The following is a 54,808-nucleotide window of genomic DNA, read 5'->3' on the forward strand; positions in this document are numbered from 1 at the left end:
ACGAGGACTTCGACGCCACCACCGTCGCCGAACGCACCATGGCCTTCGAAGCCCTCGACCAGCTCGCCCTGGAACACCTCCTCGGCACCCGCTGACATCCGTGTCCGGCGGCCACGCCGCCGGACACCGCATCTCCCCCGCCGTGACACCGCCGGATCCGCGCGGGGGCTTGACGAAAATCCCGTGGGAGCGTTCCCATGGGTCCCGGCCCCCCTCTCACCGCAAGGGCACCACCGTGACAGAACCTTCCCCGGACGGGCGGACCGGACGCCGCAGCCGCCGTACCAGGCGGATCGTCGTCCCCCTCACCGTCGTCTCCGCGATCGTCGCCGGCACCGTCCTGTCGGGATGCGGCCAGCAGCGGGACGACGACGTCTTCACCGTCATGAACTCGTCGACCGACGAGTCGTACCACCGCTGGGACGGTGACACCCTCGAACGCTGCAGCAAGGAGCTCGGGATCACCATCGAGCAGCAGAGCGTGCCGGCAGCCCAGTTGATGACGAAGGCGCTGCGCATGGCGTCCTCGAAGTCGCTGCCGGACGTGCTGCAGCTGGACGCCTCCGAGATGCCGACGTTCGCCGAGGCCGGCGGGCTGATCCCGCTCAAGGACGTCGGGCTGACCACGACGGACATCCCCGAGGGGATCGTCAACTTCGGTTCGTACGGCGGGAAGTACTACGGGGCCGCACGCACCGTGAACACCCTGGCGCTGTTCTACAACAAGGACACCCTCGCCAAGGCGGGCCTGCCGGTGCCCACGACCTGGGCCGAGATGCAGTCGACCGCCAAGAAGCTGACGCAGGGCAAGCGCTACGGCGTGGCGCTCAGCGCGGGCGGCGCGGAGGACGGTGTCTTCCAGTTCACCCCGTTCATGTGGTCCAACGGCGGCGACGAGACGAAGCTCGACAGCCCCGAGGTCGCCGGCGCGCTCGACTACTGGAAGGGCCTGCTGAAGGACGGCTCGCTCTCCAAGTCGACGGTCAACTGGACCCAGGCGGACGTGAACGACCAGTTCATGGCCGGCAACGCGGCCATGATGATCAACGGTCCCTGGCAGGTCGAGACCCTGAACGCCAAGAAGGGGCTCAACTGGGGCATCGCCGGGATACCCGTCCCCGAAGCGGGCGACGACTCCGTGGGCCCGCTCGGCGGTGGCGTGCTGACCGTGCCGAACACCGGCGACAGCGCACGCGAGAAGACCGCCGCCAAGATCATCGGCTGCATGGCGGGCGAGCAGGAGCAGATCACCTACGCCCTGAACAGCTGGATGGTCCCGGCCAACACCAAGGCGGCGGCGGTCTGGCGCACGAAGGCCCCCGAGCTGGCGGCACTGGCGGGACAGGTCTCCACGGCACGGTCCCGCACGGCGAAGGTCGGTGCGCAGTGGTCGTCCGTGTCGCTCGCCCTGCAGAGCGCCTTCCAGTCCGCGCTCACCGGGGAGTCCAGCGAGGCCGCTCTGAAGCGTGCCCAGCAGCAGGTCACGAGCGGGAACTGAGGTAACGAACCATGTCATCCACCACAGCCTCGGCCGCCGCGCTGCCGGCCGACCCGAAGGCCCCCGCGGCCGCCGTGGCCGGGCCGCCCGTGAACCCGCGGACCACCAGGCGGCGCAGGTCGCTCGCCCAGTGGGGTTTCATCGCCCCCGCCGTGATCTTCATGGCCCTGTTCTTCGGCTACCCGCTCGTCCGCAACATCGTGATGAGCTTCCAGGACTACTCGCCGTCCACCTTCTTCACGGGTGAGGCGCCGTTCAACGGACTGGACAACTGGGACAACGTCTTCAGCGACGGCCTGTTCGGCAAGGCCCTGTGGCAGACGATCCTCTTCACGGTCGGATCGCTCCTCGGCCAGTTCACCATCGGTCTCGCGCTCGCCGTCTTCTTCACCAGGCGCTTCCCGCTGAACGGCATCCTCCGCTCGCTGATCCTGCTGCCGTGGCTGGTCCCCATGGTCGTCTCGGGCATCGTCTGGCGGCGCATCTTCGACCAGGACACCGGGGTCCTGAACTCGTTCCTGGGCACCGTCGGCCTGCCGGGTGACACGCCCTGGCTGACGAGCACGAGCATGGCGCTGATCTCCGTGGTCCTCGTCAACATCTGGATCGGCATCCCGTTCAACATGGTGATCCTCTACGGCGGCCTCCAGGAGGTCCCCAAGGAGCTGAGCGAGGCCGCCGCGCTCGACGGTGCGTCCGCGTGGCGTACGTTCCGCTCGGTCACCCTGCCCATGCTCAAGCCCGTCATCACCGTGGTGCTCGTGCTCGGCTTCATGTCGACGGTCAAGATCCTCGACCTGGTGCTGGCCCTCACCGACGGCGGGCCCGCCGACTCCACGCAGACGCTCGGCACGCTGACCTACCAGAACTCCTTCGTCCAGATGGACTTCGGGGCCGGTGCCGTGGTCGGCAACATCCTGATCCTGATCTCCGCCGTCTTCGCGGTGTTCTACCTGCGGGTCAACCGCAACGAGGGGAAGTGACCGGCATGGCGACCACCACCCAGATCCCCGCCGCCCCGGCTCCCGCGGCCGTACACCGGCCGAAGCGCCGCTGGGGTGCGACCGTCTTCGGCGTAGCGGTCCTCGCGGTCATGCTGTTCCCGCTGTACTGGATGATCAACACGGCCCTCCAGCCGGACGCGAGCCTGGTCGACGTGGGCCCCGTCCCGACGGGTGTCGACTTCTCCGGCTTCACCTCGGCGATCACGGACCAGGGCACCAACCTGCTGACCTCCCTGGCGGTGGCGCTCGGAGCCGTGGCCATCTGCCTGGTGATCTCCGCGCCGGCGGCCTACGGGCTGGCACAGTTCAAGCTGCCCGGCGCCCGGACGATCGTCTTCGGGACGCTCATCACGCAGATGGTCCCGGGCATCGTCATCGCGAACGCCCTGTACAGCGCCTACGTGGATCTCGGCCTGGTCAACTCCTACTTCGGCCTGATGCTCGCGGACGCCTCGCTGGGCATCCCCTTCGCGATCGTGCTGATGCGCTCGTTCATGGTGTCCATCCCGCGCGAGGTCATCGAGGCGGCCGAGGTCGACGGAGCGGGCCGCATCCGCACGTTCGTCCAGGTCGTCCTGCCGATGAGCCGCAACTCCCTGATCACCGCCGGACTGTTCTCGTTCCTCTACGCGTGGAGCGACTTCATGTTCGCGCTCACGCTGAACACGACGGACGACGTCAAGCCGATCACGCTGGGCATCTACCAGTACATCGGGGCGCACGTCGGCGACTGGGGTTCGGTCATGGCCGCCTCCGTGCTGTCCGCCGTGCCGGCCGCGGTGCTCCTCGTCCTGTCCCAGAAGTACATCGCCGCCGGGATCACCGGCGGCTCGGTCAAGTAAGGGTTCCCATGACTGACTTCCCGGTCTTCCCGCCCGGATTCGTCTTCGGCGCGGCCACGGCCTCGTACCAGATCGAGGGTGCCGTGGAGGAGGACGGCCGCGGCCCGTCCATCTGGGACACCTACAGCCACACACCCGGCCGGACGGACGGCGGCGACACGGGCGACGTCGCCTGCGACCACTACCACCGCTATCCGGAGGACGTGGCGCTGCTGCGCGACCTGGGCGTCGAGTCGTACCGCTTCTCGATCGCCTGGTCCCGCATCCAGGCCACGGGCAGCGGCGCGGTGAACCCCAAGGGGCTCGACTTCTACTCCCGGCTCGTCGACTCGCTGCTGGAGGCGGGCATCGAGCCGGCCGCCACCCTCTACCACTGGGACCTGCCGCAGGCCCTGGAGGACAAGGGCGGCTGGCGTGTGCGGGAGACGGCGGAGCGCTTCGGCGAGTACACGGCGATCGTCGCCGAGCACCTCGGCGACCGGGTGCCGCGCTGGATCACGCTCAACGAGCCATGGTGCAGCGCGTTCCTGGGCTACTCGGTGGGCCGGCACGCACCGGGCGCCCAGGAGGGCCGCGGGGCACTCGCGGCCGCGCACCACCTGCTGGTCGGGCACGGACACGCGATGAACGCGCTGCGCGCGGCGGGTGTCCGGGAGGCCGGCATCACGCTGAACCTGGACCGCAACGTCCCGGCCACCGAGTCGGACGCCGACCTCGCCGCGGTCGTGCGGGCGGACACCCAGCACAACCTGGTGTGGACGGAGCCCCTCCTCGCGGGCCGCTACCCGGCCACCGAGGAGGAGACCTGGGGCGAGCTGATCACGGGCCAGGACTTCCGCCGTGAGGGCGACCTGGAGCTGATCTCCCAGCCGATGGACTTCCTCGGCATCAACTACTACCGGCCGATCGTCGTCGGCGCGGCCCCGCACCGCGAGGCCGACCCTGCGCTGCGGGTGGCCACGGACAACCGCTACGCGGAGGGCCAGTACCCGGACGTCCGCAGGACGGCCATGGGCTGGCCGGTCGTCCCGGAGTCCTTCACCGATCTGCTGACCGCGCTGAAGCAGACGTACGGCGACGCCCTGCCGCCCGTGCACATCACGGAGAACGGCTCGGCGGAGTTCGACAGCGTCGAGGCGGACGGCTCCGTTCAGGACGCGGACCGCGTGGAGTACCTGCGCACCCACCTGACGGCACTCCGGGCGGCCATGGACGCCGGGGTCGACGTCCGCGGGTACTACGTGTGGTCGCTGCTGGACAACTTCGAGTGGGCGCTGGGCTACGCCAAGCGGTTCGGGATCATCCGGGTCGACTACGACACCCTGGAGCGCACGCCGAAGGACAGCTACCGCTGGTACCAGCAACTGATCGCGGCCCACCGGGCCTGATCGTCAACTCCCCACCGGGGGCGTACGCGTGCGGTCCGGCGCGTACGCCCCCGGTGGCGTTTCGCCGGGGTTCGCAGGCTCGAAATTTAGTAGCCATGGACATGGTAGCTATGTACATTGTTCCCCATGAACGAGGGAACGCGGGGGATGACGCCCGGGTATCTGGTCTGGCGGCTGTCGATCAAGTGGCGGGTCGCCGTGGATCAGGCCCTGGCTCCACTACACCTGACGCATGCTCAGTACGTGGTCCTGTCATCCCTGTTCGGCATGGAACGAGCCGGTCTGCTGCCGAGTCAGCGACAACTCGCCGACCACACCGGACTGGAGGCGCTCTACGTCTCGAAGCTGGCACGTTCACTGGAGAGATCGGGTCTCGTCCGGCGGGAACGTGACACTGCGGACACCCGTGTCGTGCGGCTCGGGCTGACGGCCGACGGCCACCGCACCATCGGCCCGGCGATGCGCACGGTCCGCGCGCTGCACGACCGGCTCCTCGCCCCGCTGGGCGGCATGGACGACCCGCGTACGGCGGCGCTGGTGCGCGACCTCTCGACGCTCCTGGACACACCTCTCGGCCCGCCGGCCTGACACAAGGAGACCCCGTGCCCGCGTTACGCGTACTCGACTCGACCCTGCACTACGAGGACACCGGTAGCGGGACGGCGTTCGTCCTCCTCCACGGCAACCCGGGCTCCTCGCACGTGTGGAGGAAGGTCATGCCGGGGCTGGGGGCCGGGCGCCTGCTCGCCCCGGACCTCATCGGGATGGGGAGATCCGGCAAGCCGGACATCGCCTACCGCTTCGACGACCACGCCCGCTACCTCGACGCCTGGTTCGACGCGCTCGGTCTCGACCGCGTGGTCCTGGTCGGCCACGACTGGGGCGGTGCGCTCGCCTTCGACTGGGCGACCCGCCATCCCGGCCGCGTGCTGGGCATCGCCTTCCTCGAGTCCATCGTCAAGCCCATGGCCTGGGCCGACCTCTCCCCTCAGGCCCGCAGGCGCTCCGAGACGATCCGGACCCCCGGCAGGGGCGAGGAACTGGTCCTGGACGACGACGTGTTCATCCGGCAGGCCTTCACCGGAGGCGTGCTGAATCCGTTGGACGAAGCCGCGCTGGCTCACTACCTGGCGCCCTTCCCGGATGCCCGGAGCCGTCGGCCCCTGCTCGCGTGGGCCCGCCAGATCCCGCTCGGCGGCGACCCCGCCGGGCTCGTCGCCCGCATCGAGGCGTACGACGCATGGCTCGCGAGGAGCGAGGACGTCCCGAAGCTGCTCATGACCTTCGAGGGATCGCCGACGCTGCTGATCGGGCCGGACACGGCCCGGTGGTGCGCCACGCACATGGCCGCGCTCGAAACGGTCCACTGCGGGACCGCGGGCCACCACGCCCAGGAGGACCGCCCCACGGAGATCGCCGCCGCGATATCCGCCTGGGCGGACCGTCGGGGGCTGCGACGGTCCGGCTGACGGCGCGGACCGCTGCTCGGGAATGCGGCGGCGACGGCCGCGGCGTAAGGAGGCGGACGACTGACGGAACGTCACCTCGTCGCGTAAGCCGCCGGATTGCCCAGCACGTCCTGTACCACCCTGGCCGCCGCACCCCGCGCCGCGTCGCCGGAGACCGATGAAGCCCTCAGTCGGCTCCCGTTCTCGTGCCAGCGGCCCGAGACCACCCGGCGGGTGAGCTGGGCGTCGGCCGGCCCCTCCAACCACGGCATCAGGTTGCGGTAGATCCCGCCCAGCACGACCGCCTCGGGGTCGAAGAGGTTGACCGCGCCCGCCAGGACCACGCCCAGCCGGTCCCCCGCCTCGCTCAGCGCGGTGACGGCGCGCGTCTCCCCGGCCGCGGCCCGCTGTTCCAGCTCGGCGATCCCCCGCAGCCCCGTGGCGGAGTCGATCCCCGCCGTCCGCAGCAGGGCCGCCCTGCCCGCGTACTGCTCCAGGCAGCCGTGCGCCCCGCAACGGCAGAGCGGGCCCTCCGGGTCGACGACGACGTGCCCGATCTCGCCCGCGAAGCCGTGTGCGCCCCGCAGCATCTCGCCGTTCACGACGAGTGCGCCGCCGACCCCGATCTCGCCGGTGAGATAGAGGAAGGTGCGTACGCCGTCGAGCCCGCCGAACCAGAGCTCGGCCAGCGCCGCCAGGTTCGCCTCGTTGTCGGAGCCGACCGCGAGCGCCCGGCCGGCCGGGCGCAGCGTGCTCAGCGCCTGCCCGAAGATCCCCTCGGCTGCGACCCTGCTCCATCCCAGGTTGGGTGCCTGCCGGACGACGCCGCCGGACACGAGGCCGGGAAGCGCCAACTCGACGCCGACCACGCGCAGTTCCTGCTCCTGGGTGGAGGCGATGACCCGGCTGGTGAGCCGGGCGGCGTGCGCCAGGGCCTCGGCGGGCGGGACGTTGCGGTGATCCGTGTGTTCCGTGACCCGGACCCGGTCCGTACCGGTGAGGTCGACCGCGCACACCGACACGTAGTCGATGTTGATCTCCACCCCGAGTCCCGCCGGGCCGGTCCTGGAGAGCTTCAGCACGGTGCCGGGGCGCCCCGCCGAGCCGCTGGAGGTCTTGCCGGACTCGCTGAGGCAGTCCAGGGCGAGGAGTTCCTCGACGAGGGAGGAGACGGCGGCCCTGGTGAGCCCCACGAGGCTCGCCACCCTGGCCCGGGTGACCTCGCCCTCGTCGCGCACGGTCCGCAGGACGAGGCTCAGGTTGTGGCGCCGCACGGACTCGTGCCCGGCTTTGGCTGCGGGAGAGGCGAGGTTGTTCTTCATCAGGCCTTCGACCCTAACGGCGAAGGGCCGCACCCGGGGGGTGCGGCCCTCGCTCACTTCGCGGTGCCTCTACTTGCGGATCAGGCTGCGGAGCACGTACTGCAGGATGCCGCCGTTGCGGTAGTAGTCCGCCTCACCGGGGGTGTCGATGCGGACGACGCCGTCGAACTCCACACCGGTGTCGGTGGTGACCTTGACCGTGCGCGGCGTGCTGCCGTCGTTCAGCTCGGTCACGCCGGTGAAGGAGAAGGTCTCCTCGCCGGTCAGGCCGAGGGACTCGGCGGTCTGGCCCTCCGGGAACTGCAGCGGGAGGACGCCCATGCCGATGAGGTTCGAGCGGTGGATGCGCTCGTAGGACTCGGCGATGACGGCCTTGACGCCCAGGAGCGCGGTGCCCTTGGCGGCCCAGTCGCGGGACGAGCCGGAGCCGTACTCCTTGCCCGCCAGGATGACGAGCGGGGTGCCCGCGGCCTGGTAGTTCTGGGAGGCGTCGTAGATGAACGACACCGGGGCGTCGTCCTTCGTGAAGTCGCGGGTGAAGCCGCCCTCGGTGCCCGGCGCGATCTGGTTGCGCAGGCGGATGTTGGCGAACGTGCCGCGGATCATGACCTCGTGGTTGCCACGGCGCGAGCCGTAGGAGTTGAAGTCACGGCGCTCGATGCCGTGCTCCGTGAGGTACTTGCCGGCCGGGGTGTCGGCCTTGATCGCACCGGCCGGGGAGATGTGGTCGGTGGTGACGGAGTCACCGAGCTTGGCCAGCACACGGGCGCCGGTGATGTCCTCGACCGGGGTCGTCTCCATCGTCATGCCCTCGAAGTACGGGGGCTTGCGCACGTAGGTGGACTCGGAGTCCCACTCGAAGGTGTTGCCGGTCGGGATCGGCAGCGCCTGCCACTGGGCGTCGCCCGCGAAGACGTCCTGGTAGGACTTGTTGAACATGTCCTCGCCGATGGAGTTGGCGACGACGTCGTTGACCTCGGCCTCGGAGGGCCAGATGTCCTGGAGGAAGACGGGCTTGCCGTCCTGGTCGACGCCGAGGGCGTCCTTGGTGATGTCGACCTTCATCGAGCCGGCGATGGCGTACGCGACGACCAGCGGCGGGGACGCCAGGTAGTTCATCTTGACGTCGGGGTTGATCCGGCCCTCGAAGTTGCGGTTGCCGGAGAGCACCGAGGTGACGGCCAGGTCGTGGTCGTTGACCGCCTTGGAGACCTCTTCCGGCAGCGGGCCGGAGTTGCCGATGCAGGTGGTGCAGCCGTAGCCGACGAGGTTGAAGCCGACCTTGTCGAGGTACGGGGTCAGGCCCGCCTTGTCGAAGTAGTCGGTGACGACCTTCGAGCCCGGGGCGAGGGTGGTCTTGACCCACGGCTTGCGGGTCAGGCCCTTCTCGACCGCCTTCTTCGCCACGAGCGCCGCGGCGACCATGACGTACGGGTTCGAGGTGTTGGTGCAGGAGGTGATCGCGGCGACGGTGACGGCGCCGTGGTCGAGCTCGTACGAGGTGCCGTCGGCGGCCGTGACCGTGACCGGGTTCGACGGGACGCCGTTGGAGGCGGCCGGGGAGTCGGAGGCCGGGAAGGACTCCTTGCCCGCCTCCTCGTCGTCGGCGACGTAGTTGCGGACGTCCTGGGCGAACTGCGCCTTGGCGTTCGCGAGGACGATGCGGTCCTGCGGGCGCTTCGGGCCGGCGATGGACGGGACGACCGTGGAGAGGTCGAGCTCCAGCTTCTCGGAGAAGTCGGGCTCGGCGGCCGGGTCGAGCCAGAGGCCCTGCTCCTTGGCGTACGCCTCGACGAGCGCGACCTGCTGCGCGTCGCGGCCGGTCAGGCGCAGGTACTTCAGCGTCTCGTCGTCGATCGGGAAGATCGCGGCGGTGGAGCCGAACTCCGGGGACATGTTGCCGATGGTGGCGCGGTTCGCGAGGGAGGTGGCGGCGACGCCCTCACCGTAGAACTCGACGAACTTGCCGACGACGCCGTGCTTGCGGAGCATCTCGGTGATGGTCAGCACGAGGTCGGTGGCGGTCGTGCCGGCCGGGAGCTCGCCGGTCAGCTTGAAGCCGACGACGCGCGGGATGAGCATGGAGACCGGCTGGCCGAGCATCGCGGCCTCGGCCTCGATGCCGCCGACGCCCCAGCCCAGCACACCGAGGCCGTTGACCATGGTGGTGTGCGAGTCGGTGCCGACGAGGGTGTCGGGGTACGCCTGGCCGTTGCGGACCATGACGGTGCGGGCCAGGTGCTCGATGTTGACCTGGTGGACGATGCCGGTGCCCGGGGGGACGACCTTGAACTCGTCGAAGGCGGTCTGGCCCCAGCGCAGGAACTGGTAGCGCTCCTTGTTGCGGCCGTACTCCAGCTCGACGTTCTGGGAGAACGCGTCGTTGGTGCCGAACTTGTCGGCGATGACGGAGTGGTCGATGACCAGCTCGGCCGGGGCCAGCGGGTTGATCTTCGCCGGGTCGCCGCCGAGCTCCTTGACGGCCTCACGCATGGTGGCGAGGTCCACTACACAGGGGACGCCCGTGAAGTCCTGCATGATCACGCGGGCCGGCGTGAACTGGATCTCCTGGCTGGGCTGGGCCTGCGAGTCCCATCCGCCCAGCGCCCGGATGTGGTCGGCGGTGATGTTCGCGCCGTCCTCGGTGCGGAGCAGGTTCTCCAGCAGCACCTTCAGGCTGTAAGGGAGGCGCGCGGAGCCCTCGACCTTGTCCAGCTTGAAGATCTCGTACGACTCGTCGCCCACGCGCAGCGTGCTGCGGGCGTCGAAGCTGTTCGCCGACACGACAGTCTCCTTCTTCAATGTGCGCGTTCAACCGCGCCGCGCCTCATGTGCGGCCGGCGCCGCCTGCGGCCCCCACCATCCGCTAAGGTAAGGCTTAGTTAGGTAACCCTTACCGAGCGGCGGCTGCGGTGCGCTTCGGCAGATATCTCGATGTCGAGATAACTCTAGTACATCGCCGCCGTGCGGTCATGCCCGGGCGTCCGTGTCCGGCGCCACTCCGCGATGACGCACGGCCGCGACCAGGGCCGGACGGATCTTGCCGAACACCGGCGGGGGCCGCGTCCTCACGGAGACGCCGGACTCGCGCACCTCAGCGTGACGAGCGGTCACCGAGCGCATCGCTTCACGCGCCCGGTGCGACAGATACAGAGAGACGCGACAGGCACAGGCAGATGACGACCACCGCCCTGGAAGGCGCCGTGCACTTCACCAACACCTCCGAGGCCGTACGGGCATGGGTCCACGGATGGGCCCTGTCGCGAGGCGCCGTCGAACCGGCCGCCCTGCCCTGGGGCTTCACCGTGTCCCTCGGACTGCCTGGGCACGTCATGAGCCACGTCCTGCCCACCGCCGACGAGGCGACCGTGCGCGAACTCACCGGAGGCGCCACCGGCCCCGGCGTCTGGCTCAAGGCCTTCGTGCCGGCGGAGTCGCTCGCTTCCTGGATAGCGCCGGGCTGGTCCCTTTCCGGAGCGCCGGGGTTCTTGATGTCCATCGCCTTAGACACCAACAGCGCCCGCACTCCCGCTCCGCCTCCTTGCCTCCCCCGTGGATACCGGCTCCGCACCTGGACGGATTCCGGTGTCGTCCACGCACGGGTACACGCCCCCGACGGCACGGTCGCCGCACGGGGCCAGACCTCCGTCGACGGGACCACCGCGGTCGTCGACAAGATCGAGACCCATTCCGCGCACCGGCGCCGCGGGCTGGGCCGCGTAATCATGCACACGCTCGTCGACGCCGCAGCCGAGCGGGGGGCGACCGTGGGCCTGCTGGCGTCGACGGCGGAGGGCAGGTTCCTGTACGAGGCGACGGGTTGGCACGTGGTGGCCCCCCTGGCCAACGCACTGCGGGTACCGGACCCGGTCGGCTGACGTGACGTCAGGACGGAAGCGGGACCGCCGGCCCGTATGGCGGCCGGGGGCTGAGGGTTGAGGGCCGGGGCCGCTCGCCGCCGGCCGGAACGCCGGATCGACGGGGCGGGGGGCGAGGGCGGAAGCGCGGGTACGGCCGGGCGCGGGTGCGGCGGGAGCGCCGACATGGGTGCGACGTGATCGCAACGGGGGGGGCGTGCGCGACGTAGATACGGACCAGCGCGTGAGAGTTGGCGCGCATGACCCGCCCACTTCGGGATACCCGTACTCCCGACAGAGGAGGCGCAGATGCCGCTCACATTCCGCAAGAGCTTTCAGATCCTGCCGGGCGTCCGGCTGAACATCAACCGTCGCTCGTGGTCCGTCACGACCGGTGGACGGCACGGCCCGAAGCGCACCCACAGCAGCACCGGCAGGCGCACCACGTCGATGGACCTGCCCGGGCCCTTCGGCTGGCGCAAGACGACGAAGCGCAGCCGTCGCAGCTGACTCACCCGATCGGCGGAACATCACACGCCGGGTCGCGGGGCGCGCCTGATGCTCGTCACAGGCACCCGTTCGCGGCCCGGCACGGTGTTGTTACGCGACGCGCACACCCCTGGCACGATCTTCATCTCATATGTGAGATAGCGTGCTGGACATGGAAGACGACTACCTCGCACGCATCGGCAAGCTCATCCGTGACGCCCGTCAGCATCGCGGCTGGACACAGACCCAGCTCGCCGAGGCGCTCGCCACGAGTCAGAGCGCCGTCAACCGTATTGAGCGCGGCAACCAGAACATCAGCCTTGAGATGATCGCTCGCATCGGTGAGGCTCTCGACAGCGAGATCGTGTCCCTCGGCTACTCCGGGCCCATGCATCTGCGAGTGGTCGGCGGACGCCGGCTCTCCGGTGCCATCGACGTCAAGACGAGCAAGAACGCCTGCGTCGCGCTGCTCTGCGGCTCCCTGCTCAACAAGGGGCGCACCGTGCTGCGCCGGGTGGCCCGCATCGAGGAGGTCTTCCGGCTACTGGAGGTCCTCAACTCCATCGGGGTGCGCACCCGCTGGATCAACGACGGCGTCGACCTCGAGATCCTGCCGCCCGCCGAACTGGAACTGGAGGCCATCGACGCGGACGCCGCGCGCCGGACCCGCTCGATCATCATGTTCCTCGGCCCGCTCCTGCACCGTATGGACCGCTTCACCCTGCCGTACGCCGGCGGCTGCGACCTCGGCACGCGGACCATCGAGCCGCACATGATCGCGCTGCGCCGCTTCGGCCTGGAGATCGCGGCCACCGACGGGCTGTACCACGCACAGGTCGACAGCCAGGTCCGTCCGGGCCGCCCCATCGTGCTGACCGAGCGCGGCGACACGGTGACCGAGAACGCCCTGCTGGCCGCCGCCCGTCACGACGGCACGACCGTCATCCGCAACGCCTCGTCCAACTACATGGTCCAGGACCTGTGCTTCTTCCTGGAGGCACTCGGGGTGCGCGTCGAGGGCGTCGGCACGACGACGCTCACCGTGCACGGCGTACCGGAGATCGACGTGGACGTCGACTACTCCCCCTCCGAGGACCCGGTCGAGGCGATGAGCCTGCTCGCCGCCGCCGTGGTGACGGAGTCCGAGCTGACGATCCGTCGTGTGCCGATCGAGTTCCTGGAGATCGAGCTCGCGGTGCTGGAGGAGATGGGCGTCGACTGCGACCGGACGCCCGAGTACGCCGCCGACAACGGCCGGACCCGCCTGGTGGACCTGACCGTACGGCCCTCCAAACTGGAGGCGCCCATCGACAAGATCCACCCGATGCCCTTCCCGGGACTGAACATCGACAACGTTCCCTTCTTCGCGGCGATCGCGGCCGCCGCGCACGGCAAGACCCTGATCCACGACTGGGTCTACGACAACCGCGCGATCTACCTCACCGACCTCAACCGCTTGGGCGGCAGGCTCCAGTTGCTGGACCCGCACCGCGTCCTGGTCGAGGGCCCGACCCGCTGGCGCGCCGCGGAGATGATGTGCCCGCCCGCGCTGCGGCCCGCGGTGGTGGTGCTGCTGGCAATGATGGCGGCGGAGGGGACGTCGGTTCTGCGGAACGTGTATGTGATCAACCGGGGGTACGAGGAGCTGGCGGAGCGACTGAACTCGGTGGGGGCGCAGATCGAGATCTTCCGGGACATCTGACGGGCGGGGTGCCGTGCCCCTTGAGGGTGAGGGGCACGACACCTCAACATGCCAGCTGACCTGCGGATACGCACTTTCACAGCCCTCCACTGATCACTGTTGTTTTTCAGCACCTTGTGCAACGCACGTGCAAGATGATCTTGAATGGCTGACGACACGTCAGAGATGTCTGAGTATCCGTCAGCCATCACGGAGGGTTGTCGCCGAAGTGGCCTCGCAACGTCCGATGTCGGTTGTGGCACGCCGACCGCGTGTGGTCGACGAGGTGAACCGTCATCTGCCCGACGTCTCCGGCCTCGCGACGCAGCCTGGGGTCCGGCCGCGCATCCGAGTCCTCCGGCTGACCACTCGCCACGCAGAAGAGGACCCGCACCTTGTGGACGCGGGTCCTCTGTCGTAGACGGGCGCCGTGTCACGGGTTGAGCCTGCGCCCACCTCGTGGGAGCACCCGCCATGACGTCCGGGTCGGCGGGGTGTCGGGCCGCCCTACGATGAGCAGCGTGACAAGCCTCCGCGCCCCAGGCTCTGGCCCTCAGCACATAGCCGTGGGGACCGCCGAGACCGACCGACAGCTGACCGAATCCACCCGCCTGCTGTATTCCGCCGACATGGCCGCCTTCACTGCCTGGTGCGCGAGCGTCGGTCGGCGGCCGCTCCCTGCTACCCGGAGACTGTCACCGAGTACGTGGCGCACTTGACCGAAACCCCGTCGCCGAAGACCGGCCGCCCGCTCGCCCCTGGGTCCATCAATCGCGTCCTGACAGCACCTATGTCGACTACTTTCCGGGCGAGGTGGACGAGATCACCGTTTGGCAGGATGCCAAACTGCCCGAGGCGATCGCCCGTGATGCCGCCCCGGTGGACGATGCCGGCAAGGCGTACGCCGAACTGATCGCCCATTTCACCCCGGAAGGCGCGACCGGCACGACGCTGACCGACACGTTCCAGCCGGGCCCACCGCCGGAACCGCCCCGCGTCAGATGCCCGGCCGCCTTCCGTAGCGCGCCGGTGTTCCCCAGCGCCTCCTCCGCCCGCTTTACGAACGACTCATCGGGTATCCGCCTCCCCAGCTCAACTGATTCCACCGTGTGTTTGGAGAACTGGACCCGCACCCCCAAGTCCACCCGACTGAGCCCCGCGTGCTCACGGAAGGCTTGGACGACGGCGCCGAAGGTCCGCAGACTGCCGGAAGGGGCGGGCTCGCGCTCCCTGGCGCAAGCTGTCACGTCGCTGCTCTCCGCCATACGCGGCCACCTCCAGGTGCGTACGTCCTCAGCGGTTTCTCCGCGATCGACAGCACCCAGAGTGATGGACAGATCCCCGTACAATCCACAGAAAGTGCACGTAGACTGACGCACCCTACGTGCCACACTGCTGGAACGCATCCCCGTCCGACCGCCACGGTTGCCCCATGCACACCACGACGCCCCAGTCCTGCGCCACCGTACGCACGTTCGCGCAGCAGCTCTTCCACCCGCCGCGGCGCCCGTCTGGCCCGGCTCCTGGCCATGGAACGGCTGACCGCCTGGGACCTGTCACCCCGGGTCATCGAGCGGGCCGAACACGTCGTCGCGGAGCTGGCGGCGAACGCGGCGCTGCACGGCCGCGTCCAGGGGCGTGACTTCCTACTGGTGCTGACGCAGGACGACGCGGCCGGCACCCTACGCATCGCGGTGAGCGACACGAAGGGCGAGCGCCGCCCCGAAATCCCCCGGGGCCAGGGCCCGGACCACGAGTCGGGCCGCGGGTCTGCTCCTGGTCGAGGCCCTGGCCGACCGCTGGGGCACCGAGCCTCGCCCGCCCTCCGACAAGACTGTCTGGGCGGAGATCGCCGAGCACGGCGAGGAGCCGTCGACTGCATCCGGCCAATCCGGTGGCCAATGCCGTTGAGGACGGCCGAACGCTTTGAGTGACGGCATCCGGTCGGCCTACGCTCCGTCAGCGGTTCGTGGCGTTCCCGGCAACGCCAACGCCACCGCGAACCACCACTCAAAGGAGTGCCTCCCTTGCCCTTCCCGCCCAGCGACATGGTTGCCGCCTTCGCTCGACACATGCACTTCAAGAGCCTGGAGCAGGCCCTGTGCGACCGTCATCCCGAGCTGACCGACCGGGTGCGGTTCGACGACGCGAACCTTCTGATGCATCTGAAGGTCACACTGTCCGGTCAGCGCTCGGTCGCCCTGGCGCAGGTACGCATGGGGTACTCGATCGTCTGGGCGGTGATGGATCCCGCACTGAACAGTGCGCCGTCCGTCTGGCCGCTAGACACGCCCGACGAGGTGCTCGTCGACGCCCTGCACGCCGTGGCCTCGGCGCACCTCACCGGCGTACCGGTTCCCTCACCGTGGCGCTGGAACGAGAGCGAGCCGTCCGACATGACCATGCTGGCCGACCTCCTGGACGCCCGCGGTGTGCGAGTGCGGCGCGTGGCAGCGGGGAATGGCTACCTCCCGTACGGCCCCCGCCACTCGCCGAAACTCGACATCGTAGGCGAACGCGACGGCTGCTTCGTCGAGGCCGAGCTCTCCGATGCGTTCGTCCGCGTCTCGCTGAAGCCTGCCCTCGGCTGGCTGGTGGATGTGTACCTCGATGAATGCGAGGCGTGGAGCCGTGTCGATCTGGGCTGGAATCTGTGGCGCAGCACGCGGCCGGGACCAGGAGTACCCCATGCGCAGGCCTCGGTGGCGGACATCGCCGACGTGCTCGGCAAGGGACTCAAGGCCTGGGACGTGGAAGTGCCGTGCGCGCCGACCGATCGCGGGGAACCGGCTACCGCCGGGTACCGATCCGCATTGCAGGAGTCCCTCTTCACGGGTGAAGCAGCTCCGCCTGAGTGGCCGAGGAACGTCGGCCTCGATATCGATCAGTTCCACGAGGAAGCCGAGCCGAGGACGTCGCCGCGCTCGCCCAGCCCCCGGCACATCACCGAAACGGTTCTCGACCAGTTGGTGGCATTCGGCTTCAGGGACGTCGAAGAGGGGGACACCGAAGTCCCCATCCGGTCCGACGCGTTCCACATCGAGTGGCACAGCCGTGCCAAGAGTCTGTCCACGTCCGAGGTGCAGCGGCTGAACGGCCTTGCCGCGGCGGCCGGCGATGACGTACCAAAGAGGCTCATCGTGATCACGACATCCGGCATCAGCCGCCCGGCAGCGGCCTTCGCCGACTCGGCCAAGGCGTTCGTCTTTTTCGTCGACCGCAGCGCTGACAAGCTGGTGGCACTGAACACCCGTGCTCAGGAAACACTTTTGCCCCATACAAAACCAGCCGATCGTGAACTGGAGCCCTGGTAACCGTCCCGCACGCGACCGCCCCGTCAGAGACCGGCCCTCGCCAGCAGAGTCTTCAGTGCTCCCGGCTTGACCTTCTGCACGGACCGTACCTGGCCGAGTTCCAGCTCGTCCCGGCTCACCGGGTCGGCGTACAGGGCATCCGTGGGGCTGGACAGGAGGGTCACATCCACCCGATAGGAGAAGTCGGGGTCGTCGGGGTCCCCTTCCGGCTCTCCGTCGACCTCCGCCACCGCGGCGACCGCCGACTCGGGCTGACTGAAGAAGACCCATAGACGGTCCCCCGGGTTCATGCGGTTTCGTCGGCTGAGCCACAGGTCCAGTTCGGGATCCTGATGGGCGAGGCGGCGCACGGTCTCCTTGTCGGACGGCTCCCCGTCGAGGGTGTCCTTGTTCGGATTCAGGATGTAGATCCAGTCCTGCACGGTCTCTCCCGTCGCCGTCGTGCACGCCGCCCGAGATCCGGCCTCGCGGTGCTGGCCCATCGTGCCAGCCCCCGTGGCGCACACGCAGGAGGTCGACCGACTTTTCCGGACGCGGAGACCACTGCGTCGCCGTCCGGCATCATGACCCCCATGACGAACGGGGTGGACGTGCGCACGGCTGCGGCCGAGTTCGACCGGAGCGCCGTGGCGGAGGCCGCGTCGGCTGCCGAGGACGAGCGCAAGCAGGTGCTGTCCCAGTTTCCGTTGGAGGACTGGGCGGAGCTGCCGCTGGAGCGCTACGCCCTCGGACAGGCCGCGCCGCCCGGAGCGGGGCCGACATACTGCCGGCTGATGGAGTTCGGCACTCCGCACCTGGGCAGCATCAAGGGCGGAAGTGCCGCGAAGCACATCATGTACCACCACGTCTCCGGGGAGTGGCGGCTGGCCGCTCCCCTGCGTGGGATGGACCCACAGGACGCCTGGGCGGAACTGTGCGGACAGTTCGTCCGGGCTTTCGACGCCCTCGGGTCAGGGGACTTCGAGGCGCTGGACGACCTCGAAGTACTGCGATACGGACCGACGTTGGTGACGAAGTCGCTGGCCACCTACTTCCCGCAGCACTTCCTGCCGATTTACGCGGGAGAGCACCTGCGCCGGTTCGTCACGCTGCTGGGCGGTTCGACGCAAGGTGATGTTCCGGCCTGGGGGAGCAATCGGCGGCTGCAGGAACTGGTCCGCTCTCGCGCGGAGTTCGAGGGCTGGACCAGGCACGAAGTGATGCATTTCCTCTACGCGCACTTCGATCCGCGGTCCAAGCAGCGCACCGTCTGGAAGATCGCGCCCGGCGAGCGCGGCCGGCTGTGGGAGGAGTGCCGCGCGGGAGGAGTCATCCGGGTCGGATGGGACCAGCTCGGAGACCTCGGCCTCTACCAGAGCGACACCGATCTCAAGCAGGCCCTGGACAGGAACTGGCCCCGTAGGAGCGGGGGCAGCCTGACCCTCGCGCGCCGACTGATGGCCTTCCGTGACCTGGAGGATGGCGACCGGATCGTGGCCAACCGAGGTACGGACGAGGTCCTGGCCATCGGCACGGTCAACGGGAGTTACCGCTTCGAAGCGGACCGGCCTGAGTTCCAGCACGTCGTCTCCGTGGACTGGGATCTCTCGCACGCGCGGAAGCTGTCGGAACCGAAGCAGTGGCGGTCCACCTTCGCCAAGGTCGACCCGGCACTCTTCGCGAGGCTCATCGCACCCCAGGGCGCTTCGGGTGTGGACGTGATCCGAGCACCGCAGACCACGCCGGTCGCGCTGCCCGAGGACGTACAGGCCGTGATGGACGCTCTGGAGCGCAAGGGGCAAGTGATTCTCCACGGGCCGCCCGGTACGGGCAAGACACGCCTCGCACTCGGCGTCGCCCTCGCCCTGGACGGCCGCGCGGACGCGCTCGGTGTCGACGCCCGTCACCGTGGCCTTGCACAAGCCGAGATGTTGCACGGCGACCGGGTCAGCATGGTCACCTTCCATCCCTCCTACGGTTACGAGGACTTCGTCGAGGGATTCAAACCGGACCTGAGCGCCACCGGCCCGGGACTCACCCTCGCGCTCACGGACGGCCTGTTCCACAGCCTGTGCAGCCGTGCTGCCGCCCATCCCGACCAGACGTTCCTGCTGGTCATCGACGAGATCAACCGCGGTGACCTACCGCGTATCTTCGGCGAGTTGATCACACTCCTCGAACTCGACAAGCGGAACCTGCCGGTCGCTCTGCCCGTCAGCAAGCGACGCTTCTCCGTCCCGCCGAACGTCCGGATCATCGGCACCATGAACACCGCCGACCGGAGCATCAGCCACCTGGACGCCGCGGTCCGCCGCCGCTTCGCCTTCCTGCCCGTAGGACCGGACCCCGACGCCGTCTCCGGAACGGTCGGCCCCCTGGACCTGGCCGCGTTCTTCGAGTCCCTCAACGGCCGTATCGCCCGTGATCTCGACGCGGACCACCAGATCGGGCATGCCTACCTGCTGCGCGACGGTGCGCCTATCGCCACCGAGGAGGACCTGGCCGCGGCCTTCCATCACGAGGTGGTCCCGCTCCTGGAGGACTACTGCCTCGGCCGGGCGGAACTGCTGCACCTCATCCTCGGCGACCTGGTCGACGCCGACACCGGACGTGCGCGCCTCATGTCGCCGCAGGATCTGGCGGACGCGCTGGCGACCGAGTTCACCAGCGGCGCTCCCGGCCCGGATGCCTGACCGCGTCCCGGTCCCTCTCGGTGAGTACGAGTCCGCCCGGCTGGAGCCCGGCCAACTCACTCCGCGGGACATAGACCGTCTGCAGGCCCTTCAGGCACGGGGCTGCCTCACCCTGAGCAGGGAGCGCACCGGCTGGCGCCTCAAGGCCGACGCGACCGTCGGCGTCCTGGTCCTGGACCGCGTCCGCGTGGTCATCTCCCCCAAGTTCGCCATTCCGGGAGAGCAGCTCATGAACTGGCTCGCCTACGCCCTCATTGCGCCCGTCCCGGCGACGGCGAGGCGCTGGGCCACCGGCCCCGACGGCTACGCCGACCTGATTGCCGCCGCCCTGCTCGAACAGTGCGAGCGGCTGCTGCGGGAGGGCCTGCGCCGGGACTACGTACGCCGCCGGAGCGTCGACTCGGTGCTCCGGGGACGCCTGGACGTCGCCGCCCAGGCCACCCGGCGCTACGGGCAGCTGGACCAGCTACACATGCGCACCTTCGACCGGGAGGCGGACATCTGGGACAACCGCGTTCTGGGGAGCGCGCTGAAGGCGGCACTCGGTCCGACCACCAACCCGGACCTGGCGCGCGCCCTGCACGACATCGCTGGCGCCTTCCCAGAGGCGCCGACCCCCGCAGCGGCGCTCCGCGCCCTGGACTGCACCCACTACACCCGCCTCAACGCCCGTTACCGCCACGCCCACACCTGGGCCCGCCTGCTGCTGCGCGGCGGGGGCGTGAGCGACCTGCTCGCCGACCAGGGCGCCACGGCGGACGGCCTCCTGCTCAGGATGCCCGCGCTCTGGGAAGCCGTCGTACGCCGTCTCGGCACCGAGGCCGTCGGCCCTCGCGGCGGCCACGCCGTACCCGGCGGAAACGGCGCCGGCATCATCGTCCGCGGAGACCTGGGCAACACCTCGACGTTCCGGCCCGACCTTCTGCTCAGCCTCCCGGCACGCGGCACGGCACACCGCAGATTGCTGCCGGTGGACGCCAAGTACAAGCGCTACGACCGGCACGGGGTGAGCGCGGACGACATCCACCAGCTCCTTACCTACGGCGGCGGTTACGGGCCTGCCGAAGACCCGATCGCCGTCATCGTCCACCCCCGGACGGGCGGCAACGCCCAGCGCATCCTCCGGGTGCGGGGCCCCAACGGCCTGTTGGGCACCGTCCATGTCCTCGGCGTCGACACCCGCACCACGCCGGAGCAGGCGACGGACTGGATCAGTTCAGTACTGCACTGAACACCCCTACTGACCGTGTGGCTCCCGCACCACGATGTCCGCCTTTCGTCCCGGACAGCCTCCACAAAGCCAATGAGCGTAAACGGAGTTGTGGGCGAAGATCACCGGCGCGATAACGCCACCGGTCCTCACGTCATGGGCTCCCCTCCACACAGGAACTTTCTCGATGGCCACACGTCTCGAGATGCGTACGCAAATTCGAACTTCAGCAGTTCCACAACTCCGTTGACACTGCTAACGCATTCTTGCCATGATCGATTACGGGACCATGCAACCCCACCCTAAGCGACTGGTCTCTTCCGGGACATCTGAGGGGCGGGGTGTTGTGCCCCTTGAGCCCAGGGGGCACAACACAGCAACGTGCCATCTGACCTGCGAATACTTACCTTCACGGCCCTTCACTGATCACTGTTGCTTTTCAGCACCTTGTGCAACGCACGTGCAAGATGATCTCGATTGCATGACGGTGCGTCAGAACAACCTGATGGGTCATCACTCTTTACGCAGAGTTGTCGCCGTAGCGACCTCGCGACGTCCGATGCCGGTCGCGTCAAGACGACCACGTCTGATCGACGAGGGGGCCCGCCATCTGCCCAACGTCCCCATCCTTAAGCAGGGCGGCCCTTGTCAACTGTGGCGCCAGATGTAGGGGGGGTGTTCACCGAGATGCCCATGTGCTTCGCGGGGTCCTGAACGGTCAGGAAAGCAGACTCAACCGCAGACTTGGACCGGTTTCGCATCGCGTAGCCCCCGAGGTAGGAACCGCCAGAGCAACAGTCGTTTGTCCTACCGTCCACCGCGCAGCAAACCCGTGCGGATCTCCGTCGGCGAGCGGAATTAGAATCCGAGGGCTCAGCGGTTTAGCGCGACTGCCCCGTCGCGAGGAGCGAGGTCAGGGCAGGATGCAATTCCAACTCATCTGGCTCCGTAGCTACAGCGACTAAGCGTCCTTCCCATCGGTAGGGCTGTAGTGATTGATATTCACGGTCTGAGCGGTTCCGACCGAGGCGGCTCGGTGGTTCGCGGTCTGATGGATGGGCGCGGTTTCCTGCTCATCACCACTAGGCCGAAGGTTCACTCTGGTTGGGGCCCCACCAGGATGTTCGTAGAGAAGGGAACCGTCGGTGAAATCAACAAGAGTGGGCAGGGCCTCGGGGTAGGCGACCACGTACAAGGCGAGCCGATACGCCCAAGCGTCGGCCAGGGAGTTCTCGCTGTTTTCCAGCTCGGCACGGGTGATGCGGGCGATATACGCGGCTTCACCTTCAGTGCTGGCCTGGAACGGTCCCGCCGCTTCGCGGGCAAGATCACGCAGAATGCGCGCATCTTCGAACACCGTAGCGAGGCTCGCCCGAATCAGTTCTCGAGGGCCATGCTTGTAGAGCTGAGCAACCTCGGCACGCAGCGCTGCTGGAGAGAAGTCGATCATGCGTGCAGTGAGGGTACCTGCTGCACCTGTGGCGATCGCGGTAATTTCGGAAGTAATACCCTCTCTATGTTGCTCAATATCCCCAAAATCCTGTTGCTTGAGGGTATTTCGCGCCAGTTTTTGAAGTTCGGATAGGGTGCCGAGCAGTTCGGCTGCTTGACGGATGGCAACCACCGTGTCGCAAGACTGGTGCCGCTGCCCTTCGTCGCGATCGCGATCATCTCCTGTGAGTCTGATCGTCTTCTCTTCTTCATCCGTATAGAGCACCCACTCGAGAGTTCCGGCAAGATCCGGACTGTGCTCCCCGATGACATCAAGGTGATCGCGGATGTAGGGCCAGTGAATGACTTTCATGCTGGGTCCGTGTACGAGCTCGTTGGTCACATCCCCTGAGGTTCTATCCGTGGTTGATGGTGAGGCCACCATCAACCTTGCCGACGACTGTTGCCCGGTCGTACCCGGTTTGTGTGATCGACGCAGAATCAGCCGCTGGGGCGGCGAGACTCTGAATGGCTGGTCGAGCCTGTGGGTAGCGCTCGGCATAGCTGGTGAGAATCAGCCTCAGCAGGGTGGTCAGTTCAGCTTCTGCAAGAGGAATGTCTTGCTCTCCGGTCAAGCGCAATACCAGTTGAGCCGTTGCGCTGTCGTATGTATGCAGAGCGTCGGCTTGATCTTCATCGGTGGCACGACTAAGGGCCCTGCAAAGACGTCCGCGTGCGCTCTGCACTCCGTCACTGAAACGAGAAACGCCGTAGCTGATGCCGGTGGCGGCAAGGTTGGCGGCCGCGCCACTCACAATTGCAGCGGTTACAGGGTCTAGCACGAGAGTTCCCCTTAAGTTGTGCTTCCGCCAGCTTCGTGCGACTACTTGACCGAGAAGCCTAGCTGGCCTTGTAGCGGCGGGGAGCCTCTTCTAGATACTGAGCCTTTTCCAACCTCACGTTGAGGCGTAGTGAAGGACGAAACCGGCCTTCACGAAGTCGGTGCTCCGGTTGGTTCCGCAGCGGAGCTTCCGCAGGAGGCGCCAGCCCTTCAAGACGGCCATGGCCTGCTCGCCGACGCACCGGATCTTGGCGTAGCTGTTGTTGCGCCGTCGCTTCCAGCGCTGGAGCCGACGGCCCCGGAAGGAGACTCGGATGTGCCGTCCGGCGCCTTGGTACGCCCTGTCCCGCCCACAACTTGAGTCCCGTGGCGGCGAGTGCGTCGACGATCCCGCGCTAGCGGGCAGCGGTCAGGTCTTGGGGTGGAGCCGGGCAGGACCAGGGAAGCCCACAGCAGTCGGCCGAATGTGAGGACCTGAACGTTCATGCCCGCGCCGTCTATGTCTGCCCAAGTAGTACGGGGTGTCGACGGTGATCTTGTCGATGGGCAGCAGTGTGCCGTCCAGGATGACGCACGCCTTGGCTGTAACGGTCTTCATGGCCTCGGCCATGGTCGGGGCGCGGGCGGCCAGGACCTCGATGGCCTCACGCCGGGCCGCGCCCGCGGCCTAACCGGTCACTTCGGGACGCCCCAACTGCCCAGTGCCGTCGAAGCGGTGGCGCGCCGACAGAAGCAGGATGTAACCTCCTCTCCAATTCAGAGAAAAGGAGTCTCCATGGCGACGCGGGTTGGCTTTAATTTCGGTGACGACGGAAGCCAGGAGAGCGTCGTGATCTCCTCCGACCAGCTCGCCCGAGTGGTGCGCGCCGCACTGCAAGACAAGGTGCTGCTGTCGGAGCAGGCTGCGCCTCATGATCTGTGGCGGGACATCGAAGCCGTGACCAGACTGCTTGAGGGCCTGGAGGATTGGCGGGAAAGAGCCATCGTGGCGGTCGACGAAAGCGGCACCGTGGACCGGAGCGCCCTCGGCATCGCCGCGAGCATGGGCGCGGCAAAGCTGTACGACCTGCTGGAACGGCACGGCCGGCCACGCAATCAGACACGGCTGACCCAGGTCGATGTGCTGGAGAGCCGGGTGACCGGCGAGGACGGAGAGTGGGACGCGGCCCGCGTCGTCGCCACCATGAACAGCTACGGCTGGGAGATCGACGACAAGCGGGCCCGCGCACTGCTGCGGGCGCTGACTGAGCAGGAGGTGCTGGAAAAGATTCCGAACCGAGGCGGACGCGCCGTCTACCAGGTCGTCAGCCCTCGGGACTGGCTGTACTGCCTGGACCCGGAGCGCGACACGATCGAGAACGGCCCCTCCACCCCAGCGCGGGTCGCCAGGCTGGCGCGCGAAGACTCCGGTCCGACCGAGTGGTGGCTCGGGAAGCCGCTGAAGCGAATGAGGGACGGCGACCGGCTGTGGATCTACTTCGGCGGGGTCGAAGGAAAGATCGCGGCGATGGCGCATGTGAAGTCGTCACCGCGACCGGCGCCGATCGGTTCGCAAAAGCCGTACGAGTTCGACGCCGAACTGGACCTGAAGGCGACCACAGCTCTGTGCAAGTCGCCGGTACGGCTTGAGGAGATGGATCAGAAGCACCCGCAGGCATGCGGGGAGATGCGTGCGGCGGACGTGAAGCTGGCCGAAGCGCGTGCCGGCCTCTGACCGCCCCTCCCCCTGGGCGCGCACCGCACCGCGGTGCGCGCCCAGCTCTTGAGGGCGTGCTCGATCCGCTCGAAGTCCTCAGGGCTGAAGTTGCCCCGGCTGATCTGCACGCTCCGGTTTTGTTTCGGCGTCACCACATGTGGATACGACGCCAGCTCCGGCACGGCGATCTTCCAGGTGGCCGCGATGCGCCCGAGGACGATCACCGCGTCACGGGACATGGCGCGGCGCACCGGGTAGAAGGCGAAGGACTGGGAGGGCAGTGTGTACGGGATCGGCCGCCACGATTGCGAATGGTAGCCGTGGAACTGCACGGCAAGGATCTGCTCGACGAGCTGCTTCGGTTCGAGTCCCCTGTCAGTACAGCCACATTCCGCTTCACCACCGAAGCGGTCAGGCTCGGCGGCACGGACATCCCGGCCGGTGTACCGGTGCTGGTCGCTCTCGGAGCAGCCAACCGGGACCCGAAACGGTTCCCGTCGCCGGACATTCTCGACCTGGAGCGAGACACCGCTGCCCATCTCAGCTTCGGCCACGGCATCCACCGCTGCGTCGGCGCTCCTCTCGCCAAGGCCGAGGCTGAGATCGCCCTTCGGATGATCTTGACGCGGTTCCCCGAGGTTCGACTTGCCGTTCCGTCTGATCGACTGGCGTGGCAGCACACCCGTCTCGTTCGCGGGCTCGCGTCGCTCCCTGTCCTGGTGTAGCCGCTCGCCAAGCCCTCAGCAGACCGTCTGCTCGCCGTGCGCGCGGAAGTCATGTTTCTGCCTCGGGGCGAGCAGGATGCTGGCTCGCGCCAAATCTTCTGGAGTCCCCACCGCTATGCCATCGTCCGCGACAAACGGATTGGGCTCGTTCATCTCGCGCCCCCAGACAGGGGGCGCGAGCCGGTCAGGACTGCTCGACGGCCACCTTCCGCAACCAGCGGCGCGTTTGGCGCCGGTTGGCCAGCAACACCACGTCGGCGCCGGCGCCGAACTCCTCGATCTTCGCCATCACGCGGGGTCGCATCTTGCGCCGGTACGTGGCGACGTACTTGATCACGCCCCAGTGGATGCGGTTGTGCACTCCGTTGCCCTTGTGGCCGGCCCCGTGCCGGATCTGCCGGGAGAAGATCCCGTACAGGGCCGCCACGGTCGACACGTCCATCAGGACCACCGTGTCGCAGGCTTCGAGCCGTACCTGCAGCGTCGAGTTGTAGTTGCCGTCGATCACCCACCGCGGCTGCGAGACCAGCTCGCGCTGCACGTCGGTGAACTTGTTCCTGGGCAACGCGTTCCACTGGTCGTCGTAGAACGCGGCGTCGAGGTGCGTCACCGGGGCGTCGAGGACCCTGCCCAGCTCGCGGGCCACGTGGGACTTGCCACTGCCTCCGCAGCCGACGATGGCGACCTTCCTCATGGTGCTCCAGCGTAGAGAGGTTGAGGTGATCGGCGAGCCGACTCGCGGGACGTGCTGTGTCTGGCCTCTCTCCTGCCTGTTCAGTTCGTCGCTCATCGAGCCCTCTACCGACGATGAGCGTCGCTACGCGCCCTGGCTCTCCTGGTGCTCGACGCCGGGCAGGGTGGGCTGCTCTGGCTGCCCAGGCGTTACACCTCAGCCCGGTGCACCAGTCCCTCCTACTGTGGGCGGGAGTGTCCGACGCTGGCGCGGATCACCTCGTCGCTGCCCCGCAATGCCTCTGTCATCCTTGCGAGCCAGGGCTCGGGGAGGCTGCCGCTGCCCAGCGCGCATGCACGGACAAGCTGTCGGGCCGCCTCGATCTGGTGCGGCTCGGCGAGGCTGGTGAATCGGTGGTCAGCCAGGCACTCGCGGGCGGCATAGCCGTCGGTCGCCACGGCGGCCCGGCGGTGGAGCTCTGCAACCATCCGGTGCGCTGCGGCTTCCTGGTGCGGCTCCAGCAGGTCCAGGATCGTCAGGCCGAGGCGCGTGTCGAAGACGGTGATGCCCTGGTCGGGTTGGTGCTCGACGTAGTCCTCGACCAGCGTGTCGAGGAGGGGTACGGCCGGGCCGCGAAGGGCCTTTTTGCACATCACGTCGAGGCAGCCGGTGACGGCGTTCTCCCAGCGTTCTCCGGGTGTGGTCATGGTGATGAGCGCGGCGGCGTCGGTGGGGGTGTGGCTGAGTGCGGCCAGGACGGCGACTTGGCGGCCGTCCAGCATGCGCTGCCCGATGCCCCGGTGTTCCTCTATGTGGGTCAGTGCTTCCGTCCAGCGGCCGGTCGTGGTCAGGGTGCGGGTGCCGTCGGCCAGGACGACCTTCCACAGCCAGGTGCGCACCTCGCGGCGGTCGGTGTCGGTGAGGGTGAGGTCGGCCGGAACGTGGATCCCCTCGAACTGAGCGCTGGTGCCGTTGGTGACGGCGTCGAAGAGGTGCAGCAGACGGTGGCGCCCGTCGTCGGCGGCGCCTGCGCGGATCTGGAGGCGTGCGAGGTTCACCACGGGTTCGAGTGCTCGGATCGCGCTCATGCCGGGCAGGGGGGCGGCGTGAAGGTAGGCGGCGGCGTGCTGGTGGCACATCTTCCGCGCGAGGTCGGGGAGCCCGAGGTCGGAGGCGATGAGGGCGGCCTGGTTGTAGACGGCCGAGGCGAGGCCCTGGTCAGCCTGTGCGGCTGCGGCGTCGGCGAGTTCGGCCAAGCCGTGCACGCGCCGGGGCAGGGGAAGGCACGCGGGTCGGAATCGGTAGATGAGCGGAAAGCGCTGGGCTATGGGTCCGTTCAGGTCCATGAGGTCCCCCGGGTGAAGACGACGAGGAGCGGGGAAGGGCCGCGTGGTGCCCGCCGGCCGGTCGGCGGGCACCACGCAGCCGGATCAGCTATTGCCAGGTGACGCGGACGCGGTTCAGCGGGGTGTCGAGGACGAAGACACCGGGCTGCTCGTCCGCTGGCGCATCGAGCGGCAGGATCTCGAAGGCGGCGTCCCGGCCGCGGTACTCGCGGTCCCAGGTGCGGACCGCGTCGGCGACCTTGGCGGCCAGCTCATCGCTCCCGGGGCCGTGGCCGATGACGCCAAACTCCCAGAGCTTGGCGCCCTCAGGGGTCTTTTGCTCCGAGGGACGTCGCGCGAGGTAGGTGACGGCGCCCTTCTCGATGGCGGCCGTGGCCGAGGGGTAGGGGTCATCGGTGAGCACCGTGCCCTTGACGGACTGGGGGAAGAGCATCCGGATCAGCCCGGATGGCATGACGCAGGAGACGAACAGCTCCATCCACTCCGGGGACTCCCCCGCGCGGACCGTCATCCCGGTCCACTCATCGACGCGCGGCTGGTCAAGGACACCGGCAAGGGCGTCGGCGTCGAGCGCCAGGTCGGCCGGGGCCTGGAGGCGCACGGCGCCGTCCGTGCTGAGCGGCACGGCGCGGCGGTCGTCGTCGGCGATGCCCCGGCGCAGCGGCATGAAGGTGTTCATCTCCGAGCCGACCGACTTCCACCGGCCGTCGCGCTTCACGTAGATGATGGAGCGCGAGACGCTGCCCGTGAGTCGCTGCGGGGTGACGAGTCGGCCGCCCTCGGCGAGCTGGTCGAGCCAGGCGTGGGGGATGCCGTGCGCGCCGACGGTGGCGATGATCCGGTCGTACGGGGCGCCTTCGGCGTGACCGAGGGCGCCGTCGCGCGTCAGGGCCTCGACGTTAGTGGCTCCGGCGGCGGCGAGGTGGGCTCGGGCGCCGTCGACCAGGTCGTCATCGACGTCGATGGTGGTGACGTGTCCGCTCGGGCCGACGAGGTGGCCGATCAAGGCGGCGTTGTAGCCGGTGCCGGCGCCGAGTTCGAGGATGCGCTCGCCCGGCTGGGCTTCTAGCTGGTCCAGCATGAGGGCGACGACGGCCGGCTGGGAGGCGCAGGAGATCGAGGTGCCCTCGGGGTCGTACTTCACGTTGACCGGGCTGTTGTCGTAGGCGTCGGCCATCGGGGTTTCGGGGACGAACAGGTGCCGGGGCACGGTGCGCAGGGCGGCTTCGACCGCGGGGGTGCGGGCGTGGCCGTCGGCCTTGATCTGGTCGACCAGGGCGTTGCGGAGCTGTTCGGCGTTGGCCTCGGGGGCGGTGAGTGTGTCGGTGTTCACCGTGCTGACGCTATGGGCCGCAAAGCGTGATTCTGTTGCTGACGCGGTGTTTTCACTCGAACCCATGATTGCCTCTCGTGCGATGTTGAACAGGGTGTGCTGGTCGGCGGAAGGCAGACCGGCACGGTTGGCGTGGAAGATGGCGTGGTGCGCGATGACGGCGCGCAGTCCGCGGGTCAGGTCGCCCTGGGCGGCGAGGTAGGCGAGCGTGGTGCCGACGCGCTCGAAGGCGGCGACCCAGTCGGCGTGGCCGTCCAGCGGCCCGTGCTCGCGGCACAGGCTGCGGGCCTCGGTGGTCATCAGGGTCCGCATCGCGGAGTTCAGGCGCGTGGGCGCGGGCGTGCCGGTGCCGGGGCGTAGTACGGAGACCTTCGCCCACACGTCGCCTTGCTCGAACCAGTCGAGGTTCGCGGCGCGCATCATGCTGCTCATCAGCAGGATGGCGGTCTCGCGCCGCCCCAGGTGCTCGTTGTGGACGGGGTAGGTGAGGAGGTGGCGGCTGTCCTCGTGGAAGAGGGCGTGCGCGGCCGTCATGGAGTCTGCCCCGCCGAACGCCTCGGTCTCCGGCTCGTAGTTCCCGGTCGTGCAGGACTGCGCGGTGCCGTCGGCCACCCACTCGTCCAGCAGAGTCAGCACGGTCGGTGACGGCTGGTCGGCGACGTATCGCAGGCGCCAGGGCTGCTTGTTCATGAACCACCAGCCGCTGAGCTGCCCGTCGGCTTCGGCGGCGAGCAGCACGGGGGCGAGGTGTGCGGTGACGGCGCACCGTCCGGTGTCTCGGTCGGGGAAGGTGATGTTGTGCTGCTGCCAGCGGTCGGAGCGCATTGCGAAATCCTTCGGTCGGATTCAGGCGGTGAGCAGGCAGGCGTCCCAGGAGGTGCGGGGCGGCTCCGCGCTGGCCGCAGTGATCAGTCCCAGCGCGGTTCCGGCGGCACCGTCGAGGAGCCCGGGGTCCGCCGCGTCCTTCAGCAGCAGGGCGGCGGCGTCGTACGGGTCGGTGCCAGGCGGGACCAGCACGGCGAGAAGGGCAGGGACGGTGGCGCGGAGCTGACCGGCGGTGGCACGGTCTGCGTCGGCGGCAACGCGTGCCGCGATGTGGACGAGACCGGCGAAGCCGTGGCACAGGCCGCTGTCCGTGGTGGCGCGAAGCTGCGCGCGGTCGCTCAGCGCGTTCAGCAGGGCGGCCTCGGCCTCGGTCTGAAGGCCGCTGTCGCCAAGGGCGAGCGCGGCGAGCTGCTGTGCGCGGGCAAGGCCCGCAGTGCCGTAGCACCAGCTCGGCCGCCGTGGTGCCGCGGCCGCGGGCCGGCCGCTGCGCAGTTCCTCGCGGCTGATCCAGTACGGCCAAGCCGTGCCGCGCCCGGTGGGCGCCTTCCACTGCTCCAGCCAGGCCAGGATGGTGCGCATCGCCTGATGGTGGCCGGTGACGGTGGTGCCGCGGCGGGCGGCGAGCGCCAGCAGCGCGAGGACCGCGCCGATGCCGTGCGCCATGCCGTGGTTGGCGTGCCCACCGGGGAAACGGTCGTCCGGCCTGCCGGACGGCCCGGTCGGTACCCACCAGCCCGGCAGGCGTTCGCCGCTGTCGGTGACCGGGTCGGTCAGGCGCACGCAGTAGTCGAGAACGGCCCGGGTCACCGCGCCCGCAGGGTCGCGGCGCAGCAGGTAGGCGCCGTACCCGCTCAAGCCCCGGATGGCGTCGAACTCGGCGAGTGCCGGAAGCTGCCCGGCTTCGATCCGGCGGTGCGCGGCGTCAAGGCGCCGCCGGGCGTCTGCCGTCACCTGCCGGTCCAGCACATCGAGGCCGCGCCGGTAGGAGTCCGGAAGGTGGTCGGCTGCGCACGCCACGGCATGGGCGAGCGCCGGGGCGCCGTAAAAGGGGTGGCTGTCCGGGCCGCTGGTGAAGGGCTCGCGGGTCGAGGCGGCCAGCCAGTCGTGGGCGCGCTGCCAGGGGGCAAGCCCGGCAGCGGCGCGTTCGATGTGCAACAGGGCGATGCCTGTCGGGCCGTAGGCGAGGTGCTGCCGGTTGGCGTCGTCAGTGGCCGCCGTCGGCGCCTGGTCGGGGTGGGCGAGCCGGTCGGCGATGGCGGCGGCCACCGCGGCTGCTGTGTGGGTCACGGTCGCCTCCCGGCGCGGGCGGTGAAGGCCAGGGCGGCGGCGCGGGCCAGGTACAGGCAGACCTCTTCCTCGGGGAAGTCCACCGCGACATGCCGCACGAAGTGGACGTGCAGCAGGGAGGTCAGCACGCCGTCCACGGCGATGCCGTCGGCGTGCGGGCCGGACAGGTGCGGCCCGTACGCGGCGAGCGCAGCGGTGCGCTCGGCCCAGGCGTCCACGATCGCGGCGCCGCCGGGCGCTGACCGCAGGGCCGCCCAGTCACCGCGCGGGTCTGCCAGCCGCACGGCGTCGGTGAACTGCGAGCGGGGTACCGGGTTCGGCGCGGTCGGCTCGATGTGGTCGATCAGCCAGCGCGCGCCGGCGTCCGGGCTGCCGAGGAGGGCGGAGGCGATGGCGAAGAAGTGCGCGGCCACGAGCGTGCGCTGCGCGGGCCGGACAGGCTGGGCGAGCTGCGCCACCGCGGCCAGGGAGTCCGCGCGGAACACGGCCTCGGCCGCGTCCCATGCCGGTCCGGAGCCCCACCGGCCCGTCTCGCGGTAGGAGGTGGGGTAGCGCAGGTCCGCCAGCAGCCCAGCGGTCCGCAGCTCATCGGCCCAGGCGCTGACCGTGTGGGTGGTGTCGGCGAAGTCCTCCGGGTCCGGCAGTGCGATCCGCAGGCGAAGGTGCTGCTGGGGGTCGCGGAATCGGACGTACCACCAGCGAGGAGAGCCGAGGCGCCGCATCAGGTCGGGCACGTGCCGAGTCAGCAGGGCGTCTTGACGCCGCGGGTCGCCGTACAGGGCCACGAGGAGCACCGGCGAGGCAGCCGGGGTCTGGAACTGGGCTGGGGACAGCGCGCGGGCGGTGGTCGGCGTGGGCAGCGCAGGCCAAGCCGTAGGCCGGACCGCTTTGAGGGGTACCGCGATCTCGTGGACCCGGCCCCCGCTCCAGCCGTCCGCCCCGGGCGGAGCGGCTTCCGTCAGCAGCGCCGTACCGGCGCGGTCGAGGTGCTGGCGCAGCAGGCTCCGGTGGCCGGGCTCATCGAGGTCGAGCGGCAGGCGCCGGTCGTCCTGGACGAGGTGCACGTGCTGCGGCAGGCGGCGGCGCTCCCGCCAGCCGGACAGCGCCGCGCCCCAGTCCGCACCGGGGCGGTGGCGGTTGGGGAGGTCGCCGGCCTCCAGCCTCCAGCGGGCCGCGACCAGCACGATGCGGCCGTACCGCAGGCGGGGGAGGAACGGCATTGCTGCGGCGGCGCCCCAGTCGAACCTGGTGACCTGGGCGTTCTGCGCCCGGGACACCTCGGTGATCAGCCGCGCCAGAGGCGGGGTGTGCTCGGCAAGGTTCAGCGCATCCACCGCCCCCGGCGGCGCGTCCACCACCTACGGCTACGACGCGGTCGGCAACATGACCAGTCGCACCGACGCCAACGACCACGTCACCACCTACGGTTTTGACGCGGCGCACCGCCTGACGTCGGTCACCGACCCGCTGGACCGGGCGACGACGTACGCGTACGACGCGGACAGCAACCTGGTCAAAGTGACGACGCCCCGCGGCTCCACCACCCGGACGTACGACGTCCGCGGCCTGGTTACCAAGATCGACTACTCGGATGCCACGCCGGACGTCACCCTCGGCTACGACGACGCCGGACAGATGACGGCCCGTGCCAACGCGAAGATGTCCGAGGACTTCGTCTACAACGCGGTCGGCGACCTCACCAAGACCCGCGGCTTCGCGTATACCTACGACGCCGCCGGGCAGATGCTCACCCGTAAGTACTCCGACGGCAACACCATCGGCTACACGTACGACAACGACGGCCGCACCGCCACCATGACGGCCGACGGTGCCACCACCACCTACACCTCGGACGCGGCGGGCAACCTCACCAAGACGGCACTGCCCAACACGGAGACCGAGGAGCGCACCTACGACCGGGCGGGCCGCGTCACCGCCGTCACCGCCGCCAAGGCGGGCACGACGGTCACCAAGACCGCCCTGACCCTCTCGGCGGCCGGCCTGCCAACCCGCGTCGACGTCACCCGGGCCGGAGTCGGCACCGGCGGCTACGACCAGACCTACGACACCGCGGGCCGCCTCACCTCCGGCTGCTACCCCCAGCCCTGGATCACCGGCTGCGCCGCGACCCGCACCACGTCCTACACCTACGACAAGGTCGGCAACCGCCTGACCTCCACCCTCGGCACCACGTCCACCAGCTACGCCTACGACAACGCCGACCAGCTCACATCCACCACCGCCGGGGCCACCACCACTGCCTACGACTACGACGCGCAAGGAACCAGACGAAGGCCGGCGCCAACACCTTCACCTACGACCTGGCCGGACAGATCTCCGCCGCCACCGTCGCGGGTACCAACTTCACCTACGACCACGACGCCAACGGCAACCAGGTCGCCACGCTCCAGGACGGCGCGGTCACCAGCCGGACCCAGTGGGACCCCAACGCACCCCTGCCGATCCTCGCCACCGAGTACGACAGCGCCTGGACCGTCAAGCAGTCCTACCGCTACGACCCCCTCAGCCAGCCCGCAGCCACCAAAACCGGCACAGGCGCGGTCTTCTACTACCACCACGACACCCAGGGCTCCCCGCTCGACGTCACCAGCAGCACCGGCACCCTCCACCAGCGCTGGGCCTACGACCCCTACGGCACCCGCGTCCTGGGCACCGTCACCACCGGCGCGCCCTCAAGCACCCCCACCTACACCGGCGCCCGCTACGAGACCACCACCGGCAACCTCGACCTCCACGCCCGCCAGTACACCCCGGCCACCGGCCGCTTCGCCAGCACCGACCCGGCTGCCCGCGGTGCCACGACTCCCTATGTGTCGCCGTACGCCTACGCAGACAACCAGCCCACACTGCTCACCGACCCCAGCGGTCTCACCCCCGAAGACCCCAACAGCCCAGGAGCGATCCTCGGCGACTTCGGCTCGGGCTTCCTCCAAGGACTGAAGGCACCCTTCCAGTTCCTCGGAGACGCCTACGACGCCGTCACCGGCCAGAACGGCGGCGCCGGCGCATTCGTCGACAAGTACCTCCCCGTCCGCCCCGCCTACCGCCTCTACCGCGCCGAGTACATGCTCCGCCAGCAAGGCTGCGACGCACTCGCCGACCTCTACGCCGAAGCAGCCGACGAACTCACCCAACAGCTCGCCGTCACCGGACTCGGAGGACTGACCGGGTGGCGACGAAGTGTGTACGAGGCCGAGACGTCCATCATGAAATCTGGGGGTCTGGGGCCGAAGCGTGGCAAACTCGACCTCAGTGCCAAGGCGTTCAACGACGCCGAAGGGCGCATCGCCGAACTCCTCGTGTCCGAGGGCAAGAACGTGAAGGCACTCAAGGAATCGACCGTGCCAGGAGTGAGGACCGCCGACTCCGAAGTGAACGGGGTGCCGACGGAGTTCAAGAGTTTGATGCCGGGAGCCGCCGCAAACACGGTGAAGAACCAGTTGAACTCGGCGAAGGGCCAGGCCAAACATGCCATCATCGACGCACGCGCGAGCGGACTGAGTGAGTCAGCAGCACAAGAGGGGCTAGGTAAGTTCCTGCGCAACAATCCGCCCGGACGGATGGAATTCATCCGCATAGTCGGCGACGGCTACGACATCACCTACCCCTGAGGGAGCTGAACTGTGACCTCCCACCACAGCATCTTCATCCACCCCGGTCACCCTGCGGAAGCCCTCGTCGCAGACGTTGCATTGGTTTGTGGCGGGAGGCTGCGGCGAGCCGTGAACGTGCCCGCGGATTACATCGCAAGCCTGAGCGACGCAACACTTGAACTAGAAATGGAGCATGAGTACGAGGAGGACAAAGGCATCCCGTTCGAGCGCTACCAAGTCGTTCTGACTGTGCGGGGATCCAACAGCTCGATGGAGCGGGAGGCAGTCATCTCCCGACAGATCTTCCACGAACTCGCGGCTCTGCGACGGTACTGGCTGGTTCTCATCTTCGACCTCCAGACAGTCATCGACACGGCTGCTCCGCCTGGACAGGGAGCATTCCCCTCTGCCAGAAAAGAATGACGGGTGCGGGGATGGATGGCAGTGCACTGCCATCCATCCCCGCAGAGGGAAATCGTCGTACTTGCCAGACCCGTCCTGCCCGCCCGGGAACCACTCTTTGACCGACCTCAGCTGTCTGCACCGCGGGACCCGAAAGCCCCGAGACCGGCCCGGGAAGACCTCGGCAACGGCTCAGGGCAAAGGCCCACGTGGAGCCACCAGAGAACGGTCGTGGGCTGCAGGAACCCCTGGGACTTTTCTGGGACTTTCGCCAGCATCAACGTGCAAGCGCAGGAGACATCTGAAAGATAATCGACGCAGATCAACGCTGTACAACCGCGCATCGTCGCAGGTCATGGAAGCGACCGGTGTCTTCCGGGACATCTGAGGGGTGGGGTGCTGTGCCCCATGGGGCACAGCACCCCAACATGCCACCTGAACTGCACACACTTGCCTTCATGACCCTTCACTGATTATGGCGTGAACCGGCGTCTCGCCCTGGTCCGGCGCACGCGGCACGTTCAGTGAGCGGTACCCGGCGGAAGCGTCTCAGCCGTCAGAGGACGGCCCGGGGGCCTTCTACGGGGTCCATACACCGCTGAACAGCGCCAATTCCAGTAGGTCGGGAGCGAGCGGCCAGCGCGTGGACCCGGCCAGTTGGTCGGTAACGCCGCGCGCCCATCTCAGGTATACGTCGTAGCGGTGCGGGGTCCACCCACCGTCACTCCACAGCCAGGCAGCGAGCTTCGCGGGTTCCTCAAGCCCGATCTCCTCCCCCAGTCGCGTCGTGTACGCGCGCAGGACACGCGCTATCCGCTGGTCGAGGATGAGCGGGCACGGCCCCGGCGCATCCACTGCGCCGCCGGCGAAATAGAGGAACTTGGTGAAGAAGGCCGGCCCAAGGCCTGCGATCGCGCCGCTCAGGCTGCGGTAGCCCGCCACGGCGCCATCGGTGGCCAGCAGCGCAATAGCCTGTGCGAGCACCGTCTCCACCGGGCCTGGGCGCAGGATCTCACCCAGCCGGTGGGCCCCGTACCCGTTGTCACCCTGTCCCCAGACGTAGCTGGCGATGAGTGTCTCGGTCCACGTCGCCGTTGCTGCCCCAGTCCGCGCCACCGCCAGCACCTGCGCCCGGCTCAGCAGAGTTGGCTCATGTCCGACCTGCTCGGCCAACCCCGAGGGCCACGGCCGGATGCCGGCCCAGGCCCCCGGGATGTAGCGAACCGCGTGCGCGCCGGTCCCGTCCGCGTACGGCGCCCCGTCTCCGGCCAGCCAGGCTCCCATCTTTCCCACTGCATCCGAAGGAAGCGGACACTCAAGCATCCGCGCGTCCAGTTCCCCGGCACCCTCTCGCCACCCCATCCGAACCCTCCCCTTCGGTTCCACCAGTTCGCCGCGAGATCGGGCATCACCCGTTCGTGACGGATTCTGCCCCGAGGAAGTGCACCCCCGCACGAGTACGGGACGGTTCTGCTGCTCTCGCGGGCGGGAGAGTGGCTGGAACCGATTACGGCCCGGAGAAGGCCTCTCGCATGGCCGGCTGAAGGCTCGTCGGTGCACGCATCGCACATCTGGATCCCCATCGGCTTCAGCCGCATCGGAGGACAGAGTGAACAATTTATTGAGATTGCATGAAGTTCAGTGAAAAATTCCGAACTTTGACACTAAAAATCAGCCGAGAGTATCCTCCCCTTCGGCCTCATGCAGCGTTTATGAGGCCGAATCACTGGATCTACCTAAGGTCGAAAGCTCCAAAATGAAGATCGCAAAGAAGGTCGCCGTCTTCGCGGCCGCCGCCGCGTGCACGGGTGTCATGTTTGCGCAGCCTGCTTCCGCCACGCAGACCGGACTTGAGTACTGGGGAACTCAGGTCGCGGTGGACAACAATCCCGGCAACGGGGCCAAGGGCTGGGTCTGGGTGTACGGCACCACGCACTCCGAGACGGTGGGCGGTGCCATCGTGTACCAGCTCTTCGACGGCACAACCCATGAGCTCGACGCCTGGGGTGGGCAGACCGCCTCCGCGAACACGAGCGGGCCGATCAAGGGCTTCAAAGCCTGCTTCAGCGACATCTCACCTGCCGGCGCGTGGACGAATCACTGCGGCAACTGGCGCTGGCTCGGCTGAGACTTCCCTTTCTCTTTCTCTTTCTCTTACAACTGGCGCGAGTTGACAATCGGCGCCTGAAGCGATGCATCACCATGGCGGATGGGTCTCCTCGCGCGGGACGGACAACAGTTAGACGCGCCAGGGGGCCCTCCACCTACTACGCCGGCCTGGTCGTATTTCCGGAACGCCCCCTGCCGCACTCCGGAGCGTTCTGCTGGCGAGAGACCTTGTACTGAACTTCTTCGGGGTCGTCATTCCGGGGGTGCAGGCGATCTGATGAGTAATCATCCTTGTTTGCATAAGCGGGACTTCCAGGCCATCAGTTGCTTGACCGGTGAATGAGTGGCTGCGGCGGAGACTGATCCATGCTGTCGCTGATCACGCCGTCTGCCGCGCGCGTACCTCCCGGGGAGAGCGGGAACGGGGCCCCCGCGATGACGGCTACGGCCAAGCAGCAGCCGCACGACGGGCGGAGACGGCGCTGACGCTCACGCGGCAGCACCGGGCACGCCCACTCCCCCCTCACCCCCTGCGGCCGGAAAGGTCTTCCGGCCGCACCGCCTCAGACCCCCGCCAGTAGCACCTCCGCCGTCTCCGGGTGGCGCCCGACGATCGCCGCGCCGCCCGAGGATGCGGCTCCCGCCTCCCAGGTGTCTTCGCAGACCGGCAGCCACGCCGGGCTGTCGCAGGTGTCCGCTGCCGGCAGACCGGAGAAGTACTGCAGCACGCGGATGGACAGATCAACGCCGGGCACGTGAAAGCTCATGGCGGACTGGTGATCTTGGTCGTGAACCCGTCCACCAGGAGCTTTCTTCATGCCCACAGCCGGGTCACCCGTCCGACCACCCGTCAGGCCGTAACAGGCTCACTCGGGCCGCAGGCTGTGGTCCGGCCCGCGGTCTGGCCGATCCATATTCCGCCGGAAATGTCCTGTCGGAAGGGGCACGGCACCGCGGCAAGCCATCTGACCTGCGAATACTTACCTTCACGGCCCAACGCACGCCCCGACGGCGGCATCGGTCCCTGGGCGAAGAGAAGCATGCTCGCCGATCAGCTCTCCCACCGGGATCCGCAGGATCACCAGCAGAGCCGGGTCAGGACAACAGCGCCCGCATCCGCTCGACAGCCCGTTCCGCCTGTTCCCCGCTCCGCCGGCCCAAGCCGCAGGCCGTGGCGATGTCCACCTGCGCCCCGGTCTCCCGTTCGACGGTGTCCCGCACCTCCCGCTGGTCCTCCACGCTCCCGTCCTCGTGGGCGATCCCGGCGACGAGATGAACGGCAGACGGGATGCGCAGCTCACGCAACGGCGCGTAGAAGGCGGGATCGAGCGACGGGGGCTGTTGGCCACCGCAGAGCGGCAGGTGCACGAACTCCAGCTCACGGCCTTCGGGCCACCTGCGGGTCAGGACGTTCGTCAGACTGACCAATGGGGCGGCTGAGGCGGGGGTGACACGGGCTTTGTGCCCCATGTCCCCCAGGCACAGATGCATCCCCAGTCTGGTCCCGTGCGGGGCCCTGCGGATCTGCCGGAGGACAAGCCTGCCCAGGGCTTCGGCTGCCGCCTTCCTCAGGGGAGCCGGCAGTGAGGCGACGGCGATCGCCGCCGCGGGTGTCTCCACCTGTATCACCACACGGTCCCCGGCGAGCGCGACGATCCGTTCGACCTGTGCGGTGATGGCGTCCAGCAGTACCCCGGCCGTACGCAATGCGCCGGATGGGCCGAAGATGAACAATGCCAGGTCGAGATAGCTCGGTATGCCGACCTGCAGCGGACGCTCAGCGGTCGCGGGAGTTCCCGCCTCGTCGAGTACGGCAAGTTCCGCTTCGGCCCACTCCGCAAGGTGCAGGGGGACATCCTGCACAGTCAGGCGCTGCCCGCGGCGGACAGCGAGACGGTCGACGTCGTCGTAGTCGGTCCAGTCCCCCTCTCGCGTGGCCCGGATCTTGGGACCCGTCTTGAGCTCCTTGACCAGTGGGACGAACCACGCCAGTCGTGGTCCGGTCTCTCCTCCGCTCAGCCTCCGGACCGAGCCTTCGAGTTCCTTCAGTTGGAAGTCGAACGCATCACCGGGGACGTCGAACTGCGGCATCGTTCCGACGAAGTGCAACCGGCGCCCCGGCGACCTCGCACCATTCGAGTTGATCATGGTCACATCGTGCCCTTCTGAACTCGCTTCAGCCACACTTTCTTGAGGTGCCGTCAGTTCCTGCGTGGTGCCGCACGAACGGCCCGCGGCGAGCCGTCGCGGGCCGTGCTTCGCCGTCATCTCCCCGTCCCATGCGCCGGCCCGGCCTCCTCCTCGACCACGTCCGCGGCAATCGAGACCCCGCCCAGGGCGAGGATGTGGCGTTGCATCTGCTTCACCCGCAACGACGGCCGGTGCGGTCACCTCGGCAAGAGCCGCCCGCAGCGAGCCGACGGTGACGGCTTCCCTCGGACGGAATGTGGCACCCGACACCGAGCTCGGCGATCTTCGGCCAGGGTCACCAACTGGTCCACCGCCTGGGGTGCGGCGACAAGCGGCACGCCTCGGACCAGCCCTTTCATCGTGCCGCCCATCCCGGCATGCGTGACGAACGCGCTGGCACGGTCGAGAACCGACGCCTGAGGCACCAGCGATGCACCTCGAAGTTCGGAGGGACCTCTCCCAGGGCCGCGGGAGGCCCTCCGCCCCCATGGGGTGGCCTGACCCGCTGACGCCGGGACGGAAGCCGCCGTCACACGGTGAACTTGACGGCCTCCAGCTGGAGTTTCAGCTCCACGGGGCTGCTGCCGCTGTAGATCCACTCGCCCGGCTTCGTGCAGAACGGGCCCAACCAGCCCTGGCTCGCCACATTGGCTGTGGGACAGACGACCCCTTCGATGACCTGGATGGTGAATCCCTCCAAGGGGGAGTCGGCCTCCTTGGTGCTGCCGAGGTACATGTCCTTCCCGTCATCCGCGCCCGTCCAGTCGTCGCCCGTTCGCCAGCCCCCGGTCACGTAGGCGCTGTTACCTCTCACGCCCTGGGTACCGGACACCGCGATGTTGAGCGCCTTCACCGGCAGGCCCTTGCCCACCGTCCCGGCCTCGGCACCGTCGCAGACCGGTTCCTGCCAGCCCTTGTCCGCCACGTAGGCGCGGTAGCAGATGTGACGGCCCTCGCTGCGTTCGGCGATCTCGTTCACCGCGACGGCCGCTGTCCGCTCCGGTGCCTTCGGCTTCTCGGAAGCACCGCCGCCGCCTCCACCCCCGCCGGGAGCCTTGGTCGCGGCCGGTGCCTTGGGGGGCTTGCCGGCAGGCTCCGGGACGGACGGCTTCGGCGCCGGCGCGCTGCTGACCGGCTGCGGTATGACACTGACGATCTCCTCGGCGGCCTTCTCCGTGGCCATGCTCCGCACCTGAGGCCTGTAGCCGAGCCAGATGACGGCGAAGGAGACGGCCAGCGCCAGGAACAGCCCGAGCGCGGTCGCCAGCCACCCCGGCAGGAAACCGCGCTGCACGTAGGTGCCGCCCACCTCCACGTTCTCGGCCCCCGAGCGGCGCAGGGCCAGCGTGTACGGCTGCTCCGCCTTCGATCCGAACCAGATGATCTGCCGGGGCTTCAGCGTCGCCTTGACGAACGCTGCCCGGCCCGGCTCGATCTGGACGTGGCCCGGCTGGATGTCGTAGGACAGCCGGTCTCCCGCGTCGCTTCCACTGAGCGACGCGGTGACCTTGACGTTGCCCAGATTGTCGACGGCCAGGCGGGGACGCCCGCGGAACCGCCCTTTGACGACCGGCGGCACCAGCTCGGTGCGCACCTCCGTGAAGGGGGTGATGGTGAGATTGCCCTCGGGGATGGTCACCGCCTCGGGGTACTCGCTCGGTGTGATCCGCACGGCGTACGGATTGGGCCCGGCGGCCGCGTCCGGGGTGCGCGGCGGGGCGAGCGTCAGGTCCACCGACCCGGTCGTACCGGGGTAGAGGCGGAGCACCGGCGGCTCGACGGTGACCCACGGAGCGACGTCACCGATCGCTTCGAAGCGGTATTCGTCCACCACATCGGTGGTGTTGCGCAGCCTTAGCCGCACCGTCGTACTGCTGCCGGGGTTCACGGTCGCGGATGCGGGTTCGAGGGAAGTCCAGAGGCTCACGCGCTCACGCTAGGGCCGAAGCCGGCGGGAGTCAGGAGACGCAGGGGCACACCGGGTGCCCTTGCGGCCGGCCGCGTGTCCCTCCCGCCGCCCCTCGATCAGGCCTCGGCGCGGCCCGGGGTCCGCAGGACGTCTGCTACGCCGTGGGTGCCGGGGCCAGGGACTGCGGATCTCTGACCAGGTCCAGCAGAGCGGTGGCGGACGGCGAGCCGGGGGCCGCGGTGTAGACGAGTACCACCTCGTCCGGGTCGTCGGTGAGCTGGAGCGTCTCCCAGGAGAACTCCAGCCGCTCGTGGGGCGCTCGGGCCCGCAGCACGACGGTCGAATGGGTGGTCTCCAGGACATGCTGTTCGGTCCAGAGTCGCCGGAAGTCCGCGCTGTCCCGTGTCAGGTCCGCGATCTCCCGGGCGAGCTGCGGGTCGTCGGGGCGCTTGCCGGTCTCGGTGCGCAGATACGCCACCGCCTCGCGGGCTTTGGCCTCCCAGTCGACGTACAGCCATCGGGCGTGCGGGTCGATGAAGACGAGCCGGCCGACCGTGCGGAGGGCGGGCCGTATGACGGAGAAGTCGGTGAACACCAGGGCCGCCAGCCGGTTCCATGCCAGCACCGCGCCGCCGCGGCCCACCAGATACGCGGGCGTGGCGTGCATCGCGTCCAGGACGCGCTGCACGCTGGGGCGTACTCCACGGGGCCGGGACACGCCGGGGTAAGTGGCCGGTCTGGCCAGGCTGAGCAGATAGCGGCGCTCACCCGCACTCAGCCTCAGTGCACCGGCCACCGCGTCCAGCACGGCGTCGGAGACGCGGGATGCCTGGCCTCGCTCCAGCCGTATGTAGTGCTCGACGCTGACCGTCGCGAGGGTGGCAATCTCCTCACGCCGCAGTCCGCGCACCCGTCTCGTCCCCTGGTCGGGCAGCCCCACGTCACCAGGGCGGAGCCGTGCCCGGCGGGAGACCAGGAAGTCGCGTAACGCGTCGGAGGTGTCCATGGCCCCGTATCCTGCACACCCGCAGGTCAGCCCGCAACCACGCCCTGCAGCCCGCCCCGCCCCGGCCGGGGCGGGGCGGGCTGCAGGGCGTGGTTGCGGGCTGACGCTGTTCTGCCTGTGTCCGTCGCGCCGGGAGTCCAACCCGGGAGTCGCACGGTGGCCTGCCCCGTTCTCAGAGAACGGTCACCAGCAGGCCACGCACGCGAGGCCACGGCGGCGACGCGCGTCCCGGCCACGATCTCCCTTGCCACATGGCGGGACGCATTCCCCCTACTCGGTCCCTGCGGGTCAGGCGCAGGGAACCCGCACCGTCACCCAGTGGCCGTCGTACCAGACGCTGGCGTAGCACTTCGGTTTGGTGGCGGGAGCCGCCGACGCCGACGTCGTACAGACGCCCGCGGTCATGCCGATCACTGCGGCGAATACGCCGATCGCAGCGGCCACTCGGTGCTTGCGGGTGCGTGCCATGGGGATCACGGTGTCCTGTTCCTTTCGACGGATGGCCACCGGAACGGCCGGCGGCTCACGAGTGCCTCCTGGGTGGAGGCGTAGTACGAGCATGCGTCGCGGGTCACGGTCGGAGACAGGTCACGTCCTGCCCTGGCACGAGGCGGAAGGACTGGCTTCTCAGGCTCCCGCGAGCAAGGCCGCCACTGCTCCCGCGGTCTCCGGATGGCGGGTGATCAGCTCCGCGCCCTCCGGGCCGGTGTCCTCCCCCGCCCAGGTGCCCTCGCACCCCAGCAGCCGCGCCAGGCTCTCGCAGGTCTCGGGGTGTGCGGCCAGCAGCGTGGCGCGCCGGGACGCATCGCCGACGCTCACTGACGGAACAGCCTGGGCGACAGCAGGCACCTGCCAAGGCGGGACCCACGCGTCCAGTGCGGCCAGCCGGCCCGGGAAGACGCGCCCCGCCTCTCGGATCAGCAGCGGGGCCAGCTCGGCGCCTTCCGCCCGCATGGTCATGATCAGTGTCGGCAGCCAGGGAAGCAGCACCGGGTCCGGCAGCCGCGCGAAGGCGTTCGACACCGCTTCCACGACGAAGTCGGCCAGCTGCGGGACCGGTTCCAGCGCGTGGAGGAATCCGCTGAGGTAGCGCGGATAGGCAGGCACGACCAGGGGGTTGTCCAGCAGCGCGTCGCACCTCTCCCGCAGGTCCGCGCGGGAGAGCTGCCCGAGCTGCACCTGGGCCGCCCACAACAGCGCCACCCTCGACGGCTCCCGCGGGTGCGACTGCGCGAAGGCCAGGTCCAGCTGGGTCCGGTCGCAGCCGAGCGACAGGGCGAGGCTCTCCATGCTGAACAGGAAGCCCAGCATCGCCGCGACCTGGCGTACGGTCGCGTCCTCGTCGGTGAACGCCGTCGGCAGGAGCGTGCAGTAGTGCGCGTAGCCCGTCTTCGCGAAGGACTCGATCCAGGACGGCAGCACCGGCCGGCTGATCCGGTAGTACGCCAGCAGCCTCCGCACCCGGCGCAGCACCTCCGGCGCCCCGTCGACACTGCGCTCGGTGGCCAGCACCTCCAGGGCCCGGGTGCCCAGCTCGTCGGCCAGGCGGTCGCTGCGCAGGTACAGCACGGCGTCCTCCACGGCCTCCAGGACCGTCGCGGTGGTGACGTCCGGGGCGTACGCCACCCGGCGCAGGCGCTGTTCGAGGACCTGCTCGATGCTGACGCCCTCGTAGCCGAGCTCGATCAGGGCCCGCTGGTGGGTGCCGAGGGCGAGGTCCCAGGACTCCTGGACCGACCGCTTGCCGAGTTCCCGCTCCCCCATGATCGGCCGTGCGGCGCCGTGCGGCATCAGGCGGCGCAGCATCCACAGCACGTCGGAGCACGGCCGCAGCTCGGGCCGGGACGTCATGTCGAGCAGCGCCCGCTGCACGCCGCGCTGCTGGAGCTTCATGTCCAGTGGCGCGAGCCTGTCGTGCACGTCGCGTGCGAGGGGCGGCAGGGCCTCGTAACCGACCTGGCCGACCCGGTCACCGCCCATGAGGATCTCGACCAGGCGGCGCACGTCACGCCGGCCCGGCACGGTGTCCTTCTCGATGCAGGTGACCGCCGCGTCCTGGAAGTCGTACGGGGTGGGCCTCGCCCGGTCCCGCATTCCGGCCAGCAGGATCGACGTCTCGAACACCGCGATGGCGTCTGCGGTGGACGCGAGATAGCCGTTGCGACGGGCGGAGCGCACGATCTCCACCGACCAGCCCAGGAGTTCGGTCTCGTCGAGCAGGTCGAGGGCGGGCGGGCTCTGCAGGAAGCCGGACAGCTTGTCGGAGGGCGGCTCCGGGACCACGGGGACGGCCGGCGCCGCCGCCTTCTTCGGTTTCCTGGTGCCTGCCTGCCCGGCGAGCCGGAACGGCTGCACCCGGGTCCGCCGGAGGTTCTTCGCCCACTGGGTGGCGGCGATCGACACCGAGCCCGCCGCGAGGCCGAACTGCGCCTCGATCGCGGCGTGGCTGGACGGGATCAGGCCGTGCTGCCAGGTGCTTCCGCCCGGCGGGGTGATCTCGAAGGTGTCGCTGCCGTGCACGCCGAACTCCGCCACCCGGCTGGAGGCGTGGAACGCGCCGCAGACGTAGAGGCAGTCCCCGGGATCGGTGCCGGTCGCGGCGAGGTGTTGGCGCATCCGGGTCCACATGTAGCGCTCGCGGTCCTCGTCGACGCGGACGCGCCCGGGATCGCCCGGGGCCAGACGCCGGAACAGGCTGCCGATCAGGAGCATCACCTGCCGGTAGGTGTCGTGGTCGCTGTCGCCGAGCGGCAGCTCGACGTACTGGTGCCACCACTCCGACCAGTGCCGCACCCGGCCGTGGTGCAGGAGGTGTTCCTCCAGTTCGGCGAAGCGGGGGCGGAGGTCGCCGATCTCCACCCCGACGGCGTCGCCGTGCAGCGCCGCCTCCTCCTCCGCGGGCCGGTCGTCGGAACCGGCGGGCTCCTTCTCGCCGGCCTGCCACTGGAAGACGTGGTCGGATGACCGGTCGACGAGGACCAGCTCGACGCCCGGGGTGTCCAGCGCGTAGGCGATGGCCTGGTACTCGGCCGACGCCTCGGTGATCGGGGCGACGACCGAGAGCGGCGCCCACTCCGCGGGGAAGCCCTTGACCTCGCTCGCGAAGGCCTGGACGGCCACCGGGAGACGGCAGTTGCGCAGCTCGGACAGGAGCGGCGCCATGTCCTCGCACAGTTCCAGGTAGACCACCTTCGGCTGCTTCTCCCGGAGCCGGCGCGCCATGGCGACCGCCGACGCGGGTGAGTGGTGGCAGACGGGGAAGATCTCCAGCGGCTCCTGGACGGCGCGCTCGACGTCGTCGACGATGCCGAGGAGGATGCCCTGCAGCGCGTCCGGACCGTCGGCGAACTCCGTCGCCGCGTGCTGGAGCTGACCGCGCAGGGCCTCGAAGGGCGTCTCCCGGCTGTCGGGGACGTCCGCGCTCACGACGGGTTTCACGGGGCCACCGGGGATCGCAGGGCTCACAGGACTCACGGGATTCGCGGGGCCATGGGGGCTCCCGGGGCCGGCGGGGATCACGACAGGGTGGCGATCGCGTCGCGGCCGCCCTCGAGGAACTCCGGCCAGGAGCCCCCCTCTTCCTTGCTGCGCGGCTCGACGACGCCGTGCAGGTACTTGTTGAGGATGGCCAGGTCCTCGGGTTCGCGGCGCGCCAGCGATCCGACGAGCGAGGAGGCGAGGGTGCGGGCGGTCAGGGCTCGTTCACCGAAGAAGTTGCTGTGCAGGATCGCGTCCTCCAGCACGCCGATCTGCTCGGCGCTCGACAGGGCCGACTCCAGCTTCTCGTCGTCGCTGCCCGCGGCCGCCGAGGAGGCCCGCAGGTCGGCGAAGCTCTGCAGGAGTACGTCGAGGAGGGTGGGCGGCACGTCCAGGTCGATCCGGTGGCGGCGCAGCAGTTCCTCGGTGCGGAAGCGGACGATCTCCGCCTCGCTCTTCTTGTTGGTCACCACCGGGATGCGGACGAAGTTGAAACGGCGCTTGAGCGCGGAGGACAGGTCGTTGACCCCGCGGTCGCGGCTGTTGGCGGTGGCGATGACGGAGAAGCCCGGCTTGGCGAAGACGATGTTGTCGCTGTCCATCTCCGGCACCGAGATGTACTTCTCGGACAGGATGGAGATGAGGGCGTCCTGCACGTCGCTGGTGGAGCGGGTGAGCTCCTCGAAGCGGCCGATCGTGCCGGTCTCCATCGCGGTCATGATCGGCGAGGGGATCATCGACTCCCGCGACTGGCCCTTGGAGATGACCATCGAGACGTTCCAGGAGTACTTGATGTGGTCCTCGGTGGTGCCGGCCGTCCCCTGCACCACGCGCGTCGAGTTTCGGGAGATGGCCGCCGACAGCAGCTCGGCCAGCCAGCTCTTGCCGGTCCCCGGGTCGCCGATCAGGAGCAGTCCGCGGTCGGAGGCCAGGGTGACGATGGACCGCTCGACGAAGCTGCGGTCGCCGTACCACTTCTGGGGGATCTCGCGGTCGAGACCGTCCGCGCGCTCGGACCCCAGGATGAAGAGGCGGACCATCTTGGGTGACAGACGCCATGAGAAGGGCTTGGGAGCGTCGTCGACCGACTCCAGCCAGTCGAGCTCCTCGGCGTACTTGATCTCGGCGGGGGCGCGCAACAGGTCGGACATGGGTGTGCCTTTCGACGGGTGTGGGTGTGGTGCTGGGGGCGCACACGGGCGGTACGGGCGGGGCCGGCCGCTCTTCGGTCCGGCGCGGGGCCTCGGACCCGGCGTGAGCTACGTGAGGAAGGTCTTGAGCTCGTGGACGAGCTTGCGGATGTGGCCGGACAGCACCGGAGTGCCCTGGTCCTTGAAGCGCTCCCGGAACCAGGGGTTCACGCTGGCGCGTCCGGCGCTGGTCACCGACCCGACCGGGATGAACTTGGCCCCTGAGCGGTGGATCGCCGCCATGCTGTCGAACAGGGGCTCGCACTGCCATTCGTAGAAGTCCGATATCCAGACCACGACGGTGTTCCGGGGCTCGGCGATCTTCGGCTGGGCGAGGGCCATGGCCACGGTGCCGTCGGTTCCGCCGCCGAGGTTGGTGCGCAGCAGCGTCTCGAACGGGTCGTGGACCCATGGGGTGAGGTCGAGCGCCTGGGTGTCGTAGGCGATGAGGTGCACGTCCACCTTGGGCAGCCCGGCGAAGATCGAGGCCAGGATGGTGCAGTTGACCATCGAGTCCACCATCGAACCCGACTGGTCGACCACCACGATCAGCCGCTGGGGTGTCGTCTTCCGCGCGGTGTGGCGGTAGAAGAGGCGGTCGACGTAGAGCCGCTCCTCCTCCGGGCTCCAGTTCGTGAGGTTCTTCCAGATCGTCCGGTCGAGGTCCAGGTTGCGGAACACCCGCTTGGGCGGGACCGACCGGTCCAGGGCGCCGACCGTGGACTTCTCCACCTGGGTGCGGAGCACCTCGGCGACCTCGTCGACGAAGCGGCGGATGAGGGACTTCGCGTTGGCCAGCGCCACCCCGGAGAGGTTGTCCTTGTCGCGCAGCAGCTGCTCGATCAGCGACATGCTCGGCGTCAGCTGCCCGGCGAGCTTCGGGTCGGCGAGGACCTCGCGCAGCCGCATCCGCTTGACGAGGCCGGCCTCGATGGAGCCGAGCTCGGGTCCGATCTCCGGGATGAGCCGGCTCAGGTCGGGTGTCCTGCCGCCACCGCCCGTGCCGGTCGGGCTGACGCCCCGGCCCCCGCCGCGACGACCGGCGCGCAGCTCCCCGGGCTTGCAGCCGAGGGCGCGCTCCAGCCAGTCGGCGTCGGACTGCCAGCGCGACAACTGGCCTGCGCTGACGGTGCCGGGCGGGGACTGGAAGACGTTGAGCAGCACCTTGGACACGAGTGCCGCGCGCCGTAGCTCGGCCGCCCGGTCGCGGTGGCCGTCGCCGTCCGCGTCCTCCGCAGGGGTCTCCTCGGTCTCCGGGACCATCAGGCCGTCGAACTCGGCGGCCAGCTCCGGGTGGCGCTGCACGACCGAGTCGACGGAGGCCTGCGGGTCCAGGAGCGCCGGGGGCAGTCCGATGTCCTCGACGACGGCGAGGCTCGCCGACTCCAGGGACGCCTGCTCCTCGTGGTCGAAGAGCCGGGCGAGGAGGCGCCAGTACATGACCTGGCGCCGGTTGTCGTACGAGGTCGCGGCGGGCACCTCGGGAATCTCCCGCTCCGTCATTTCCGCAGCAGCCTTCCCGCTCGCTCGCTCAGCACCTTCGCGGCGTCGGTCGCGGCCTTCTCCGCCCTGACCCCGGCCTTGTCGGCCGTGCCGCCCGCCCAGGCCCCCGCGTGGACGGCGGTCACCTTCTTGCGCACGGCGGTCTCGACCGCGAGCGGCTGCACGCCGAACTCCCCCGCGTCCCAGCGGATCAGCCCGATGCACGCGCCCGACTTGGCGACCGCCTCCGGGGTGAGGGGGCCGGCGGCCGGCACTCGGTCGGTGTGGACCGGGAGTTCGAGCCCGGCGACGGTGAACGTCACCACGCCGTCGTCGTCCGTCCGCGCGGTGTAGCCCTCCAGGAAGACGGGTACGGCGATGCGCGCCGGATGCCGGTCCAGCGGCGCCGTCGCCGGGGCGGACGCGGTGGGCAACGACACCCTGGCGGTGGCGAACGCCTCGGCGGGCTCGCCCAGCCGGGCGTGCTCGTCGCTCCAGATCAGGTCGCCCTCGGCGGTGACGGGCATACCGGTGAGGGTCATGGAACGGCCCTCGCCGGCGGCCGCCAGCAGAGACATGTGCGGACGCAGCAGTTGCCAGATGCCGGCCCCGACGACCGTGTCGGGCTTGGGCACCGAGACACTGGCGCGCACCAGGCGGGGAGTGCAGCCGTCCGCGGGCTCGAACACGGCGTGCACCTGCGCCTGGGCGGCGGTCGCGTGTTCCTGTACGTCGACGCCGAGCGGCAGGAGGCGTCCGTCGGCGGTCCCGACGACGGACGCGGGACCGGCCCCGGGCACGGTCAGGAGCATCCCGCGCGACCACAGGTCGGCCCAGCGGCGCACGGGGAAGGTCTCCATGGACGCGCCGGGGCAGGAGGCGGCGAGCTCGGCGGCGAACCCGTCGAGGAGGGTGGCGAGCCGGCGCAGCGCGGGATCCGGGAGCATCGCGGAGACGACCTCCGCGGCGCCGGAGACGACCTCGTGGTCGAGGCCCTGCCATCCACAGCGCGCCAGGTCGGAGAGCCAGGCGCGGGCGGCGGTCAGCAGGTTCGCGGCCGGCTGCGCACCGGCCTCGGGAGCGGGGGCGTCGTCGCGGGCCCGTCCCGCGGCCTCCTCGACGCGGGCCAGCAGGGCGTCGTGGACCGACCCGAGCAGCGCCGTGCGGGCCGCGGCCAGTGCCGTGAAGTGGTCCTCGCCGGCCGCTCCGGCCGCGGCCTTCGCCGCCGCCTCGGCGACCCGGCCGGCGAGGGGGGTCCCCGACACGGCGTGGGCGAGCAGGGTGGCTCCGGCGCTCTCGGCGGGCTGCGGCCGGATCAGCCCGGCGACGAGCGCGCGGTCGAAGGCGTCGACGGCGGCCATGGCCTCGTCCAGCCCCTCCACGGGTCCGGCCAGCAGATCGGCGCGCATCAGGCCGCCGCCCGGGTCGGCGGGAAGAACTGCATCTCGGGCAACGGCGTGGTCACCGGGGGGTGTTCGAGATAGGTGAGGTGACGGAGGAAGCGGCTGAAGACGGACGCGGCCGCCTTGGTCGCGTCCATCGGGGGGCGGGTGCTCCTCATCGCCGAGGCGAGCACGGCCCCGTCGACGTCACCGTCGGGGACCTCGGCCTTCAGGTACCGGGCCACACGCGCCGCGCCGTACTGCAGGACGGCCTCGTTGATCAGAGCGCCGATGTGGTTGCAGAACGAGCCGCGCGCACCGCCGCACGGCCGGTTGTTGTTGGTGCTGCAGGCGAAGGCGTAGGTCCCGGTCGCGACCGAGGACACGTAGACCCGTCCGATGTCCGAGCCGCTGGACACCACGCCCTGCAGGCGTCCGTCGGCCAGCTCGACGAACGGAACCTTGGCGAGCTTACGGGGCCGCGCGGGCGGTATCACCCGCGCCGTGCTCGACCTCTCCCAATCCGACAACGCGCCATCTCCAATGCACAGCTGAGGGGTTGTCCACGCCGGATCGGCGGAACACGACTGAACCTACCGGCGCCCACTGACATCGCCGTGGCCACGGCCGATGGACCACTCCTCAGCCACCGCCGTCCGCCGCGGTGAGCCCCGTGACCCGCATGGTGATGTTCAGCCGTCCCGACTTCAGCCCGGTCGCGGGATCGCCGGTGCCCTCGATGACCCTGGGCACCCCGTGATAGGCGAAGCGCGACGGGCCGCCGAGGACGAAGAGATCGCCCGAGGCGAGTTCGATGTCGGTGTACGGCCTGGTGCGGGTCTCGGTGTTGCCGACACGGAAGACGCAGGAGTCACCGATGGACAGGGAGACGACCGGCGCCGAGGAGCGCTCGTCCTTGTCCTGGTGCATGCCCATCCGGGCCTGACCGTCGTAGAAGTTGATCAGTGCGGTGTCCGGGGTGTAACCGTCGGCCCGCGTCCGGTCGCCGTACGCATCGAGGAGGGCGCGCCGGCCCAGCAGCACCATCCAGTCGGGGAAGTCGGCGACCCGTCGGCCGTTCACGTCGTCCGCGGTGCGGGTGTAGGCGTACGGGCGCCAGTGCCAGCCCACGCACACGGTCTGTACGGACATGACGCCGCCGCGCGGCAGTCGCGTGTGGCGGATGGGCACGGGGCCGGTGGCCCAGGCGCGGCAGGCCGTCACGAGGTCGCGCTGCTCCTCGTCGCCGAGCCAGCCGGGGAGGTGCATCGCGCCGGGTGCCACCTCCATGGGCGGTCGGGGGATCAGCGCGCTCATGACACCGACGCCGACGCCTGGTAGGAGGTCACCCAGCGGTGGCGTACGTCCCAGGTGCCTCCGGCGGCGGTGGCGCCGCGCAGGCCGTGCACGGTGTCAGGGCCCGCGAGTGCCGGAAGGCGGGAGTCCTGGAGCGAGGCGAAGGCGTAGGTGCGGGACGGGTCCCAGGCGGTGGAGTCACGCAGTCTCCGGGCCAGCCGGGCGAATCCCGGCAGCGCGGCGGCGACCACCCAGGCGTCGGGCGGTCCGGCCGCCAGGCGCGTCGCGGGCCGCAGCCAGGAGGCTGCCGCCTCCGGCCAGTCCACGACGGCGAGAACCGTGCCGCCGCGCGCCTGCCAGGCGTCGGTGAACGCGTCGGCTGCCGCCCGCGAGGCGGCGTCCCGGCTGCTGCCCACGGCGACGGCGCCGGCCCGGGCGTCCGGATCGCTCAGCAACAGGGCGATCAGAGCCGCGAGTTCGGCCTCGGTGTGAGGCCCGGGGCTCTCCGGAGCGTCAATGCCGGCGGGACCGGCCTCTCCGGCCATCACGGGCGGGTGGGTGGTGGTGGTGGTGTTCACGGGTGACACCTCCTGTGTCTGTTCCGGTGACCGGGCCGCTCCCGTGCCTCTTCCGGTCTGCCTCTTCCGGCCGCCTCCGGTGACCGGGCCGCTCCTGTGCCTTCCGGTGACCGGGCCGCATGAGGGAGACGGCGCGGGGCGTGCCCAGCCCGCCGCTCCCGGGCTGCCCACCCCGAGCACCGGGGCGGCAGCCGTCAGGCGTCCTTGTGGTGCAGCTCCAGGTCCAGGAGCTGCCTCTTGCGGTCGAGTCCGCCCGAGTACCCGGTCAGGGCTCCGCTCGCGCCGATCACGCGGTGGCAGGGGCGCACCACCAGCAGCGGGTTCGCGCCGATCGCGGTTCCGACCGAGCGCACCGCGGCGCGCGGCGCCCCGATGCGCGCGGCGATCTCGCCGTAGCTGAGCGTGGTGCCGTACGGGATGTCCTCCAGGGCCGCCCAGACGCGCCGCTGGAAGTCCGTGCCACGGCCGGTGGTGTACTCGATACCGAAGCCGGTCCGCCGGCCCTCGAAGTAGGCGCGCAGCTCGGCGGTGATCCCGGTGAAGGCGTCGGCGTCCTCCTTCCAACCGTCCTGGACCGTCGCGCCGCCCTTCTGGCCGGGTACGGAGAGCGAGGCGAGGGCCGTGCCGCCCGGGGCGGTGGCCGACTCCTGGCCCACGAGCAAAAGCTCGCCGAGGGGGCTGTCGACTGTCGTGTAGAAGGTCATCTTCGGGGTCCTTCCGGATGCTGCGGTCATGTCGTCGGTGCTGCGGTCATGTCGTTCGACGGGGCCGGATCAGCCGTGGCCTCTCCGCCGGGATGCGCACGGCGGGCCGGGCCAGGGCCTCCGCCCCGAGGCCGCCCGGAAGCGGTGCCCGGCCTCCGCGCCGCGCCCCCGGGCGGCGCCTGGCCCACGCGCGCCGGACTGCCGGGCCGCCGCGTCCACCGGACCGGCGCCGTCGAGCCCGCCGTCCCGGTCGCGTACCGCCCGGTCTCCGCTGTCGTCCGTCATCACCTCTCAAGGGTGCGGCATCCCGCGTCACAGGGCTGGCGGAAATCGGACATCACGCTGCCACGGCCGGGGCTCCCGAGGGCAGGGAGCGCCAGACGCCCCGGGGCCGGGATTGCCGGGCGCCCGAGCCGGGAATGCCAGTGACGGCGGGCCTGGGTTTCGGGCATCTTCCGGACTTTGATTGGAATCATTCCAGAAGAGTGGTTGACTGCCCACGTGATCGAAACCGAGGCCACGACCCTCCTGCGCGGAGCGTCACTGCGGGTGACCCGACCCAGGGTCGCCGTGCTCTCGGCGGTCCACGAAACCCCGCACGCCGATGTCAGCACCCTCCTCGCGCTGGTGCGCGAGCGCATCGGCGCGGTCTCCACCCAAGCCGTCTACGACGTGCTCAAGACGCTCGTCGACGCCGGACTGGCGCGGCGGATCGACCTGCCGAACTCTCCGGCACGGTATGAGGGACAGACCTGGGACGACCATCAGCACGTCGTCTGCCGCTCGTGCGGCACCATCGCCGACGTCGAAGGCCCCCAGAGCTCTCCGCGCCTGGACGCGCCCCGGAACCACGGGTTCACCATCGACCACGTGGAGGTCACGTACTGGGGCCTGTGCCCTGTGTGCCGGCCCGAGCGCGGCCAGGGGGATCCGGAGTCGGTGAACAGAAGTTCTCACACGGAGGAGCAGGACAATTTCTGACAACACGAAGCCGCTGACCACTGCCGCCGGCGCACCGGTCGCGAACAACGAGAACGCCGTCACCGCGGGTCCGCGCGGGCCGATGCTCCTCCAGGACGTCTGGTTCCTGGAGAAGCTGGCCCACTTCAGCCGTGAGGTCATCCCCGAGCGCCGTATGCACGCCAAGGGCTCCGGCGCCTTCGGCACCTTCACGGTGACGCAGGACATCACGCGCTACTCACGTGCGGCACTCTTCTCCGAGGTCGGCAAGCAGACCGAGCTCTTCGCCCGCTTCTCCACCGTCGCCGGTGAGCGCGGCGCGGCGGACGCGGAGCGCGACATCCGCGGATTCGCCCTCCGCTTCTACACCGAGGAGGGGAACTGGGACGTCGTCGGCAACAACACGCCGGTCTTCTTCCACCGCGACCCCCACCACTTCCCCGACCTCAACCGCGCGGTCAAGCGCGACCCGCGCACCAACCTGCGGTCGGCGGAGAACAACTGGGACTTCTGGACCAGCCTCCCCGAGGCCCTGCACCAGATCACCATCGTGATGTCGGACCGCGGGATCCCCGACGGCTACCGCCACATGCACGGCTTCGGCTCGCACACCTACTCGTTCATCAACGAGAGCAACGAGCGCTTCTGGGTGAAGTTCCACTTCCGCACGCAGCAGGGCATCAAGAACCTGACCGACGCGGAGGCCGCCGCGGTCGTCGCCGAGGACCGCGAGTCCTCGCAGGCGGACCTGTTCGACGCCATCGAGCGCGGCGACAACCCGAAGTGGACCTTCTTCATCCAGGTCATGCCCGAGGCGGACGCGGCGACCTACCGCTACCACCCGTTCGACCTCACCAAGGTGTGGTCGAAGAAGGACTACCCGCTCATCGAGGTCGGCGAGTTCGAGCTCAACCGCAACCCGGAGAACTACTTCGCCGACGTGGAGCAGGCCGCCTTCACCCCGGCCAACCTCGTGCCCGGCGTGGGCGCCTCGCCCGACCGCATGCTGCAGGGCCGGCTGTTCTCGTACGGTGACGCCGCCCGCTACCGCGTCGGGGTCAACCACCACCAGATCCCGGTCAACCAGCCCCGCGGGGCGAAGAACGTCAACACCTACCACCGGGACGGCCAGTTGCGCGTGGACGGCAACCAGGGCGCGGTGCCGGGCTACACCCCGAACAGCTACGGCCGCTGGGCGGAGCAGCCCCAGTTCGCCGAGCCCGGTCTGGCGCTGGACGGTGCCGCGGCCGACCGGTTCGACTACCGCGAGGACGACGACAACTACTTCGAGCAGCCGGGCAACCTGTTCCGGCAGATGACGCCGGACGAGCAGGACGCGCTGTTCGGGAACACCGCCCGGGCGATCGACGGCGCCTCGAAGGCCACCGTGGAGCGTCACATCGGTCACTGCACGCAGGCCGACCCCGCATACGGCGAGGGGGTCCGCAAGGCCATCGAGGCCCTGCAGGCGAGCAAGCAGGCCTGATCACGCCACAGTCGCGGAGACGCCCCCCCCCCCCCCCCCCCCCCCGGGGCGGGGGGGGGGGGGCGCGGGGGCGGGGGGGGGGCGCGGGGGCGGGGGGGCGGCGGAACGCGCCGGGGCGGCCGCCCCCACAACAACCCCCCC

General features: G+C 69.5%; 42 protein-coding genes and 6 pseudogenes. 21 read left to right on the forward strand and 27 right to left on the reverse strand.

Translation table 11 applies throughout. The annotated features are described in order from the left end of the window. The first annotated feature begins 235 nt into the window (after positions 1-235). The 6 genes from ACFYY2_RS30450 to ACFYY2_RS30475 all read left to right on the forward strand — a co-directional run bounded on the left by ACFYY2_RS30450 (position 236) and on the right by ACFYY2_RS30475 (position 6,201). On the forward strand, positions 236-1,498 hold the full coding sequence (locus ACFYY2_RS30450) for an ABC transporter substrate-binding protein (protein WP_388748962.1): 1,263 nt from the start codon (positions 236-238) through the stop codon (positions 1,496-1,498). An 11-nt stretch (positions 1,499-1,509) separates the two neighbouring features. Further along, complete coding sequence (locus ACFYY2_RS30455; RefSeq protein ID WP_388748965.1) at positions 1,510-2,481, forward strand: carbohydrate ABC transporter permease; 972 nt, start codon at positions 1,510-1,512, stop codon at positions 2,479-2,481. Positions 2,482-2,486: 5 nt separating this feature from the next. Continuing rightward, positions 2,487-3,344 (forward strand): carbohydrate ABC transporter permease, encoded by an 858-nt coding sequence (locus tag ACFYY2_RS30460; RefSeq protein WP_388748966.1) that lies wholly within the window; start codon positions 2,487-2,489, stop codon positions 3,342-3,344. Positions 3,345-3,352: 8 nt separating this feature from the next. Further along, positions 3,353-4,732: a GH1 family beta-glucosidase gene (locus tag ACFYY2_RS30465; RefSeq protein WP_388748968.1), complete on the forward strand. Its 1,380-nt coding sequence runs from the start codon at positions 3,353-3,355 to the stop codon at positions 4,730-4,732. A gap of 126 nt (positions 4,733-4,858) precedes the next feature. Then, entirely contained in the window at positions 4,859-5,320 is a 462-nt protein-coding gene (locus tag ACFYY2_RS30470; protein WP_388748970.1) for a MarR family winged helix-turn-helix transcriptional regulator, read from the forward strand. A 14-nt stretch (positions 5,321-5,334) separates the two neighbouring features. Continuing rightward, positions 5,335-6,201 carry a haloalkane dehalogenase gene (locus tag ACFYY2_RS30475; RefSeq protein ID WP_388748972.1) on the forward strand — a complete coding sequence of 289 codons (867 nt, stop codon included), beginning with the start codon at positions 5,335-5,337 and terminating at the stop codon, positions 6,199-6,201. Between the two features lie 71 nt (positions 6,202-6,272). On the opposite strand, the gene ACFYY2_RS30480 is transcribed toward ACFYY2_RS30475, so the two are convergent. After that, the gene (locus ACFYY2_RS30480) at positions 6,273-7,502 is read right to left on the reverse strand and encodes an ROK family protein (protein WP_388748974.1); all 1,230 of its coding nucleotides are present in this window, start codon (positions 7,500-7,502) and stop codon (positions 6,273-6,275) included. A 69-nt stretch (positions 7,503-7,571) separates the two neighbouring features. Continuing rightward, entirely contained in the window at positions 7,572-10,286 is a 2,715-nt protein-coding gene (gene acnA / locus ACFYY2_RS30485) for an aconitate hydratase AcnA (RefSeq protein ID WP_388748976.1), read from the reverse strand. A gap of 392 nt (positions 10,287-10,678) precedes the next feature. On the opposite strand from acnA, the gene ACFYY2_RS30490 reads away from it, so the two are divergent. From ACFYY2_RS30490 to ACFYY2_RS30500, 3 genes are all read left to right on the forward strand, one after another. After that, entirely contained in the window at positions 10,679-11,380 is a 702-nt protein-coding gene (locus ACFYY2_RS30490) for a GNAT family N-acetyltransferase (RefSeq protein WP_388748978.1), read from the forward strand. A gap of 288 nt (positions 11,381-11,668) precedes the next feature. Then, positions 11,669-11,869 carry a DUF4236 domain-containing protein gene (locus tag ACFYY2_RS30495; protein ID WP_327113347.1) on the forward strand — a complete coding sequence of 67 codons (201 nt, stop codon included), beginning with the start codon at positions 11,669-11,671 and terminating at the stop codon, positions 11,867-11,869. Between the two features lie 151 nt (positions 11,870-12,020). Further along, positions 12,021-13,550: a helix-turn-helix domain-containing protein gene (locus tag ACFYY2_RS30500; protein WP_388748980.1), complete on the forward strand. Its 1,530-nt coding sequence runs from the start codon at positions 12,021-12,023 to the stop codon at positions 13,548-13,550. A gap of 939 nt (positions 13,551-14,489) precedes the next feature. Here the strand turns inward: ACFYY2_RS30500 and ACFYY2_RS30505 are convergent. Further along, positions 14,490-14,794, reverse strand: a pseudogene (locus ACFYY2_RS30505) (multiprotein-bridging factor 1 family protein); the annotation flags it as partial. A gap of 807 nt (positions 14,795-15,601) precedes the next feature. On the opposite strand from ACFYY2_RS30505, the gene ACFYY2_RS30510 reads away from it, so the two are divergent. Beyond that, positions 15,602-16,843 (forward strand): hypothetical protein, encoded by a 1,242-nt coding sequence (locus ACFYY2_RS30510; RefSeq protein WP_388748982.1) that lies wholly within the window; start codon positions 15,602-15,604, stop codon positions 16,841-16,843. 23 nt (positions 16,844-16,866) lie between these two features. On the opposite strand, the gene ACFYY2_RS30515 is transcribed toward ACFYY2_RS30510, so the two are convergent. Next, positions 16,867-17,265, reverse strand: a complete 399-nt coding sequence (locus ACFYY2_RS30515; protein ID WP_388748984.1) for a hypothetical protein — start codon at positions 17,263-17,265, stop codon at positions 16,867-16,869. A 150-nt stretch (positions 17,266-17,415) separates the two neighbouring features. On the opposite strand from ACFYY2_RS30515, the gene ACFYY2_RS30520 reads away from it, so the two are divergent. After that, positions 17,416-19,515 carry an McrB family protein gene (locus tag ACFYY2_RS30520; protein ID WP_388748986.1) on the forward strand — a complete coding sequence of 700 codons (2,100 nt, stop codon included), beginning with the start codon at positions 17,416-17,418 and terminating at the stop codon, positions 19,513-19,515. Beyond that, positions 19,508-20,746, forward strand: coding sequence for an McrC family protein (locus tag ACFYY2_RS30525; RefSeq protein WP_388748988.1), 1,239 nt, complete (start codon positions 19,508-19,510; stop codon positions 20,744-20,746). The genes ACFYY2_RS30520 and ACFYY2_RS30525 overlap by 8 nt, the downstream gene beginning before the upstream one ends. A 940-nt stretch (positions 20,747-21,686) precedes the next feature. On the opposite strand, the gene ACFYY2_RS30530 is transcribed toward ACFYY2_RS30525, so the two are convergent. From ACFYY2_RS30530 to ACFYY2_RS30540, 3 genes and pseudogenes are all read right to left on the reverse strand, one after another. After that, entirely contained in the window at positions 21,687-22,559 is an 873-nt protein-coding gene (locus ACFYY2_RS30530; protein WP_388748990.1) for a hypothetical protein, read from the reverse strand. 13 nt (positions 22,560-22,572) lie between these two features. Beyond that, positions 22,573-22,998 carry a hypothetical protein gene (locus tag ACFYY2_RS30535; RefSeq protein WP_388748992.1) on the reverse strand — a complete coding sequence of 142 codons (426 nt, stop codon included), beginning with the start codon at positions 22,996-22,998 and terminating at the stop codon, positions 22,573-22,575. Positions 22,999-23,112: 114 nt separating this feature from the next. Beyond that, positions 23,113-23,643: pseudogene (locus ACFYY2_RS30540) on the reverse strand (transposase family protein); the annotation flags it as partial. A gap of 129 nt (positions 23,644-23,772) precedes the next feature. Between ACFYY2_RS30540 and ACFYY2_RS30545 the strand changes: the two are divergent. Both ACFYY2_RS30545 and ACFYY2_RS30550 read left to right on the forward strand, forming a co-directional pair. After that, positions 23,773-24,711, forward strand: coding sequence for a hypothetical protein (locus tag ACFYY2_RS30545; RefSeq protein ID WP_073881764.1), 939 nt, complete (start codon positions 23,773-23,775; stop codon positions 24,709-24,711). A gap of 323 nt (positions 24,712-25,034) precedes the next feature. Beyond that, positions 25,035-25,418 (forward strand): annotated as a pseudogene (locus ACFYY2_RS30550) (cytochrome P450); the annotation flags it as partial. Between the two features lie 184 nt (positions 25,419-25,602). Here the strand turns inward: ACFYY2_RS30550 and ACFYY2_RS30555 are convergent. From ACFYY2_RS30555 to ACFYY2_RS30575, 5 genes and pseudogenes are all read right to left on the reverse strand, one after another. Then, positions 25,603-26,112: a topology modulation protein gene (locus tag ACFYY2_RS30555; RefSeq protein WP_109878744.1), complete on the reverse strand. Its 510-nt coding sequence runs from the start codon at positions 26,110-26,112 to the stop codon at positions 25,603-25,605. A gap of 218 nt (positions 26,113-26,330) precedes the next feature. After that, on the reverse strand, positions 26,331-27,437 hold the full coding sequence (locus tag ACFYY2_RS30560; protein ID WP_388748994.1) for a hypothetical protein: 1,107 nt from the start codon (positions 27,435-27,437) through the stop codon (positions 26,331-26,333). Positions 27,438-27,525: 88 nt separating this feature from the next. Further along, positions 27,526-29,595, reverse strand: a complete 2,070-nt coding sequence (fxlM, locus tag ACFYY2_RS30565) for a methyltransferase, FxLD system (protein ID WP_388748996.1) — start codon at positions 29,593-29,595, stop codon at positions 27,526-27,528. Between the two features lie 21 nt (positions 29,596-29,616). Further along, complete coding sequence (locus ACFYY2_RS30570; RefSeq protein ID WP_388748998.1) at positions 29,617-30,882, reverse strand: lanthionine synthetase C family protein; 1,266 nt, start codon at positions 30,880-30,882, stop codon at positions 29,617-29,619. Beyond that, a pseudogene (locus ACFYY2_RS30575) lies at positions 30,879-32,210 on the reverse strand (thiopeptide-type bacteriocin biosynthesis protein); the annotation flags it as partial. The pseudogene ACFYY2_RS30575 and the gene ACFYY2_RS30570, both read right to left, overlap by 4 nt. On the opposite strand from ACFYY2_RS30575, the pseudogene ACFYY2_RS30580 reads away from it, so the two are divergent. From ACFYY2_RS30580 to ACFYY2_RS30595, 4 genes and pseudogenes are all read left to right on the forward strand, one after another. After that, positions 32,188-33,135: pseudogene (locus tag ACFYY2_RS30580) on the forward strand (RHS repeat protein); the annotation flags it as partial. The pseudogenes ACFYY2_RS30575 and ACFYY2_RS30580 overlap by 23 nt on opposite strands. Positions 33,136-33,548: 413 nt before the next feature. Then, positions 33,549-33,713: pseudogene (locus ACFYY2_RS30585) on the forward strand (RHS repeat-associated core domain-containing protein); the annotation flags it as partial. After that, positions 33,714-34,514 carry a hypothetical protein gene (locus tag ACFYY2_RS30590; RefSeq protein WP_388749000.1) on the forward strand — a complete coding sequence of 267 codons (801 nt, stop codon included), beginning with the start codon at positions 33,714-33,716 and terminating at the stop codon, positions 34,512-34,514. Between the two features lie 12 nt (positions 34,515-34,526). After that, complete coding sequence (locus ACFYY2_RS30595; protein ID WP_388749001.1) at positions 34,527-34,919, forward strand: hypothetical protein; 393 nt, start codon at positions 34,527-34,529, stop codon at positions 34,917-34,919. A gap of 558 nt (positions 34,920-35,477) precedes the next feature. On the opposite strand, the gene ACFYY2_RS30600 is transcribed toward ACFYY2_RS30595, so the two are convergent. Then, positions 35,478-36,182 carry a hypothetical protein gene (locus ACFYY2_RS30600; RefSeq protein WP_388749003.1) on the reverse strand — a complete coding sequence of 235 codons (705 nt, stop codon included), beginning with the start codon at positions 36,180-36,182 and terminating at the stop codon, positions 35,478-35,480. 472 nt (positions 36,183-36,654) lie between these two features. Between ACFYY2_RS30600 and ACFYY2_RS30605 the strand changes: the two genes are divergently transcribed. Beyond that, complete coding sequence (locus ACFYY2_RS30605) at positions 36,655-37,026, forward strand: hypothetical protein (protein ID WP_388749005.1); 372 nt, start codon at positions 36,655-36,657, stop codon at positions 37,024-37,026. 544 nt (positions 37,027-37,570) lie between these two features. Here ACFYY2_RS30605 and ACFYY2_RS30610 read toward each other — a convergent pair. The 14 genes from ACFYY2_RS30610 to ACFYY2_RS30675 form a co-directional block, all read right to left on the reverse strand. Next, positions 37,571-37,774 (reverse strand): hypothetical protein, encoded by a 204-nt coding sequence (locus tag ACFYY2_RS30610; protein ID WP_388749007.1) that lies wholly within the window; start codon positions 37,772-37,774, stop codon positions 37,571-37,573. A gap of 328 nt (positions 37,775-38,102) precedes the next feature. Further along, positions 38,103-39,155 (reverse strand): hypothetical protein, encoded by a 1,053-nt coding sequence (locus ACFYY2_RS30615; protein ID WP_388749009.1) that lies wholly within the window; start codon positions 39,153-39,155, stop codon positions 38,103-38,105. 239 nt (positions 39,156-39,394) lie between these two features. Further along, complete coding sequence (locus ACFYY2_RS30620; protein WP_388749169.1) at positions 39,395-39,568, reverse strand: hypothetical protein; 174 nt, start codon at positions 39,566-39,568, stop codon at positions 39,395-39,397. A 158-nt stretch (positions 39,569-39,726) separates the two neighbouring features. Next, entirely contained in the window at positions 39,727-41,124 is a 1,398-nt protein-coding gene (locus tag ACFYY2_RS30625) for a hydrolase (protein WP_388749011.1), read from the reverse strand. Between the two features lie 136 nt (positions 41,125-41,260). After that, complete coding sequence (locus tag ACFYY2_RS30630; protein ID WP_388749013.1) at positions 41,261-42,112, reverse strand: helix-turn-helix domain-containing protein; 852 nt, start codon at positions 42,110-42,112, stop codon at positions 41,261-41,263. Positions 42,113-42,400: 288 nt separating this feature from the next. Next, positions 42,401-42,580 (reverse strand): hypothetical protein, encoded by a 180-nt coding sequence (locus tag ACFYY2_RS30635; protein WP_388749015.1) that lies wholly within the window; start codon positions 42,578-42,580, stop codon positions 42,401-42,403. A gap of 159 nt (positions 42,581-42,739) precedes the next feature. Then, the gene (locus ACFYY2_RS30640; RefSeq protein ID WP_388749017.1) at positions 42,740-45,550 is read right to left on the reverse strand and encodes a hypothetical protein; all 2,811 of its coding nucleotides are present in this window, start codon (positions 45,548-45,550) and stop codon (positions 42,740-42,742) included. Between the two features lie 77 nt (positions 45,551-45,627). Beyond that, entirely contained in the window at positions 45,628-46,740 is a 1,113-nt protein-coding gene (locus ACFYY2_RS30645; protein ID WP_388749019.1) for an AAA family ATPase, read from the reverse strand. Positions 46,741-46,848: 108 nt separating this feature from the next. Then, positions 46,849-48,282 (reverse strand): VWA domain-containing protein, encoded by a 1,434-nt coding sequence (locus ACFYY2_RS30650; RefSeq protein WP_388749021.1) that lies wholly within the window; start codon positions 48,280-48,282, stop codon positions 46,849-46,851. Beyond that, the gene (locus ACFYY2_RS30655; protein ID WP_388749023.1) at positions 48,279-49,670 is read right to left on the reverse strand and encodes a hypothetical protein; all 1,392 of its coding nucleotides are present in this window, start codon (positions 49,668-49,670) and stop codon (positions 48,279-48,281) included. The genes ACFYY2_RS30650 and ACFYY2_RS30655 overlap by 4 nt, the downstream gene beginning before the upstream one ends. After that, the gene (locus ACFYY2_RS30660) at positions 49,670-50,173 is read right to left on the reverse strand and encodes a hypothetical protein (protein ID WP_388749025.1); all 504 of its coding nucleotides are present in this window, start codon (positions 50,171-50,173) and stop codon (positions 49,670-49,672) included. Before ACFYY2_RS30660 ends, ACFYY2_RS30655 begins: the two co-directional genes overlap by 1 nt. Positions 50,174-50,285: 112 nt before the next feature. Continuing rightward, on the reverse strand, positions 50,286-50,960 hold the full coding sequence (locus ACFYY2_RS30665) for an alpha-ketoglutarate-dependent dioxygenase AlkB family protein (protein WP_388749027.1): 675 nt from the start codon (positions 50,958-50,960) through the stop codon (positions 50,286-50,288). Further along, the gene (locus ACFYY2_RS30670) at positions 50,957-51,517 is read right to left on the reverse strand and encodes a hypothetical protein (RefSeq protein ID WP_388749029.1); all 561 of its coding nucleotides are present in this window, start codon (positions 51,515-51,517) and stop codon (positions 50,957-50,959) included. Before ACFYY2_RS30670 ends, ACFYY2_RS30665 begins: the two co-directional genes overlap by 4 nt. Before the next feature lie 194 nt (positions 51,518-51,711). Then, complete coding sequence (locus ACFYY2_RS30675) at positions 51,712-52,221, reverse strand: methylated-DNA--[protein]-cysteine S-methyltransferase (RefSeq protein ID WP_388749171.1); 510 nt, start codon at positions 52,219-52,221, stop codon at positions 51,712-51,714. Positions 52,222-52,722: 501 nt separating this feature from the next. Between ACFYY2_RS30675 and ACFYY2_RS30680 the strand changes: the two genes are divergently transcribed. Next, positions 52,723-53,202 (forward strand): Fur family transcriptional regulator, encoded by a 480-nt coding sequence (locus ACFYY2_RS30680; RefSeq protein ID WP_388749031.1) that lies wholly within the window; start codon positions 52,723-52,725, stop codon positions 53,200-53,202. Beyond that, positions 53,195-54,667, forward strand: coding sequence for a catalase (locus tag ACFYY2_RS30685; RefSeq protein WP_388749173.1), 1,473 nt, complete (start codon positions 53,195-53,197; stop codon positions 54,665-54,667). The genes ACFYY2_RS30680 and ACFYY2_RS30685 overlap by 8 nt, the downstream gene beginning before the upstream one ends. The last annotated feature ends 141 nt before the right edge of the window (positions 54,668-54,808 follow it).

It is taken from the genome of Streptomyces sp. NPDC001822 (assembly GCF_042892135.1).
Classification (GTDB): domain Bacteria; phylum Actinomycetota; class Actinomycetes; order Streptomycetales; family Streptomycetaceae; genus Streptomyces.

Coding starts and splice junctions, on each gene's coding strand:
- ACFYY2_RS30665 (WP_388749027.1), bottom strand. CDS start 50,960: ATGAGCGCGCTGATCCCCCGACCGCCCATGGAGGTGGCACCCGGCGCG.
- ACFYY2_RS30480 (WP_388748974.1), bottom strand. CDS start 7,502: ATGAAGAACAACCTCGCCTCTCCCGCAGCCAAAGCCGGGCACGAGTCC.
- ACFYY2_RS30630 (WP_388749013.1), bottom strand. CDS start 42,112: ATGGACACCTCCGACGCGTTACGCGACTTCCTGGTCTCCCGCCGGGCA.
- ACFYY2_RS30520 (WP_388748986.1), top strand. CDS start 17,416: ATGACGAACGGGGTGGACGTGCGCACGGCTGCGGCCGAGTTCGACCGG.
- ACFYY2_RS30555 (WP_109878744.1), bottom strand. CDS start 26,112: ATGAGGAAGGTCGCCATCGTCGGCTGCGGAGGCAGTGGCAAGTCCCAC.
- ACFYY2_RS30465 (WP_388748968.1), top strand. CDS start 3,353: ATGACTGACTTCCCGGTCTTCCCGCCCGGATTCGTCTTCGGCGCGGCC.
- ACFYY2_RS30545 (WP_073881764.1), top strand. CDS start 23,773: ATGGCGACGCGGGTTGGCTTTAATTTCGGTGACGACGGAAGCCAGGAG.
- ACFYY2_RS30495 (WP_327113347.1), top strand. CDS start 11,669: ATGCCGCTCACATTCCGCAAGAGCTTTCAGATCCTGCCGGGCGTCCGG.
- fxlM (WP_388748996.1), bottom strand. CDS start 29,595: ATGCGCTCCGACCGCTGGCAGCAGCACAACATCACCTTCCCCGACCGA.
- ACFYY2_RS30470 (WP_388748970.1), top strand. CDS start 4,859: ATGAACGAGGGAACGCGGGGGATGACGCCCGGGTATCTGGTCTGGCGG.
- ACFYY2_RS30615 (WP_388749009.1), bottom strand. CDS start 39,155: ATGATCAACTCGAATGGTGCGAGGTCGCCGGGGCGCCGGTTGCACTTC.
- ACFYY2_RS30645 (WP_388749019.1), bottom strand. CDS start 46,740: ATGTCCGACCTGTTGCGCGCCCCCGCCGAGATCAAGTACGCCGAGGAG.
- ACFYY2_RS30675 (WP_388749171.1), bottom strand. CDS start 52,221: ATGACCTTCTACACGACAGTCGACAGCCCCCTCGGCGAGCTTTTGCTC.
- ACFYY2_RS30600 (WP_388749003.1), bottom strand. CDS start 36,182: ATGGGAGCCTGGCTGGCCGGAGACGGGGCGCCGTACGCGGACGGGACC.
- ACFYY2_RS30610 (WP_388749007.1), bottom strand. CDS start 37,774: ATGAGCTTTCACGTGCCCGGCGTTGATCTGTCCATCCGCGTGCTGCAG.
- ACFYY2_RS30655 (WP_388749023.1), bottom strand. CDS start 49,670: ATGCGCGCCGATCTGCTGGCCGGACCCGTGGAGGGGCTGGACGAGGCC.
- ACFYY2_RS30525 (WP_388748988.1), top strand. CDS start 19,508: ATGCCTGACCGCGTCCCGGTCCCTCTCGGTGAGTACGAGTCCGCCCGG.
- ACFYY2_RS30560 (WP_388748994.1), bottom strand. CDS start 27,437: ATGGACCTGAACGGACCCATAGCCCAGCGCTTTCCGCTCATCTACCGA.
- ACFYY2_RS30460 (WP_388748966.1), top strand. CDS start 2,487: ATGGCGACCACCACCCAGATCCCCGCCGCCCCGGCTCCCGCGGCCGTA.
- ACFYY2_RS30455 (WP_388748965.1), top strand. CDS start 1,510: ATGTCATCCACCACAGCCTCGGCCGCCGCGCTGCCGGCCGACCCGAAG.
- ACFYY2_RS30635 (WP_388749015.1), bottom strand. CDS start 42,580: ATGGCACGCACCCGCAAGCACCGAGTGGCCGCTGCGATCGGCGTATTC.
- ACFYY2_RS30605 (WP_388749005.1), top strand. CDS start 36,655: ATGAAGATCGCAAAGAAGGTCGCCGTCTTCGCGGCCGCCGCCGCGTGC.
- ACFYY2_RS30650 (WP_388749021.1), bottom strand. CDS start 48,282: ATGACGGAGCGGGAGATTCCCGAGGTGCCCGCCGCGACCTCGTACGAC.
- ACFYY2_RS30490 (WP_388748978.1), top strand. CDS start 10,679: ATGACGACCACCGCCCTGGAAGGCGCCGTGCACTTCACCAACACCTCC.
- ACFYY2_RS30620 (WP_388749169.1), bottom strand. CDS start 39,568: ATGGGCGGCACGATGAAAGGGCTGGTCCGAGGCGTGCCGCTTGTCGCC.
- ACFYY2_RS30510 (WP_388748982.1), top strand. CDS start 15,602: ATGCACTTCAAGAGCCTGGAGCAGGCCCTGTGCGACCGTCATCCCGAG.
- ACFYY2_RS30500 (WP_388748980.1), top strand. CDS start 12,021: ATGGAAGACGACTACCTCGCACGCATCGGCAAGCTCATCCGTGACGCC.